Source organism: Streptomyces sp. NPDC032822 (assembly GCF_055578825.1).
The window spans coordinates 112,961-169,615 of the sequence record NZ_JBVIOL010000006.1; the positions used below are offsets into that span (position 1 = coordinate 112,961).

49 protein-coding genes, 1 tRNA gene and 1 riboswitch (2 of these 51 only partly in view) are annotated in these 56,655 nt (G+C 70.7%); of the genes, 16 read left to right on the forward strand and 34 right to left on the reverse strand.

Going from position 1 to position 56,655, the window contains the following annotated elements; translation table 11 throughout:
* The 6 genes from ACZ5VD_RS18570 to ACZ5VD_RS18595 form a co-directional block, all read right to left on the reverse strand.
* Positions 1–395, reverse strand: partial view of an alpha/beta hydrolase gene (locus tag ACZ5VD_RS18570; protein ID WP_468682726.1) — the 5' portion only. 1,411 nt of this gene lie to the left of the window's left edge; the window shows 395 of its 1,806 coding nt (coding positions 1–395); it begins with the start codon at positions 393–395; its stop codon lies off the left edge, out of view.
* 6 nt (positions 396–401) lie between these two features.
* The gene (locus ACZ5VD_RS18575; protein ID WP_468548864.1) at positions 402–845 is read right to left on the reverse strand and encodes a hypothetical protein; all 444 of its coding nucleotides are present in this window, start codon (positions 843–845) and stop codon (positions 402–404) included.
* Positions 846–993: 148 nt separating this feature from the next.
* Entirely contained in the window at positions 994–2,355 is a 1,362-nt protein-coding gene (gene mycP / locus ACZ5VD_RS18580; protein ID WP_468682727.1) for a type VII secretion-associated serine protease mycosin, read from the reverse strand.
* Positions 2,356–2,520: 165 nt separating this feature from the next.
* The gene (locus tag ACZ5VD_RS18585; protein ID WP_468682728.1) at positions 2,521–3,855 is read right to left on the reverse strand and encodes a WXG100 family type VII secretion target; all 1,335 of its coding nucleotides are present in this window, start codon (positions 3,853–3,855) and stop codon (positions 2,521–2,523) included.
* Positions 3,856–3,896: 41 nt separating this feature from the next.
* On the reverse strand, positions 3,897–4,382 hold the full coding sequence (locus ACZ5VD_RS18590) for a hypothetical protein (RefSeq protein ID WP_468682729.1): 486 nt from the start codon (positions 4,380–4,382) through the stop codon (positions 3,897–3,899).
* Positions 4,383–4,644: 262 nt separating this feature from the next.
* Positions 4,645–6,054 (reverse strand): NAD(P)/FAD-dependent oxidoreductase, encoded by a 1,410-nt coding sequence (locus ACZ5VD_RS18595; protein WP_468548868.1) that lies wholly within the window; start codon positions 6,052–6,054, stop codon positions 4,645–4,647.
* Positions 6,055–6,773: 719 nt separating this feature from the next.
* On the opposite strand from ACZ5VD_RS18595, the gene ACZ5VD_RS18600 reads away from it, so the two are divergent.
* Positions 6,774–7,046: a type II toxin-antitoxin system Phd/YefM family antitoxin gene (locus tag ACZ5VD_RS18600; RefSeq protein ID WP_468548869.1), complete on the forward strand. Its 273-nt coding sequence runs from the start codon at positions 6,774–6,776 to the stop codon at positions 7,044–7,046.
* Positions 7,043–7,312: a type II toxin-antitoxin system RelE family toxin gene (locus ACZ5VD_RS18605; protein WP_468548870.1), complete on the forward strand. Its 270-nt coding sequence runs from the start codon at positions 7,043–7,045 to the stop codon at positions 7,310–7,312. Before ACZ5VD_RS18600 ends, ACZ5VD_RS18605 begins: the two co-directional genes overlap by 4 nt.
* A 4-nt stretch (positions 7,313–7,316) precedes the next feature.
* On the opposite strand, the gene ACZ5VD_RS18610 is transcribed toward ACZ5VD_RS18605, so the two are convergent.
* The 14 genes from ACZ5VD_RS18610 to ACZ5VD_RS18675 all read right to left on the reverse strand — a co-directional run bounded on the left by ACZ5VD_RS18610 (position 7,317) and on the right by ACZ5VD_RS18675 (position 23,527).
* Positions 7,317–8,258: a Ppx/GppA phosphatase family protein gene (locus ACZ5VD_RS18610; protein ID WP_468682730.1), complete on the reverse strand. Its 942-nt coding sequence runs from the start codon at positions 8,256–8,258 to the stop codon at positions 7,317–7,319.
* Entirely contained in the window at positions 8,255–8,848 is a 594-nt protein-coding gene (locus ACZ5VD_RS18615; RefSeq protein ID WP_468682731.1) for a DUF501 domain-containing protein, read from the reverse strand. Before ACZ5VD_RS18615 ends, ACZ5VD_RS18610 begins: the two co-directional genes overlap by 4 nt.
* A 94-nt stretch (positions 8,849–8,942) precedes the next feature.
* Positions 8,943–9,419, reverse strand: coding sequence for an FtsB family cell division protein (locus ACZ5VD_RS18620; RefSeq protein WP_468548873.1), 477 nt, complete (start codon positions 9,417–9,419; stop codon positions 8,943–8,945).
* A 94-nt stretch (positions 9,420–9,513) separates the two neighbouring features.
* On the reverse strand, positions 9,514–10,800 hold the full coding sequence (gene eno, locus ACZ5VD_RS18625; protein WP_468548874.1) for a phosphopyruvate hydratase: 1,287 nt from the start codon (positions 10,798–10,800) through the stop codon (positions 9,514–9,516).
* 342 nt (positions 10,801–11,142) lie between these two features.
* On the reverse strand, positions 11,143–11,853 hold the full coding sequence (locus ACZ5VD_RS18630) for a transglycosylase family protein (protein ID WP_468682732.1): 711 nt from the start codon (positions 11,851–11,853) through the stop codon (positions 11,143–11,145).
* Positions 11,854–11,856: 3 nt separating this feature from the next.
* Positions 11,857–12,035: riboswitch (cyclic di-AMP (ydaO/yuaA leader) on the reverse strand.
* A gap of 182 nt (positions 12,036–12,217) precedes the next feature.
* A complete protein-coding gene (locus tag ACZ5VD_RS18635; RefSeq protein WP_468682733.1) occupies positions 12,218–13,234 on the reverse strand; it encodes a transglycosylase family protein in 1,017 nt (338 codons plus the stop codon).
* A 151-nt stretch (positions 13,235–13,385) separates the two neighbouring features.
* The gene (locus ACZ5VD_RS18640; protein WP_468548877.1) at positions 13,386–14,723 is read right to left on the reverse strand and encodes a cytochrome P450 family protein; all 1,338 of its coding nucleotides are present in this window, start codon (positions 14,721–14,723) and stop codon (positions 13,386–13,388) included.
* 79 nt (positions 14,724–14,802) lie between these two features.
* Positions 14,803–15,810 (reverse strand): nucleoside triphosphate pyrophosphohydrolase, encoded by a 1,008-nt coding sequence (locus ACZ5VD_RS18645; protein WP_468548878.1) that lies wholly within the window; start codon positions 15,808–15,810, stop codon positions 14,803–14,805.
* Between the two features lie 180 nt (positions 15,811–15,990).
* On the reverse strand, positions 15,991–16,635 hold the full coding sequence (locus tag ACZ5VD_RS18650; RefSeq protein ID WP_468682734.1) for a SurA N-terminal domain-containing protein: 645 nt from the start codon (positions 16,633–16,635) through the stop codon (positions 15,991–15,993).
* Between the two features lie 177 nt (positions 16,636–16,812).
* A complete protein-coding gene (locus ACZ5VD_RS18655; protein ID WP_468549210.1) occupies positions 16,813–18,306 on the reverse strand; it encodes a protein kinase domain-containing protein in 1,494 nt (497 codons plus the stop codon).
* 38 nt (positions 18,307–18,344) lie between these two features.
* Positions 18,345–18,866, reverse strand: coding sequence for a hypothetical protein (locus ACZ5VD_RS18660; protein WP_468682735.1), 522 nt, complete (start codon positions 18,864–18,866; stop codon positions 18,345–18,347).
* A 273-nt stretch (positions 18,867–19,139) separates the two neighbouring features.
* The gene (locus ACZ5VD_RS18665) at positions 19,140–21,512 is read right to left on the reverse strand and encodes an N-6 DNA methylase (protein WP_468682736.1); all 2,373 of its coding nucleotides are present in this window, start codon (positions 21,510–21,512) and stop codon (positions 19,140–19,142) included.
* 403 nt (positions 21,513–21,915) lie between these two features.
* Entirely contained in the window at positions 21,916–22,677 is a 762-nt protein-coding gene (locus ACZ5VD_RS18670; protein WP_468548882.1) for an N-acetyltransferase, read from the reverse strand.
* A 70-nt stretch (positions 22,678–22,747) separates the two neighbouring features.
* Positions 22,748–23,527 (reverse strand): HNH endonuclease family protein, encoded by a 780-nt coding sequence (locus ACZ5VD_RS18675; RefSeq protein ID WP_468548883.1) that lies wholly within the window; start codon positions 23,525–23,527, stop codon positions 22,748–22,750.
* Positions 23,528–23,693: 166 nt separating this feature from the next.
* Between ACZ5VD_RS18675 and ACZ5VD_RS18680 the strand changes: the two genes are divergently transcribed.
* Complete coding sequence (locus tag ACZ5VD_RS18680; protein ID WP_468548884.1) at positions 23,694–23,876, forward strand: antitoxin; 183 nt, start codon at positions 23,694–23,696, stop codon at positions 23,874–23,876.
* 179 nt (positions 23,877–24,055) lie between these two features.
* On the opposite strand, the gene ACZ5VD_RS18685 is transcribed toward ACZ5VD_RS18680, so the two are convergent.
* Positions 24,056–24,877 (reverse strand): DUF899 family protein, encoded by an 822-nt coding sequence (locus ACZ5VD_RS18685; protein ID WP_468682737.1) that lies wholly within the window; start codon positions 24,875–24,877, stop codon positions 24,056–24,058.
* Between the two features lie 181 nt (positions 24,878–25,058).
* Entirely contained in the window at positions 25,059–25,949 is an 891-nt protein-coding gene (locus ACZ5VD_RS18690; RefSeq protein ID WP_468682881.1) for an SCO6745 family protein, read from the reverse strand.
* 115 nt (positions 25,950–26,064) lie between these two features.
* On the opposite strand from ACZ5VD_RS18690, the gene ACZ5VD_RS18695 reads away from it, so the two are divergent.
* On the forward strand, positions 26,065–26,745 hold the full coding sequence (locus ACZ5VD_RS18695; protein ID WP_468682738.1) for a TetR/AcrR family transcriptional regulator: 681 nt from the start codon (positions 26,065–26,067) through the stop codon (positions 26,743–26,745).
* Between the two features lie 104 nt (positions 26,746–26,849).
* Here the strand turns inward: ACZ5VD_RS18695 and mfd are convergent, their stop codons facing one another.
* The 3 genes from mfd to ACZ5VD_RS18710 form a co-directional block, all read right to left on the reverse strand.
* Positions 26,850–30,404: a transcription-repair coupling factor gene (mfd, locus tag ACZ5VD_RS18700; protein WP_468548887.1), complete on the reverse strand. Its 3,555-nt coding sequence runs from the start codon at positions 30,402–30,404 to the stop codon at positions 26,850–26,852.
* A gap of 656 nt (positions 30,405–31,060) precedes the next feature.
* Positions 31,061–33,625 (reverse strand): ABC transporter permease, encoded by a 2,565-nt coding sequence (locus ACZ5VD_RS18705; RefSeq protein WP_468548888.1) that lies wholly within the window; start codon positions 33,623–33,625, stop codon positions 31,061–31,063.
* Positions 33,622–34,410, reverse strand: a complete 789-nt coding sequence (locus ACZ5VD_RS18710) for an ABC transporter ATP-binding protein (RefSeq protein ID WP_468548889.1) — start codon at positions 34,408–34,410, stop codon at positions 33,622–33,624. Before ACZ5VD_RS18710 ends, ACZ5VD_RS18705 begins: the two co-directional genes overlap by 4 nt.
* A 545-nt stretch (positions 34,411–34,955) precedes the next feature.
* Here ACZ5VD_RS18710 and ACZ5VD_RS18715 point away from each other — a divergent pair.
* On the forward strand, positions 34,956–36,554 hold the full coding sequence (locus ACZ5VD_RS18715; RefSeq protein ID WP_468682739.1) for an MFS transporter: 1,599 nt from the start codon (positions 34,956–34,958) through the stop codon (positions 36,552–36,554).
* A 129-nt stretch (positions 36,555–36,683) separates the two neighbouring features.
* Here the strand turns inward: ACZ5VD_RS18715 and ACZ5VD_RS18720 are convergent, their stop codons facing one another.
* Positions 36,684–37,085 (reverse strand): hypothetical protein, encoded by a 402-nt coding sequence (locus ACZ5VD_RS18720; RefSeq protein WP_468548891.1) that lies wholly within the window; start codon positions 37,083–37,085, stop codon positions 36,684–36,686.
* A gap of 80 nt (positions 37,086–37,165) precedes the next feature.
* On the opposite strand from ACZ5VD_RS18720, the gene ACZ5VD_RS18725 reads away from it, so the two are divergent.
* From ACZ5VD_RS18725 to ACZ5VD_RS18735, 3 genes are all read left to right on the forward strand, one after another.
* The gene (locus tag ACZ5VD_RS18725; RefSeq protein ID WP_468682740.1) at positions 37,166–37,651 is read left to right on the forward strand and encodes a GNAT family N-acetyltransferase; all 486 of its coding nucleotides are present in this window, start codon (positions 37,166–37,168) and stop codon (positions 37,649–37,651) included.
* Between the two features lie 193 nt (positions 37,652–37,844).
* Positions 37,845–38,345: a DUF485 domain-containing protein gene (locus ACZ5VD_RS18730; protein ID WP_468682741.1), complete on the forward strand. Its 501-nt coding sequence runs from the start codon at positions 37,845–37,847 to the stop codon at positions 38,343–38,345.
* Positions 38,342–39,952, forward strand: a complete 1,611-nt coding sequence (locus tag ACZ5VD_RS18735; protein WP_468548894.1) for a sodium/solute symporter — start codon at positions 38,342–38,344, stop codon at positions 39,950–39,952. Before ACZ5VD_RS18730 ends, ACZ5VD_RS18735 begins: the two co-directional genes overlap by 4 nt.
* Before the next feature lie 21 nt (positions 39,953–39,973).
* On the opposite strand, the gene ACZ5VD_RS18740 is transcribed toward ACZ5VD_RS18735, so the two are convergent.
* Both ACZ5VD_RS18740 and ACZ5VD_RS18745 read right to left on the reverse strand, forming a co-directional pair.
* Positions 39,974–40,165, reverse strand: coding sequence for a DUF397 domain-containing protein (locus ACZ5VD_RS18740; RefSeq protein WP_468682742.1), 192 nt, complete (start codon positions 40,163–40,165; stop codon positions 39,974–39,976).
* Between the two features lie 8 nt (positions 40,166–40,173).
* Positions 40,174–41,025 carry a helix-turn-helix domain-containing protein gene (locus ACZ5VD_RS18745; protein ID WP_468548896.1) on the reverse strand — a complete coding sequence of 284 codons (852 nt, stop codon included), beginning with the start codon at positions 41,023–41,025 and terminating at the stop codon, positions 40,174–40,176.
* 222 nt (positions 41,026–41,247) lie between these two features.
* Here ACZ5VD_RS18745 and ACZ5VD_RS18750 point away from each other — a divergent pair, with 222 nt between their 5' ends.
* Positions 41,248–41,661 carry an ATP-binding protein gene (locus tag ACZ5VD_RS18750; RefSeq protein ID WP_468548897.1) on the forward strand — a complete coding sequence of 138 codons (414 nt, stop codon included), beginning with the start codon at positions 41,248–41,250 and terminating at the stop codon, positions 41,659–41,661.
* A gap of 85 nt (positions 41,662–41,746) precedes the next feature.
* Here ACZ5VD_RS18750 and ACZ5VD_RS18755 read toward each other — a convergent pair whose 3' ends face one another.
* The 5 genes from ACZ5VD_RS18755 to ACZ5VD_RS18775 form a co-directional block, all read right to left on the reverse strand.
* Positions 41,747–42,118 (reverse strand): toxin-antitoxin system YwqK family antitoxin, encoded by a 372-nt coding sequence (locus tag ACZ5VD_RS18755; protein WP_468682743.1) that lies wholly within the window; start codon positions 42,116–42,118, stop codon positions 41,747–41,749.
* Positions 42,118–44,496: a YwqJ-related putative deaminase gene (locus tag ACZ5VD_RS18760; protein WP_468682744.1), complete on the reverse strand. Its 2,379-nt coding sequence runs from the start codon at positions 44,494–44,496 to the stop codon at positions 42,118–42,120. Before ACZ5VD_RS18760 ends, ACZ5VD_RS18755 begins: the two co-directional genes overlap by 1 nt.
* 404 nt (positions 44,497–44,900) lie before the next feature.
* Complete coding sequence (locus ACZ5VD_RS18765) at positions 44,901–45,788, reverse strand: cellulose-binding protein (RefSeq protein ID WP_468682745.1); 888 nt, start codon at positions 45,786–45,788, stop codon at positions 44,901–44,903.
* 143 nt (positions 45,789–45,931) lie between these two features.
* Positions 45,932–48,664, reverse strand: a complete 2,733-nt coding sequence (locus tag ACZ5VD_RS18770) for an SUKH-4 family immunity protein (RefSeq protein ID WP_468682746.1) — start codon at positions 48,662–48,664, stop codon at positions 45,932–45,934.
* An 8-nt stretch (positions 48,665–48,672) separates the two neighbouring features.
* A complete protein-coding gene (locus ACZ5VD_RS18775) occupies positions 48,673–49,692 on the reverse strand; it encodes an SMI1/KNR4 family protein (protein WP_468548902.1) in 1,020 nt (339 codons plus the stop codon).
* Positions 49,693–49,999: 307 nt separating this feature from the next.
* Between ACZ5VD_RS18775 and ACZ5VD_RS18780 the strand changes: the two genes are divergently transcribed.
* Entirely contained in the window at positions 50,000–50,587 is a 588-nt protein-coding gene (locus ACZ5VD_RS18780) for a YwqJ-related putative deaminase (protein WP_468548903.1), read from the forward strand.
* Between the two features lie 148 nt (positions 50,588–50,735).
* Positions 50,736–51,230 carry an SUKH-3 domain-containing protein gene (locus ACZ5VD_RS18785; RefSeq protein ID WP_468548904.1) on the forward strand — a complete coding sequence of 165 codons (495 nt, stop codon included), beginning with the start codon at positions 50,736–50,738 and terminating at the stop codon, positions 51,228–51,230.
* 75 nt (positions 51,231–51,305) lie between these two features.
* Here the strand turns inward: ACZ5VD_RS18785 and ACZ5VD_RS18790 are convergent, their stop codons facing one another.
* Positions 51,306–52,622, reverse strand: coding sequence for a sensor histidine kinase (locus ACZ5VD_RS18790; RefSeq protein WP_468548905.1), 1,317 nt, complete (start codon positions 52,620–52,622; stop codon positions 51,306–51,308).
* A gap of 207 nt (positions 52,623–52,829) precedes the next feature.
* Here ACZ5VD_RS18790 and ACZ5VD_RS18795 point away from each other — a divergent pair.
* From ACZ5VD_RS18795 to pth, 5 genes are all read left to right on the forward strand, one after another.
* Positions 52,830–52,901 (forward strand) — tRNA-Gln (locus ACZ5VD_RS18795).
* Between the two features lie 125 nt (positions 52,902–53,026).
* Entirely contained in the window at positions 53,027–54,475 is a 1,449-nt protein-coding gene (gene glmU / locus ACZ5VD_RS18800) for a bifunctional UDP-N-acetylglucosamine diphosphorylase/glucosamine-1-phosphate N-acetyltransferase GlmU (RefSeq protein ID WP_468548906.1), read from the forward strand.
* 77 nt (positions 54,476–54,552) lie between these two features.
* Entirely contained in the window at positions 54,553–55,533 is a 981-nt protein-coding gene (locus ACZ5VD_RS18805) for a ribose-phosphate diphosphokinase (protein ID WP_468548907.1), read from the forward strand.
* 232 nt (positions 55,534–55,765) lie between these two features.
* Positions 55,766–56,347 carry a 50S ribosomal protein L25/general stress protein Ctc gene (locus ACZ5VD_RS18810; RefSeq protein ID WP_468548908.1) on the forward strand — a complete coding sequence of 194 codons (582 nt, stop codon included), beginning with the start codon at positions 55,766–55,768 and terminating at the stop codon, positions 56,345–56,347.
* Between the two features lie 115 nt (positions 56,348–56,462).
* Positions 56,463–56,655, forward strand: partial view of an aminoacyl-tRNA hydrolase gene (gene pth / locus ACZ5VD_RS18815; protein WP_468548909.1) — the 5' end (the start) only. The gene runs 410 nt beyond the window's last position; 193 of the gene's 603 nt are visible here — the first part of the coding sequence; its start codon is at positions 56,463–56,465; its stop codon lies beyond the right edge, outside the window.

Consider the following 56,655-nt stretch of genomic DNA (forward strand, 5'->3'; position numbering starts at 1 on the left):
CCGCCCTCGGGTATCTTGCCGCCCTCGGTCTTCGGCCCGCCCGACGGATAGGTGATCGAGCCGTCCAAGTTCACGGTGAGGTTCGCCGCCTGGGCATCCGCAAGGGCGGCGTCGAGCTTCCTCTTGGCCGCTTCCGCCTCGTACGCGAACGCTTCGAGAGCTGTACTGACGAGACCGCATTCGAGCTGGATGTAGTGGAAGTTCTTTCCCAACTCCGTCAGCTGGACGACCGCCGCGTCCGCAGCCTCGCCCTTCAGGGACTCCCTCATGGCCACGGCTATCCGGGTCTCGATGCGGTCCTTGGCCGCACTCGCCATGTCAGAGGTGCTGCGGTATCCGGCAGCCGCCTCCGAGTACTCGGTCGGCTTGAGAGCCTTGAGTGTTGCAAGGTCCATGACTGTCTACCGCCCCGCGTCCTGACCACCGACAGCCGGAGTGTCCGTGTAGTCCACCTTCAGGTTCCCGACCTCGACCATGATCGCCTCATCGGTCTTGAGCTGGTCGTTGCCCGCTTTCTCCAGCAGGCCCGCGAGCTTCCCACACCGCTCGCTCACACTCTTGACGTAGCGCTCCCAGGAGTCGTGGACGTCCTTCTGTGCTCCCGCGGTCAGGCAGCCGGCGTTCCCGCCAAGACCTTCCTGACCGTCCGAAAGTTTTCCCAGCGCCTTGCTGATGTCTTCACGGAACGAGCCGACGTCCTGGCCGGCCTTGGACCAGGCCGGCTTGTTCGACACCAGCGTGCCCGTCCCACCACCGGGGTCGAGTGGTACGTGGTTCAGCTGCATCTGCGTGGACTGCCGCTCGGCCGCCGCGGACTTGAGCTGCTCCCACTCCTCCCACGCCATGCGTGGACCCTCCCCGTGTCGTGTCGCCCGCTGCCGAGCGGATAGATGAACGTGCAACCGCAACGTTGCGGTGATCGAGACGTACCGTAACGCCTCTACATCAGGTGCCCCATCCGTACCGGCCACCACGACGTCTGAGTATCCGTACTCAGGCAGAACCAGGTCCTCGACCAGGCGGTGTGCCGTTGCTCGGCGCGCCTGGGGCCGAAGGCGGAGGCTGCGTGAACCCTGTTGCTGTGTAGGGGAATTGACCGGGGACGGGCGGTGGGAAGGCAGTTACGGGTGTCCGACGGTTACGGACAACAGCGACCACCGCGACCACGGCTCCGAGGAGCAGCACAGCAGCGCCGACGCCCAGCGCAACCCAGGGGGCACTGCTGCCCTCGGAGGCGGATGCTGTCGCGGCGGAGTCGTCATCCTTCGCCGGGGCATTGGCGCCTGCGATCTCCGATGCCTGAGGCGATGGCGACGTCGACTCTGCGGGTGCGAGATCGGGGAGCGGATAGACGTCGGCCGGGCCAGGATCGCCCGGGGTCTGCAGAGCGATGCGGGGGCGGACGATGCCGTAGCCGATGGAGTCGTTGCGCTTGGTGCCGTCCGTGGGGGCGCCGATGGTGTTGAGCATGACTCTGAGGACCTGGTTGTTGGTCCAGGTCGGGTGCGTGGACCAGATCAGGGCGGCGCTGGCGGAGGCGATGGCGGTAGCATCACTGGTGCCACTAGTTCTACAAAGGCCGGTTTCGCTTCCGCATGCGTGGACCATATCGGCGCCAGGCGCGGCCATGTCCACCTGCGGGCCATACTGCGACGCGGCGGTCTTGTGCAGGTCCTTGCCCACAGCGCCCACACCGATAACGCCCGGGGTGGCCCCAGGGTATTCGACCTGGTTGGCCTCGTCTCCGCTGTTACCGACCGACGCGAAGACCAACGAGCCTTTTTCCAGGGCGTACTTCACGGCCGAGGTCAGCTGCGATGAGCCTGCTGGTGCCCCCAGGGAAATATTGATGATCCGCGCCCCGGCGTCCGTCGCGTACCGGATCGACTTCGAAGCAGCCTCATTGAAACGCTTGTTCCCCTCGGCCTGGTTGACCTCGCCCGACTTAGGCATCCGGACGGGGAGGATTTTCACGCCCGGCGCAAGGCCGAAGGCTCCCTTTCCTCCACCGTACGCAGCCGTGCCGGCGATCAGACCTGCCGTACCCGTGCCGTGACCGTTGTAGTCGGTGTGCTCGTCTCCCGGCTGATTCGGAGCAAAGTCTCTACCCGGAAGGACGCGGCCCTTCAGATCAGGATTGCTCGGGTCGACCCCGGTGTCGATCACAGCAACCGTGATGCCCTTGCCGGTGCTGGTCCGCCACATCTGCTCGGCCTTCATGGCGTCGAGGAACCACTGCTGCTCGCGCGTCGACTCCGCATGGGCCGGCGCACCTGCGGCACCCACCAACAGCAGGCCGAGAACTGCCGATGCCGCAGCCTCGCGGCGCCTGCTTCGAGTACTGGCACTAAGCATGTGCTCCCTCTTGCCTTCCTTGCGTGTCAGTCGACGACCGGTGGCACGGTGCGGCCGCCTTGTTGTCGATTCGCGTCGCCCGCAGAGGAGCGACGCGAACGACCGCTTCTGTTGTTCGAACTGGGTGGAGGAGAAGCAGACTGTGCCGGGCGGGGAGCACCGTCGCTACGGCTTTCGCCCGGGCGCCCCCCCGCTGGGCACACCGCCCGAGATGCCACCTCTTGCGGCAGCACCGCTGTTCCCTACCACGCCGGAGCTGCCGGGCACGGATGAGCGGACCCCTGTACGGCCAGACTGTGGCTGGCCGCCACTGACGACGCCCCCGTTGGAGACAGGGAGGGCTCGACCTGCAGCCTGACCTGGCCGACCGGTTGCAGACCTCGCAGGAGCGGCGGTGTTTGCGGTGGGGCCCATCGGGCCGCGAGGAGTCGTCCCCTCGCCGCCCACCACCGTGCCTCGCGGGATGGCACCCATCGGCCTACCCGCGGGCGTCGCGGTGGGGCGGCCACCGACGATGCCGTTGCCGCCAGGCACACGGCCGGGGTTGGCGACGGGGGCTCCCTGGCCCGCCAGCAAGGGCGTGCGTCCCGTAACCGCCGCCCGCCCTGGGACCGCTGCAGGGGGTATAGCACGCTCTCCAAATGCCGGAGGGATCATGCCTGTTGGTGAGATCGCCCCGGCATCCGCCCGCCCAGTGACGGGCGGGTTGACCGACGTAACCGCCGGTGTCTGCGGAGTCTGCGGCAACGTCGACACCGAGTCGATATCCATTTGAGTCGGTGGCCCATTATCCACGAGCGGAGGACGCTCAGGCAGAGCGGAGCCACGAGTGGTGACCACGTCAGAAGCCGCAGCAGACCTATACGCCACAGGGGCGGAACCAGCAACGGCCTGATCAGAGGCCTGCTGTGCGCCGCTGGGTCGGGCCAGGCTGCTGCTCCAGTCGTCACGCACTGCCTCTTTCTCCGGCACGAGAGTGCCCGGCGGCGGCGGAAACTTAGGCCGCTCCAGCGCGTTCATCTGCGTGGCCGACCAGGCGTACGTCTCCCCCAGCTTTCGCATCTGCGCAGCAGCCTGCTGACGTACCTCTTCCTTGTGCGCCGCCAGCGCCGCGAGCTCGGTCGCGGACTTGGTCCCGACGGATGCCGCGTCCGGGTCGTTGTGGGCCGCGTTCGCCGCGTCGAGGTTAGCCTGGGCACTCCCGGCGTCCCGGGGGATCGACACCTGTGCCTGGGCGATCGCGGCCGACGTCTGGTCCAGCCACTTCGCCGCGTCCTCGCTGAAGTCACCCAGTCGGAGTGTGGAGTTGGCCAGGTCCGCGCTCCAGGTGCGGAAGGCGTCGGCACCCTCGCCCTTCCACTCCACGCGCTGCGGGCGGACCTTCAGCTCTTCGGCGATCTTGCGGATCTCCTTCGCCGCGCTGACCAGTCGGTCGGCGGCGGACTGCACGGTGCCCGCGTTCGCCTGGTCCAGCCAGGCCAGCATCTGCTCGTGGCTCATGTCCTCGAAGGGGGTGGAGCCACCAGGCCCCTTGGCCGGCATCAGATCGTGCCTCCCGCGTCGCCGCACTCGGACTTCTTGCCGCCGGTATCGGTGCTCCTCTGCGGAAGCCCGGGGTCGTAACTGCCGCCGTAGTGCTCCGTCGTCTCCGTGCTGATCGCCGTCATCCGGTCACGGATGTCCAGGTCGATGTTCTCGTAGCCCTTGTGGGAGGCCAGGACCGCGATGCCCATGCCCTCCATGGAGTCCGACAGCAGCTTCGACAGGGTCTCCAGTTCGGTGATGACCGTGCCGTACGCGGAGAACAGGCCGGACGCCTCCGCCCACGCCCCGTCGCCGCCGCCGAACTGGTGGCGTGCGAGGGGTTCCTCGCCGACCTTGCCAGGGCCCGCCGCCGAGCCCTTGAGGTCACGGATCAGTTCGTCGACGCGCCTTCGGAACTCCGTGAACGACGACAGCTCGGTGGCCACGTCGGCGGTGGCTGCCGTGGCCGCGCCGAACAGATCGGAGGCCCATGACCCGCCCAACGCCGATCCTCCAAGGCCCGACGACACAACACCCTCCCCGTACGACCGTCGCGACCCAGGCTTTTGAAGTCGCTCCCACCACCCTAACTACCGGCAGTGACAGTGAGTGTCCGCCCTGTCTTGAACATGCACACATCCAACACCCGGGCAGGACACGGCACATGAGTGCCGGTACTCAGGTGTGGAGGGCCGAAGCACGCCGAAGGGGCCGCCCGCACCACGGATGGCGGGCGGCCCCTTCGGGGCGTTCGGTGACGGGAGGTCAGGAAGCCTTGGCCTCTTCGGGCTTGGGCTGCGCCTCGGCCTTGGGCTCGGCCTTGGCGGCGGGGGCGACCGGGGCGGGCTTGGCCGCCTCGTAGAACTCCTCGCGCGGGTGCTCCATCGCGCCGAGGGACACGACCTCGCGCTTGAGGAACACCGCGAGGGTCCAGTCGGCGAAGACGCGGACCTTGCGGTTCCAGGTCGGCATCGCGAGACCGTGGTAGCCGCGGTGCATGTACCAGGCGAGACGGCCCTTGAGCTTGATCTTCATCTTGCCCATGACGATCATCGCGACGCCCTTGTGCAGGCCGAGACCCGCGACGGCGCCCTTGTTGCCGTGGCTGTACTCCTTCTGCGGGAAGCCCCGCATACCGGAGATCACGTTGTCGCCGAGGACGCGCGCCTGACGCAACGCGTGCTGGGCGTTGGGCGGGCACCAGGCGTTCTCGTTGCCCGCCTTGCGGCCGACGACGTCCGGCACCTGGGCGTTGTCACCGGCGGCCCAGATGTAGTCGGTGCCCTGCACCTGGAGCGTGGTCTGGGTGTCCACGTGGCCGCGCGGGCCCAGCGGAAGGCCGTAGCGCGCGAGGACCGGGTTCGGCTTGACGCCGGCCGTCCACACGATGGTGTTGGAGTCGACCTCCAGGCCGTTCTTCAGCACCACGTGGCCGTCGACGCAGGAGTCCATCGAGGTGGAGAGGTAGATCTCCACGCCCCGGCTCTCCAGGTGCTCCTTGCCGTACTGGCCGAGCTTGGGGCCGACCTCGGGCAGGATCTTGTCGGCGGCGTCGACGAGGACGAACCGCATGTCCTCGCGGGAGACGTTGCTGTAGTACTTGGCCGCGTCGCGGGCCATGTCCTCGACCTCGCCGATGGTCTCCGCGCCCGCGAAGCCACCGCCGATGAAGACGAAGGTGAGCGCCTTGCGGCGGATCTCCTCGTCGGTCGTCGAGTCAGCCTTGTCGAGCTGCTCAAGGACGTGGTTGCGCAGGCCGATGGCCTCCTCGATGCCCTTCATACCGATGCCCTGTTCGGCGAGGCCGGGGATCGGGAAGGTGCGGGAGACCGCGCCGAGGGCGACGACCAGGTAGTCGAAGGGCAGCTCGTACGCCTCGCCGACCAGCGGGGCGATCGTGGCGACCTTGCGGTCCTGATCGATGGTGGTGACCCGACCGGTGAGAACCTCCGCCTTGGGCAGCACGCGTCGCAACGGGACGACGACGTGGCGCGGGGAGATGCTGCCGGCGGCGGCTTCGGGGAGGAAGGGCTGGTAGGTCATGTACGACCGGGGGTCGACGACCGTGACGGTCGCCTCGCCGTAGCGCATCTTCTTCATGATGCGCCGAGCTGCGTACAGGCCTACGTACCCACCGCCTACTACGAGGATCCTGGGACGCTCCGTGGTGCTCATGCCATCGAGTATCCACCTGCCCCAGGGGGGTCGCTCGTGCGCCCCTTCACAAGCTTACGGAGGGTGTGTGTTATCCTCCGCCGCTCACGTGATCCACGTCATGGCGCGGGGTGGGAACCAGCGTATAGGGCGGGGCGTTGTCAATGCCGCGTGAGCTGCTCCTCTGGCCCCGAAGGGGGTCCGCGAGGGGCTCGCGGGACACCCTTCCGGCACCTCCGCGAAACGCCCGCGCCCGCCTGTTTTGAACACGTTCACACGGGTGTTGGGACCCCGGAAGGGTCAACCGAGGCACCTTCTTCCTCCAACAGGACCGAATTCCTTGTGAAGAACTTCACGAACTTTTCCGAGGGAGTGTCGCGGAGGGGCCCCGGCAGGCCGCCCAGCCACGCTCAAACGGGCATCCGGCCTGCTCAGCAGAGTGCCGCCGACCGGGATGACCGGGGTCCGGCCCGCCCTTCTCCAAGCGTTTCGGGCTCCGCCCGCCGAGGCTCGGCGGGCGGAGCCCGGACGGCTGGTCGGTCGGGCGGCCGGACCCGCTGGCGGCGGGCCCCGGAGCGGCAGGGGCCGCGGGCAGCGGACCGCAGGCCGTTCGCTGAAGACCGCACGGCACCGGGCCGGCTCAGGTCAGGCGATCGACCACGCGATGCCGTCGAGCATCGCCCACGAACGTGACTCCCCGAACACGGCTGCGTGTACACGCATACGCGTACACTGATTCCATGACTGAGAACACCGTGACCGTGCGGGAAGCCCGCGCGCACCTCGCCGACCACATCAACCGGGCCGAGGAAGGCGTTCCGACCGTCATCACGCGTAACGGCGCTCCGGTGGCTGCCGTGGTTCCGATCGCCGACTTCGAGGCACTGGAGGAAGCGGCCGACGTCATGCTGGCACGCGAAGCCGAAGCGGTGCTGGCCGAGGGCGGTCCCACAGTGACGATGGCCGAACTGTTGGCCGACCTGTTCACCGAGCAGGACGGCGATGCGGTGTGAAGTACGCCTTCCGGTTCACCATGGCGGCGCAGCGGCAGCTTCGGGCCGTCAGCCGGCCCGACGCCATGCGCATCCTGACCGCGCTGACCGCACTCGGTGAGGACCCGTACCGCCAGGACACCGACGTCAAGAAACTCACCGGCCCGTCCGGGCTCTACCGGCTCAGGGTCGGCAGCTACCGGGTCGCCTACCAGATCAACGACGGTGAACTCGTCATCCTCGTAGTCAAGGTGGGCGACCGGCGGGACGTGTACCGCAACCTGTAGGCGGTCAGGCCAAAGACCAGCCGATCCCGTCGAGGATGTCGTGCTCGCTGACCACGACCTCCTCCGCACCGATCCGCTCCATGATCGACAGCAGCACCAGCGCGCCCGCCCCGATCACGTCCACCCTGCCCGGGTGCATGGACCCGATCGCCGCGCGCTCGGCGTGCGTGGAGCGCAGCAGCCGCTCGGTGATCTCGCGGACCCGGTCGTACGGGACGCGGGAGTGGTGGATGGCCGTGGAGTCGTACGCGGGAAGGTCCTGGGCGATCGCCGAGACCGTCGTCACCGAGCCGGCCAGGCCGACCAGGGTGCGCGCCTCCCGCAGCGGGACGCTCCGTTCGGCGAGGTCGAGGGCCGCCTCGATGTCGCCGCGCATCGCCGCGATCTGCTCCTCGGACGGCGGGTCGCTCACCACGCCGTCCACCACCAGGTGTCGTTCGGTCATCCGGACGCAGCCGATGTCGACCGAGCGCGCGGCGCGCACCCGGTCCTCGCCGACGACGAACTCGGTCGAGCCGCCGCCGATGTCCACCACCAGGTAGGGCTTGGCGAGGTCGTCACGGCCGGTCAGTTCCCTGGTGGCGCCGGTGAAGGAGAACTCCGCCTCCTGGTCGCCGGTGATGACCTCCGGCTCCACGCCGAGGATGTCGAGGACCCCCCGGACGAACTCGTCCCGGTTCTCCGCGTCCCGGGAGGCGGAGGTGGCCACGAAACGCAGACGTTCGGCGCCGTGCTCCTTGATGACCGCCGCGTACTCGCGGCAGGCGGCGAAGGTCCGCTCCAGCGCCTCGGGGGCGAGCCGTCCGGTGCGGTCGACTCCCTGTCCGAGGCGGACGATCGTCATACGGCGGTCCAGATCGACCAGTTCGCCCGTCGCGGGGTCCGCGTCGGCGACGAGGAGCCGGATCGAGTTCGTACCGCAGTCGACGGCGGCGACCCGGGTCACTTGTCGTCCACCTTCTCTACCTGCTCGGCCTTCTCGACCTGCTCGACGTTTTCGGCCGTCTCCGTCTGCTCGGCCTGCTCGGCGGTCACGCACGCGCCCTTGCGCCACCACTCCGGCAGCATCTCGATCGCCTCGTCGCCCAGCGGGTTCACGCCCGGGCCCGCTGCCAGGGAGTGGCCCACCAGGACGTGCAGGCACTTCACCCGGTCCGGCATGCCGCCCGCGCTCGGGAAGCCCTCCAGTACCTCGATGGCGTCACGGCGCGCGAGGTAGTCCTCGTGCGCGGCGCGGTACGCGGCAGCGAGTTCCGGGTCGGTCCGCAGCCGCTCCGTCATCTCCTTCATGACGCCGTTCGCCTCCAGCGTGCCGATCGCCGAGGCGGCGCGGGGACACGTCAGGTAGTACGTCGTCGGGAAGGGCGTGCCGTCGGGGAGGCGAGGGGCCGTCTCGACGACGTCCGGCTGCCCGCAGGGGCAGCGGTGCGCGATGGCGCGCAGTCCGCGCGGCGGGCGTCCGAGCTGCTGCTTGAAGGCCTCGACGTCCGCGTCGGTGGGCTCGGTGCGCGGGGTGGTCGGCGGGGGCGTGTGCATGCCTGTCTTTCTATCTGGCCGGCTGACCGTCTGTCGGTCAGTTCACTGGTCGGATCACTGGGCGGATCACCGGGCTGGGCTCGTCACCGGCGGATCACCGGTCGGAGGCGTCGGACTTGTCCACGCCGTCCCAGACGTTCGCGTACCAGGGGCGGTCGGCCGCCCCGAGGTCGGTGCGCGACTGCTTGGCCGCGTCCGGGTCGACGACGATGAAGCCCGTCTCCCCCGGCATCACGTAGTGCAGCCGCTGCCGGATCTGCTGTTCCGCGTACGTGTCGTCCTGCCAGCGCGCCTTGAGGTCGCGCAGTTGCTCGACCCGCTGCCGGGCCTGCTCCTGCTCCTGCTGGAGATCGGAGATCTCGGCGCGCTGGGAGACGTACTGCCTTATGGGATAGGCCAGCGCCACGACCAGCGTGCACAGGACCAGGGCGAGGAGTGCGGCCCGGCCGGTGAGCCGGGAGCGGCGGGCCTGCCGCTTCGTCTGGGAGCGGTAGACACGGGCCGCGGTCTGCTCGCCGAGCAGTTTGATCCTGGTCGCGGTGGAGAAACGGTCGCGGTCTTTCACGGCCATCGGCTCTCCGCCTCCCCTTCCACGTGCGGACGTCCCCGCACACGGTACGGGACCGAGTACGGGGACGTACGTACGACGCTGCCTACAGAGGGTGTCAGCCGCGGAAGCGGGGGAACGCGCTGCGGCCGGCGTACACCGCGGCGTCGTCGAGGATCTCCTCGATGCGCAGCAGCTGGTTGTACTTGGCGACGCGGTCCGAACGGGCCGGGGCGCCGGTCTTGATCTGGCCGCAGTTCACGGCGACGGCGAGGTCGGCGATGGTGACGTCCTCGGTCTCGCCGGAGCGGTGGGACATCATGCACTTGAAGCCGTTGCGCTGGGCCATCTCGACGGCGTCCAGGGTCTCGGTCAGCGAGCCGATCTGGTTCACCTTGACGAGCAGGGCGTTGGCCGAACCCTCTTCGATGCCGCGGGCGAGGCGCTCCGGGTTGGTGACGAAGAGGTCGTCGCCGACGATCTGGACCTTGTCGCCCAGCTTGTCGGTGATGGTCTTCCAGCCGTCCCAGTCGTCCTCGTACAGCGGGTCCTCGATGGAGATGAGCGGGTACGCGGAGACGAGCTCCTCGTAGTACTCGGTCATCTCGGCGGCCGTGCGGGACTTGCCCTCGAACTCGTACTTGCCGTCCTTGTAGAACTCGGACGCGGCGACGTCGAGCGCGAGGCCGATCTGCTCACCGGGGACGTAGCCGGCCTGCTTGATGGCCTCGATGATGAGGTCGAGCGCGGCGCGGTTGGACTCCAGGTTCGGCGCGAAGCCGCCCTCGTCGCCGAGACCGGTGGACAGGCCCTTGGTCTTCAGCACCTTCTTGAGGGTGTGGTAGATCTCCGCACCCCAGCGCAGCGCCTCGGAGAAGGACTCCGCGCCGATCGGGGCGATCATGAACTCCTGGATGTCGACGTTGGAGTCCGCGTGGGATCCGCCGTTGAGGATGTTCATCATCGGAACGGGCAGCAGGTGCGCGTTCGGGCCGCCCAGGTAGCGGAAGAGGGGGAGGTCGCTGGCCTCGGAGGCGGCGTGGGCGACGGCGAGGGAGACGCCGAGGATGGCGTTGGCGCCGAGCGAGCCCTTGTTGTCGGTGGCGTCCAGGTCGAACATCGCCTGGTCGATCAGGCGCTGCTCGGTGGCGTCGTAGCCGACGAGCTCCGGGCCGATCTGCTCGATGACGGCGAGGACGGCCTTCTCCACGCCCTTGCCGAGGTAGCGGTTGGGGTCACCGTCGCGAAGCTCGATGGCCTCGAAGGCGCCCGTGGAGGCGCCGGACGGGACGGCGGCACGGCCGGTGCTGCCGTCATCGAGGCCGACCTCGACCTCGACGGTGGGGTTGCCTCGCGAGTCGAGGATTTCCCGGGCTACGACGACGTCGATGGACGGCACGAGCATCTCCTTCTGGGATGTGACGCGGGTACGCAGAGCTTTTCTCGGCCCTGCGGGATGAGCCTAACCGCCTCGGGGGGATCGGCCATCCGGTCTCCCACCCCTTGGGCAGAACCGAGAGTAAATTGTTTCCGAACGGAACAAAAAGCTCCGGGCAACGGACATGGAAAAGCCCCGTCGGGCGCCCACAGAAAAACCCCGCTCCGGTGCGTACGGGGGATGACGCACCGGAGCGGGGAGCCCGTGGGGACGGGGGTGGCCCTCACGAGGCCTCCACTATGGAGTCCACGGATGAGAGGGCGCTGTGGTTCAGCTACGAGCCGGATGTCAGCGCGCGCGGCTCGGCCGTCACTTCAGGTGCAGCTGCTGGCCCGGGTAGATGAGGTCGGCGACCTCGACGATGTCCTTGTTCAGCTTGAACAGCTTCGCCCAGCCGCCCTTGACGTCGTGCTCCTCGGCGATGGAGCTGAGGGTGTCGCCGGTGACGACCTTGTACTCGCCGTCACCCTTCTTGACCTTCTTGCCGGTCGGGGTGGTGACGGTCTTCTTCGCGGCCGGACGGTCCTCGGAGCGGGACGCCGGCTGCTCGGAGGAACGGCTGCCGCTCTCCGAGGAGCCGCTGGAGCTGTTCGAGCCGCTGGAGTTGCCCGAGCTGTTCGACGACGTGCCGGAGCCGCCGTTGTAGGCGGAGCTCGACAGGCCCACACCGCAGGAGGGCCAGGCGCCCTTGCCCTGGGAGGCGAGCACCTTCTCGGCCACGGCTATCTGCTGCGCCTTGGAGGCCTGGTTGGCCTGCGAGGCGTACTGCGTGCCGCCGTACGCGGCCCAGGTGGAGGCGGAGAACTGCAGACCACCGAAGTAGCCGTTGCCGGTGTTGATGGACCAGTCACCGCCGGACTCGCACTGGGCGACGGTGTCCCACTCGGAGGCGGTGGCGGCGGAGGCGCTGCCGGTCGCCATCAGCGGAGCGGCGATGGCGACACCGGTGACACCGGCGATCGCGGCGGCCCGGGTGGCCTTGGACGGACGGCGGTGCTTGCCCTTGCCGGAAAACAGCATGGTGGATCCCCTCACCGACGCCTACGAGGTGAGCTGTCGGGTTCGGGCCGGTTGAGTTGCCCGGCCGCGCACCTCTCGGTGCGCGGCTTCACCCCAAGCCGGTTCCAGCCGCGAGTTGCCTCGACTGCTGGGCCCGGCACTTACCTTGGGTCCCCCGCTCCTGCCTACGGCGCATTACGCGACGACTGTTCCCGGGCCGCCGCTGGCAGGATTCGGCGTTGCGGTGGCCGGGGCTCGTGTTGGCGAGCGGTCCCGACCGTAGCCACGCGATCCGCGGAATTTCAAAGACGATCAGGGCTTCTGAGACTCATCCCACACTTTCGCGAAAGCGGACATTCAGTGTGAAGTGTGTCGCTAACTCCCGCTAGTTTTCGCCCGATTCGGCACCGAGAGAGAGGGTCTGACCGGGCACGATGACGCTCGGGTCCGAACCGATGGCCTGCCTGTTCTCCGCGTACAGCGCGCTCCACCCGCCCGGGAGGTCAAGGGAGTCGGCGATGGACGCGAGAGTGTCTCCGGCGCGGATCGTGTACGAGTCCGCACCGGCGGCGTGACGGCCACTGGAGGTGCCGCCGGTCGCGCCCGCGGCGCTGTCGGTGGCGGTCTCGTCGGCACTGCCGCCGCGGTGCTTGCCGGCGCTGGGGGATCCGGTGTCGACGAGGGCCGAAGAGCCGCCCTCCAGCCAGGAGTTGTCCGAGTCGTCCTGTTTCGTCGTACCTGTGGAGGCACTGTCGGATTCCTGTGGACTCTGCGAGTCCCGCGACCCTTCGGACCCCGAGCCGGAATCGGACGATGTGCCGGACTTGGCGGAGTTGTCACCCTCACCCGATACGCCCGACTCGCTGCTGGAATCGGACGGTGTGGGCGAAGCGGAGGTGCCCGAAGAACCGTCCGAGGACGCGTCCCCCGACGACCCGGAGGAATTCGACAGGCCGGACGAGTCGGATTCACTGTCGTCCGACGTGCCGCCGTCCGCCACGCCCGTGTCGACGTCGGCCGACGCGGAGTCCTTGCTGAGGCCGTTGAGCAGACCGCAGGTGGACCAGTAGCCGACGCCCTGGTCCGCGAGGATCTTCTCGGCGACCGAGATCTGCTGGTTACGGCTGGCCTGGTCGGCACGCGAGGCGAAGTCGAGGCCGCCGTACTCCTCCCAGTCCTTCTGGGTGATGTGCAGCCCGCCGTAGTACCCGTCGCCGTTGTTCGCGCTCCAGGAACCGTCCGTCTCGCAGTTCGCCACCTGGTCCCAGGTGGTGCCGGTCGCCGCGCTCGCACCGGTGGCGCCGAGCAGGGGGATCGCGATGGCGGAGCCGGTCACCCCGGCCGCGACGAGGATGGCCGGAGCCTGACGGGGGCGACGATGGCGGCCGTTCCCGGAGAGCATGCGGAAACCTTTCGCGAGACAACAGGGAGTTGCGCGGCGAGTGAGGCTGGGCGCCGCATGTGATCCGTGAACGTATAGGCAGCCCATCACTTGTCACAAGTTAATGCCGCGTGGATCACGTGAAGATCACAGAGTTGAGGGCGTGTCACCTTTACGCAGGTGAGAGCAGTCGACCACGTGGCGTGAACTCGACGGGCAACGTCCGCAGTCCACGCATGATGAGACCGCCCCGCCAGCGCAGATCAGCTGAATCCACCGCGAGTTGCAGGTCGGGGAGCCGGGTGAGAAGCGTGGCGAGCGCACTCTGCCCCTCCAGCCGGGCGAGAGGGGCGCCGAGGCAGTAGTGGATGCCGTGGCCGTACCCGAGGTGCTGATTGTCACGCCGGGAGAGGTCGAGGGTGTCCGGGTCGGCGAACCGCTCCGGATCCCGGTCCGCGGCGGCGAGGACGACGAGAACGGGGTCGCCCGCCGCGATGTCCTGCCCGCCGATGCTGAGCGGCTGGGTGGCGAACCGCCAGGTGGCCAGCTCGACGGGGCCGTCGTAGCGCAGCAGTTCCTCCACTCCGGTCTCCAACAGCCCTCGTTCGCCTGCGGCCAGGGACCTCTGGAGTCGGTCGCGCTGGTCGGGGTGGGTGAGCAGGGCGTAGGTGCCGTTGCCGATGAGATTGACGGTGGTCTCGAAACCGGCGAACAGCAGGATGAAGGCCATCGCCGCGGCCTCGTTCTCCGTGAGGTGCTCGCCGTGGTCGGAGGCCCGGATCAGAGCGGAGATCAGGTCCTCGCCGGGGGCCGGGTCGGCGGGAAGCTCCTCGCGCTTGCGGTGGATGAGCTCCAGCAGGTAGCCCCGCATCTTCTTCACCGACCGCGCGACCCCGCCCCGCGGCCCGCCGCCGTGCCGGATCATCATCCCCGCCCAGTCACGGAAGTCGTCCTGGTCCTCCCGGGGTACGCCGAGCAGGTCGCAGATCGCGTAGATGGGGAGCGGGAAGGCGAAGTCGTGGATGAGGTCGGCACTTCCCTTCTCGACGAACTGGTCGATGAGCTGGTCGGTCAACTCCTGTACGCGGGGTGCGAATTCGGCCACCCGGCGTGGTGTGAACGCCTTGCTGACGAGCCGTCGCAGCCGGGTGTGGTCCGGCGGGTCGATGTTCAGCAGATGCGTCATCAACTCGGCCTTGCGCTCACCGGGGATACCGGTCTTGCCCTTGGCGTGCGCCGGCTCGTCGTGATGCGCCGGGTTCTTGGACAGACGCTGGTCGGCCAGGGCCTGCTTGGCGTCCGCGTAACGGGTGACCAGCCATGCCTCCACACCGCTGGGCAGTTCGGTCCGGTGAACGGGGGCGTGGTCACGGAGCCAGGCGTACGCGGGGTAGGGGTCGGTGGCGAACTCCCAGGTGAAGAGGTCGGGTGCGGGAGTGGGGGTGGGAGTGGGGGCCGGACGGGCGGCGGCTGCGGAGGCGGAGGCCTGCGGGGTGGGCTGGTTGGTCACTCCTTGACGCTATAGGGAGGAGTCGGAGCGACTGGGCGGGTGGTTTCGCGTATCCCGGGCGCCGGTGGAGGCCGCGGTCCTACCCAGCTGTCCCCTCAGCGGCCCGTACGGCGTCTCGATAGGCCCGGGCGGCGACGCGCAGGGCCGCTTCCGGGTCCACGCCGGTCGCCTCCGCGTGAAGGGCCAGGGTGAGCAGTTCGTACCCGATGCCCTCGCCGGTCGGGACCGGTACGTCCAGCGCTGCCGTGCGGACGCGGGACGCCAGCTTCGCGGTGAGGGCGAGGGCCGGCTGACCGAGGGGGATGCCCTCGGTGACCGAGGTCCGCCGCTTCTCCGTCGCCTTGGTGCGCAGCCAGTGTTCCTTGACCTCCTCGGGGGTCGTGGCGGTCTCGTCACCGAAGACGTGCGGGTGACGGTGGATGAGTTTGGTGACGATGCCGGCGGCGACGTCGTCGATGGAGAAGGGGGCGGACCCGTCCTCGGCGCTGCCTTCCTCGGCGATGCGGGCGTGGAAGACGACCTGGAGCAGGACATCGCCGAGTTCCTCGCGGAGTTCGTCGCGGTCGCCCTCCTCGATGGCCTCGACGAGTTCGTACGCCTCCTCGATGCCGTACTTCGCCAGGCCCTTGTGGGTCTGCTGGGACGACCAGGGGCATTCGACGCGGATGCGGTCCATGACCTGGACCAGGTCGAGGAGGCGGGCGCCCGGCAGGTCGTAGGAGGCGGGGAGCAGCTCCAGCTCGGGCATGTGGACGCGGCCGGAGCCCGCGAGGCGCGCCAGGCCGTCCGTGAGGACCGGCTCGCCCTCGCCGGTGGCGACGACGACCACCGTCCGCCCTCCGGCGCACGCGTCGACCAGGTCCTCGGCGGTCGGTGACGCCTCGTCGACCCTTATCCCCGCCTCGCGGAGATAAGGGAGCTGCGGGTGTGCGCCGTCCGCGCACAGCACCCGGTCGGCGGCGTGCAGCGCCTGCCAGGCAGGCCAGGACAGCAGGCCGGGCGCTACGCGGTGGCTGGTGGTGAGGAGGACGATGCGGCCGGTGGCGGCTTCGGGGCTGGTTGCGGCTTCGGGGCTGGTTGCGTTCACGATTCGAAGCTAACGCACGCCGACGACGCGGCGATCAGGTTGTCCACAGGTCAGAGGGTGCGGTGCGATCGTATGACCGCCAGCTCTCGCCGCCTGCTTCTCGCCGCCCTGCTTCCCAGCTTCTCTGCTTCCCTGTGGCGCTGCTGTCCTTTGGCCACGCTGCCCTGCGGCCCGGGTCGGTCACGCCGTCTGCGGTGTTCCCGTGGTCGTGACGTCCCGTACCCACGGCGTCTTCGCGTCGACGCGGCTGCTCTTCTGCGCGTCCCAGGTGCCGTAGCGCGGGTTGAGGTCGACGTTCAGCTGCTTGGACGCCTTGGCCAGGGCGTTCCAGAAGGCGGGGTCGCCGGTGTCGGTGCCGAGCCGGGTGGCGAGCTTCTGGGCCTCCAGCTGGAGGCGGAGGTTCTCGTCGAGGCGCTCGGGGGCGATGCCGTACTGCTGCAACCAGGTCGCCTCCAGTGCCTCGGCGCCACCGGTCTGCTGTTCCAGGCCGCTGCGCATCTGCTGGATCTCCCGGCGGGTCACCGTCACGCCCGCGTCCTTGGCGGCACGCTGCAACACGCGGTCCAGGACCATGCTGTGCAGGGTGTCGCGGGTGAGCGTGCCGGTCTTGGCGATGGCCTGCTCGTACTGGGCGTCGTCCGGCACCGCCGCCCGCTGTGCCGCGCGCACCTCGTTCACCCGGTTCTCCAGCTGGGCGACCGTGATCCGCTGGCCGCCGACGACGGCCGCCGCGCCAGGATGCGCGTCGTTTCCGCAGGCGGTGAGGAGGGGCGCCGCGGCGATCACGGCGGAGAGGAGGAGCGCGGTGCGACGGCGGCGGTGCAAGGAAGCCTCCCGAGGAGATTGTGCGGCGATGCACAAAGTCTTGCGGTGATCGATGTTAGGCAGTGGGCAAGCTCTGGCCAACCCATTCGACCAACGATTCACCAGGACTTCGGGCACCGCCGCGCTCCCCCGGGGCTGCCTTGGGCCCGCCTTGGGGCTGCCTTGGCCGGAAAGGCCCTATCCGCGGACCTGGCCCAGCCACTGGAGGGTCCGGCGGATCTCCGCCGCGAAGGGGTGGCCCGGTCCGTGCAGGCGCTCCGCGTCGTGCAGCAGCCGCACCAGGGTGTCGTGGGCGGCGGCACGGTCGCCGAGGGCGAGCAGGAGGTGCCCGATGCGGCGGCGGACGTCGTGGGCGAGCTCCGGATCACCGGCCACGTACTGGTTCTCGTAGTACGGCAGCAGCGCGCGGTACTCGGTGAGGGCCGCCGCCGGTTCGCCGAGCTGCTCCAGGCACTGGGCGGCCTCGTAGCGGTAGCGGAGCGCCTGGGTGTCGGCCTGGCCGGCCTCGGCGGCGCGTTCGTCGGCGAGGCGGCGCAGTTCGGGCAGTGCGCGCCGGTACTGCCCGTCGTCCATGAGGGTGGCCGCGTACTGCTTGCGCAGGGTGCGGACGACCGGGGAGTTCTCGCCGTGCTGTTCCGCGGCGGCGGGCAGGATCGCGCCGAGGATGTCGACGGCCTGCGTGATACGCCCCTCCCCGAGGAGGCGCTTCACCTCGTCGACCGCGCGGGCGACGTCCGGCTTCTCGGCCTTCTCGACGACCGGCGCGAGCGGTGCGGGCTGCGGTGCGGGCGTGCGCGCACGGTCCGGCCAAGGGGCGTGCGGGCGCAGGAACGGGCGCAGGGGGTCGAGGGGCGCCCCGGTGGGCATCCCGCGCGCGGGCAGCAGCGGCGCCAGGTCCTCGTACACGTCCTGCGCGGAGGCCGGGCGGTGCTGCGGGTCCTTGGCGAGCAGCCGCAGGACGAGCGCTTCGAGGGCCTCGGGCACCTCCGGACGGAGCCGGCGCACGGGCAGCGGCGGCTCGTACAGGTGCCGGTGCAGCACTCCGAGGGCCGTCGAGCCCGAGAACGGGACGTCGCCGCTGAGGAGTTCGTGCAGCAGTACGCCGAGTGCGTACAGGTCCGTATACGGGCCGACCGCGCCGCCCATCGCCTGTTCGGGGGCCATGTAGGCGGGCGAGCCGATGGGCGAACCGGTGTGGGTGAGGCGGGTGGTGTCCGAGTCCATGACCGACGCGACACCCAGGTCGAGGACGGTGACCGTGCCGTCCTGCTTCACCATCACGTTGCGCGGCTTGAGATCGCGGTGGACGATCGGCACGGCGTGCACGGCGCTCAGTACGGCGCACAGTTGCGCGGCGACCGCGACCGCCCACTGCCACGGGTACGGGTCGTGCTCGGCGAGGTGGTCGGAGAGGTCGGCGCCGTCGACGTACTGCATGACGAGGAACAGCTCCTCGCCCTCGCTGCCCGCGTCATGGACCGTCACCAGTCCGGGGTGGTCGACCTGTGCGGTCACCCGGCACTCGCGCACGAAGCGGCGGCGCAGCTCGTCGGCCTCCTGGCCGGCCACCTTGTCGGGGCGCAGCAGCTTCACCGCCACGCGCCGGTCGAGCCGCTGGTCGTAGGCCGTCCAGACCTGGCCCATGCCGCCCTGCCCGATGAGCGTGGACAGTTCGTAGCGGCCGGCGACGACACGTCCTGCCGCCACGCTCACCTTCCGCCCTCGTGGTTGCCGTCCTGCCGACGCAGGTAGTCGCTGAGCTCGTCGAGCTCGGCCCGTACCTGGTCGATGCGGGCGGGCGCGGGGCGCTGCGGCGGGGGCGGCTGCGGCCCGGGCGTCCGGGACATCGGGGGCGGGGTGTGCGGAGTGTGGGGCACGGGCGTCGCCGTGTACGGGGCGGGCACGGCGGGCTGCGGGTAGCCGTACGCCGGGCCCGGGGCGGGCTGCGGTGCGTAGCCGCTGTAGCGGAGGTGGTGGAAGTGGCGTACGTCCGCCGCGAGGTAGTACGCCGTCACGACCACGAGCGTGCCGAAGAGCAGGCCTATTCCCATCCAGCCGCCCACGGTGTGCACCTCGTCGCCGCCCTCGGTGCCGAGCAGCACGAGGGCGAGCAGGTCGGCCGTGAACGCGGCCACGAAGAAGCCCCAGTCGAGCGCCTTGCGCGTGACGAGGGCCAGGCGCAGCAGCATCGCCCAGGCCAGGATGCCGATGCTGAGGATTGAGATGGCCACGAACAGCACGCGCAGAAAGACCGGCCACCCCGGGTGGGGCGGCTTCCTCACCGGCTGCGTATAGCCGTGGCCATGCATGACAGCTCCTGGTGTCTGAAGTGGACGCACAACGGCGACCGACGTCGGGCAACGTCGGGCGCACGATTGTCGCTTCGAGCGTATAGGCCGACACGGACAACCGGTCGTGGGTTGTACCGAACCGTTGTCATGCTGATCACTCCGCCCTCGGAGACGACCTTGGGGTCGGCCTCGGGGGCGGCCTCCGCGTCCGCCTCAGTCGGGGGCGACCGTGCCGTCCGTCAGGCCGTCGTACATCCCCCGGACGAGCTGCTCCCCGAGCCGGCCGGCCTGCCTGAGGGCCCGCTCGAAGTCGTCGAGGGCGCGGAACCGTGCTCCGTAGCGCCCTTGTTCGTCGAGCGGCAGCCGGGGCAGCTGGAGACGGCGCACGTCGAGGCGGGTCGCGGTGGACGCGTAGCTGCTGGCCTGGCGGTTGTTGGCGGTGCCGCGCAGGAAGCCGGCGAGGAACCACGGGTCGAGCGCCGTGGACTCGGGGCGCAGGAGCACGAGGTTGCGCCCCAGGGCGGCACCCGCGGTCGCGTCGTCGATCACGCGCGTCACCGAGCCGCCGCCGATCGTCGGCACGACGACGTCTCCGACGCGGGTGAGCACGGCCTCGTCGTCGCTCTCGGGCAGGGCCCCCGAGGGGGCGGTTCCGGCGAGCACGTCGTGGTCGGTGAGAACGCGCACGCGCGCGGGGCCGCCGTTTCCGCCCGTCCGCATCACCAGCGCGCCCCCGCGCGCGAGTTCACCGACGGTGGTGAGCGGCCAGCGCGCGGGCCGCACGGCGGCCGTGGACGGAGAGGTGGCGGGCGGGGGGACGGCGGGCTGTGGGATGAGGTCGGTGGTCAGACGCAGGGTGTCGCCGAGGCGCTCGCGCACCGCGGCCAGCGCCTCGGTACCTTCGGTCGCCGTCGCGGGCGGCAGGTGGCGGGCCGGCGCGAAGTCCACGTCGTCGTCGAGCAGTTCGATGACGGGCACGGAGCGGGCCAGACCGGGCCGTTCGTCGAGGCGGCCGGCCTTGTCGAAGGCACGCCAGGCGTCGAGTACGGCCTCCCGCACCGCCCGCCAGTCCGTGCCGCCCCGCCCCTCGGTCGCGAACTGCCCCGCGTCGGCGAGCAGCACCTCGGGCTGCGCGGGCGCCCTCTCGGGGCGCCGCAGCACCCACAGGTGGAGCGGGATGGTGTGCGGCGGCGCGGCACCGACCGGCAGCGCGAGGACGGCACGCAGCGCGCCGCGGCGCAGCAGATCGGCACGGATACGGCGGCCGGAGCGGCGGGAGGCGGCGGCGGGCGGCATCAGGAGGACGGCCGTACCGCCGTCCCTGAGGCGGGCGAGCGCGTGCTGCACCCAGGCCAGCTCGGACTCGTTGCGCGCGGGGAAGCCGTACTCCCAGCGGGGGTCGTAGGCGAGTTCGTCGTGTCCCCAGTTGCGCTCGTTGAACGGCGGATGGCACAGCACGGCGTCGGCGCGCAGCCCCGGGTGGGCGTCGGCGCGCAGGGTGTCGCCGGCACCGGCGCGCACGCTCACCCCGGCGCGCAGCGCGAGCCGGATCGCGGTGAGCGCGGCGAGGTCGGGGGCGCTGTCCTGGGCGTACAGCTCCTGGCCGGGACGCGGCGTGACGGCACGCAGCAGGGCGCCGGTGCCGCAGGCCGGGTCGAGGACGGTACGCGCGGGGCCGGCGAGGTCGGCCATGAGACCGGCGAGTTCGGCGGGCGTGAGCGTGTACTGGCGCGGGTTGGCGTCGAGGTGCCGACCGAGCAGGAACTCGAACGTCTGCCGGGCGCCCAGTTCGGCGGCGAGTTCCGCGGCGCCGCGGAGGAGGGGGGCGGAGGGGAGGAGTTCGGGGCCGTTGGGGATGTGGAGGGCGGGGGTGACCGAGGTGACCGAGGTGGCTGAAGTGGCCGGGATGGCCGGGATGACTGGGGTCGCCGAGGTGGCGGGAGTCGCGGTTGCGTTTCCGCTGGGGGCGAGGCCTCCGGCGGTGTGCACAGTGACCGGAGTGTTCACGCCGCCTGGGGTGTTCACGCCGCCGGGGATGCTCATGCCGCTCGGGGTGTTCACAGCAGTCGGGCTGTTCACTGACTGCGGCGGGTTCACACCCCGCGCGGTGTGAACCCTCTGAGCTCCACCCACCCCACCCACACCACCGCCGCCGCTCCCGCCGCCGCTACGGCCACGGCCGGTCCGCAGCGGACCGAAGCGCGGCACGAGCACCTTTTCCAGCGCCCCCGGCAGCATCGCGGCCAGCCGCTCGTCGGAGCCGGCGCTCACCTCCAGCCAGACCGTGGGCCGGTCGTGGATCAGAAGGAGGACACAGCCTGCCTGGGTGAGGGCGGTGACCGGGCCCTCGGGGTGGCCGGCCACCTGTTGCCAGACGCGTTCACGCAGCGGGACCTCAGAGAGTTTCCCCTGGTGGCGAAGCCAGCTCTCGACCTCGGCGAGCGCGAAGGACGGGCTGGTCTCGGTGCCTCCGACCGGTTTGGGGAAGTCGGCGTGACGACGGCGCCAGTTACTGACGGCGGCGCGGCCGACGCCGGCGAGCCGGGCGATTCCGGCGGCGGTCACCTCTGTCGCGTTGTCCTGCACGCCCGGCTCCCCTCGTCGTTCCGCGCGTCGTCATCGCCGCGTCGCACGTGTGGCGTCGAGCATACCGGCGCGCTCAAGATCTACCCGTTCACAGCCGTGTACGAGGTGACCATGATGAAGCATGTTGATTCGGTTCACATGAACTGTTCTTGTTGACCCAGCGCACGAGCGGCAGCCGAGCAGCAGTGGTCGTCGCCTTGGGTGGGGACGCAGTCATGGGCCTGAAGGGCGAGCTCGCGCTCCGGCAAGACCGGTAAGGGCTCCTCGTCGTCCGCGCAGAGCGAGCCCGGTACCTATCGCACCACCGGCAACACCGACGACTCCGGCCACTGGGACCCACCGGGCCGCCATTCCAGCGCGCCGTCACCCCAGCGCACCGTCGCGGCCCACCACGCGCGGCCGGCTACAGCGAGTGCCGCATCCACACGTTGGGCTCGACATACACCGCGTACCCGCGCTCCGGTTCACAGCGCACCGGCACCAGTGCCCCCGGTACCTCGATGTCGCCCTGGGTGTCGAAGGGCAGCCCGGTCCAGTCGCGCCACTGCTCCAGTGCGCCGGACACGGTCATGGAGGCCGGTGCGACCGAGTGGATGGCGGCGCCGGCCCGGGCGTGGACGCGCAGCCACGGGTCGTACGGCAGCCCGTCGGGGCGCACACGGTGGGCGTACTCCTCGATGGGTGTGTGCGGTTCCAGGTGCTTGGCGCTGGGGCGGACCGGGGCGACGACCTCCCCGAAGCCCTGGGCGCGGGCGTTGTCGCGGAGCGCCGACAGCATGTGGGCGGACAGTCCGCGGCCCTGGGCGTGCGGGGCGACGGTGACGGCGATCGCGCTGACGGTGTCGGGCCGCACGCCGCGGCGCAGGTCGGCGAAGGCCCACAGGAGCACCGCGTCCCAGCCTCGGGCGGGGAGTTCGCCCCGGCCGTCGGCGGTGAGGGCGAACGGCACGCTGTAGGCGTGCGCGACGACCTCGCCCCGCTCGTCCTCGGCGAACAGCACGTACTGGGGGAGTTCGGTGGCGATGCGACCGTAGTGGGAGTCGCCCACGAGGTCCTGGGTCACGAACTCCGGCCAACTGGCGGCCATTGCGACGATCCGCCCGTACATGTCGGGGCGCTCGGCGAGAGTCGACACCTTCGGTTCCCTGTGGCCGCCGTGTTCCATGCGATCACCGTAGGGTCGGGCGGCCGGAACGGGAAAGCTCCGTTTCAGCGCGCCGGACCGCCTCTCCGCCTCACCCGCCGCACTGATCCAGCATCATCTCCCGGTCGGGCGCGGTCACCGCCAGTTCGTACTTGAGGGCGACCTGGGTGAAGCGGATCGCGTAGGCGCAGCGGATCTGCTTGTTCGGGGGGAGCCAGGAAGCGGGTCCGGAGTCGCCCTTGGACGAGTTGGCGCGGCCCTCGGCCGGAATCAGGTTGAGCGGGTCGTTGGCCAACTGCTCGCGCTTCTTCTCCGACCAGCGGGAGGCGCCCATCTGCCAGCTGTAGGACAGCGGGACGACATGGTCGATCTGCACCTCGGTGGCCTTCTGCTTGCGCCATTCGATGGTGGTGCCGGTGTACGGGTCGTGCAGCGTCATGGCGATGACCACGCAGTCGGAGCCGGAGCGGAAGCGCAGGCCCTGACCGTCGCGTTGCAGGAGGTCGTTGCGGGTGTCGCAGCCGTTGCGCGCCAGGGGGACCCCTTCGGCCGTGTCCATCCACGCGTAGCCGAACTCGTCCCTGTCGTAGCCCGTCTTGGGCCCGCGCCCCTTGGTCCGCAGCGACTCGATGAGTTTGCGGGCCGCGGCCTCGTCGGTCTCGCCGGTCACCGCCGCCAGGCCCGGCTTGGTGCCGTCCGGGTTCTTCAGCGGGCTGACGGCACGGCCGTCCGGTGCCGGTGCCGGTGCACCGCTGCCCGTCGAAACGCCGCCCTCTTCGAGGGCTTCGCATCCGGTGACGAGAGCCATCGCGGTGAACGCCACAAGCCCGGTCCTGACGGCCGCGGCCGCCCCGCCCCTCAGACGCGTCATGGTGCGCCCCTCCCCTTGACTCCCCGGTCCCCCCGCCTCCGCACGGGCGGGAAGTGCCGCCTTCACCGTAGCGGCCAAGAGGTCCAGACCATATGGGGCCTAAATGGGCATTGCTCGGAAGTCGGGCGTATCGTCGATGACGACTCACCTCCGGAAGGAGCTCTGGATGGGCATCTTCGACAAGCTCAAGGACCAGTTGAAGGGCAGCAAGGCCCAGGAAATGTCCGACACCGCGGAACGGACAGCCAACGAGAAGACGGGCAACAAGTACGAGAGTCAGGTCGACGACGCGCAGCAGCGGATCGAAGGCCGGCTCGGTATGGACCGTGACAAGCCCGAACAGCCATAGGGCCGCAGACCCACGGAGGTCATGAGCCCGCCGGGCAACGTGCCCGCACCGGCCCCGTTGAGCGACCCGAGGAAGAGAAGCCGCCCGGGGAGACCTGTCTCCTGCGGGCGGCTTCACCCGTCCGGCACCTGGCACCTCTTGCCGGACGCCTTACGCCGAACGGCGTCGACGAAGGCGCGTCAGTGGTGGTGACCCCGGCGGCCGAGCGTCTTCTCAGGGGTCGCGCCGGGGCGGGTCCACTGCGGCACGGGCCGACTGGTCGGGCCCCAGTCGGCGACGCCGTCGCCGTCGGAGCGCCAGTACCAGCAGGCCTGCCGGCCCTGGGCCTTGGCCGAGTGCCCCTCGCGGACCTCTCCGATCATGGGCCGCCCCTCGGGGTGGTCCTCCCAGGCCTCACCCCGGCCGTTGGGTGTCATGTCGAGCAGGCTGAGGGAGCCGTTGACCGGCTCGTTGCCACGGCCCGTCGTGGAGTAGGTGAGGAACACGCGGTCGCCATCGCGCAGGAAGGAAGCGATGTGCCCCATCCCTCCGCCGATCGGCGCCTCCACGCCCCGCACCGAGTACCAGGGTTGGGTGTATCCCATGAACTCGACGTAGGGAGCCACCTCGTCCCACGGGCCCGAGGTCAGGAGGGCGAACGAGACACCCCGGGCGTTGAGATAGACGCCGTCCTGCAGATGCCAGGCCGTGGTGGTGCAGCCCTCGCACTGCCCCTGGTGCGGTGCGCCGTCGTACCACATGTGCTGGTAGACCACGAGCTCGTCGCGCCCCTGGAACAGGTCGAGGAACGGGACCGGGCCGTCGGCGCCGGTGACCTCCACCGTCCCGTCGAGCTCCACCATCGGCAGCCGGCGGCGGGCCGCGGCGATCGCGTCACCCTCACGCGTGTGTGCCTTCTCGCGGACCAGCAGTTCGTCCCGGGCGGCCTGCCAGGTGGCCTGGTCAACTACGGGCGGGCGGCCGGGCAGGGCGGCGGTCGGGTCGTTCGGCGTGGTCGCCATGGTGTCCTCCGTGGTGTCTCGGGCCGGGCAGCGCCGTACGACGTCCTGCGACGCTCACCAGAACAGACTCCGGCCCCGGCCCGAACTCATCGCGGCGGAGGGCACTCCGCGCCGAGGCTGCGCCGACCACGTCGGCCGACACGTTCACACCGCGTCGGCCGCCACGCTCACGGAGGCGCTGTCACACCTTCCCGATCCCCAACGTGGTCTCCGAGGGCAGCAGTCCGGAGGACAGCACCGCGACCCAGAAGTCCCCGAGCAGGTCGACAAGTCGGTCGACCCCTTCCGGCCCGAGGGACTGCCAGGGGCCGGCGGCGAGCCGGTCGGTGTCCTGTTCGACGCGGCGACGCAGTTCGCGGCCCGCCTCCGTCGCCGTACCGTCCTCGTCGATCAGACCGCGGGCCGACAGGCGGTCCCGGGCGCCCGCCCATTCCTCGGCGCTCCAGCCGCGGCTCTCGAAACGTTCGACGCTCGCGGCACCGATCGCGGCGAAGGACACGAGGGACTCGACCGGATCGAGGCCGGCGACGAGCAGGGCGGCTAGGTGGCCGTCGCCCCGGTGCTCACGCAGGATCGTCGCCGCGTGCCACAGCTGGAGGTGCGGGGCCTTGGGCCACTCCAGTGCGGCGTTGGCCGCGGCCAGCGGGCGGCCCGCGGTGTTCACCGCCTCGGCCGCGCGCCGGGCCAGGGCGGCGGCCTCCGCCAGTTCGGGGCCGTCCGTCCGGTCGCCGAATATCGCGCGGTACGCCCCGTCGATCCCCTGTGTCCGCGCCTCCAGCATCGCTTCGGGGCTCGCGACCGACCATGCCGACTCGACGTGCTCGGCGACCATGCGCGGGCTGAAGCTGTAGAAGGCGGACGTCACCCGCTCGACGCCCACCGGGCCCAACGGGGCCGCGCGGTACGGGAAGTAGGTCGGCCAGCGCTCCCCCGTGTCGTGCCCCAGTGCGGCGGCCTCCGCGAAGACCTCCGGCGCGTAGTACAGCACCGCGTGCAGCGGTTCCAGCAGATGCCAGAGCTGACGCACCCGGGCGAGCTTCACCCTGCCGACCTCATCGCCGTACTCCCCCATGGCCATGACGTATCCCCTCGCCGTATCCCGATCCCGCCAACACAACTTGACACTGACAAGATTGCCCGACCCGACCGAACTTGTCAATGCCTAGATCGGGCGTACGCTGCTCCCCATGAGCCCCGCCGAACCGAAGAAGAAGACCGACCCGGAGTCCGAACGGACGTCGGAACCGACGTCGGAACCGAAGCCCGCACCGAAGACCGAACCGGGGACCGCGCCGAAGGAGTCGGCCGCCATCCGCCCGTACCATCACGGCGACCTGCGCCGCGCCATCCTCAGTGCCGCGCTCGACGTCATCACCGCCGACGGCCCCTCCGCGCTGAGTCTGCGTGACCTCGCCCGTCGCGCCGGCGTCTCGCACGCGGCGCCCGCCCACCACTTCAAGGACCGCACCGGGCTGCTCACGGCGATCGCGGCCGAGGGCTTCGGGCTGCTCGCGACCGCCCTCAACGAGGCCTCGGACCTGAAGGACGCGGGCGTGCGCTATGTCCGCTTCGCGCGCGAACACCCCGCGCACTTCCAGGTGATGTTCACACCCGGGCTGCTGCGTGGCGACGACCTCGAACTGACCACGGGCCGCGCCCTCGCCACCGACGCCCTGCGCGCGGCGGTCTCCGCCGTGCGCGCCGAGGACTTCGGCGTCGACGCCCGCCTCGCCGGCGTCGCCGCCTGGTCCCTGGCGCACGGCTTCGCCACCCTGCTCCTCGGCCACAACCTGGACGGCGCGGTCGGGGACCGGAACCCCGAGGAGGTGTTCCGGTCCCTGGCGACCACGCTGTTCCGTTCGGTCTGAGGCCCGCCGAACGCCGGCCCGGCCGGGAAGAGTCCTACCGGCACTTGCCGGTACCTACCGGCACCGAACCGTGCTGACCGGTGCCGACCGCCACCGATGCGTGCCTACGACCCGAGGATCGAGGTCAGGAACTCCCCGACCCAGCCGAGCAGTTCGCGCCCGAGCAACGGCTTTCCGCCCACCTTCGCCGTCTTCGGGCGCGGTACCAGGACCTGGTGGGCGGCCGGCTTGATGACGGTCCCCGGGTAGAGGCGCTGGAGGCGCAGTTCCTGGGACTCCCGCAACTCGACCGGCGCGAAGCGGATGTTGTTGCCCTGGAGGACGACCTCGCCGACTCCGCACGCGCGCGCGAGCATGCGGAGCCCGGCCACCAGCAGCAGGTTCTCGACCGGCTCGGGCAACTTGCCGTAGCGGTCGACGAGTTCCTCGCGTACGGCCTTGATGTCGTCCTCGGTGTTGACCGAGGCGATGGCCCGGTAGGCCTGGAGGCGGAGCCGCTCGCCCGGCGCGTAGTCGTGCGGGACGTGGGCGTCGACCGGAAGCTCGATCTTGACGTCGAGCGAGGCCTCCTCCTCGACGCCACCCTCCAGGGAGGCGCGGTAGTCGGCGACCGCCTCGCCGACCATGCGGACGTAGAGGTCGAAGCCGACGCCCGCGATGTGGCCGGACTGTTCGCCGCCGAGGAGGTTTCCGGCGCCCCGGATCTCCAGGTCCTTCATGGCGACGTACATGCCCGCGCCCATCTCGGTGTGCTGGGCGATGGTCGCGAGGCGCTCGTGGGCCGTCTCCGTGAGCGGCTTCTCCGGCGGGTAGAGGAAGTACGCGTAGCCGCGTTCGCGACCGCGGCCGACCCGGCCGCGCAGCTGGTGCAGCTGGGAGAGGCCGAAGTTGTCGCCGCGCTCCACGATCAGGGTGTTCGCGTTGGAGATGTCGATGCCGGACTCGACGATCGTGGTGGACACCAGGACGTCGAACTTGTTCTCCCAGAAGTCGACCACCACCTGCTCCAGGGCCGTTTCCGACATCTGGCCGTGGGCCGTGGCGATGCGGGCCTCGGGGACGATCTCGCGCAGCCGGGCCGCCGCACGGTCGATGGACTCGACCCGGTTGTGGATGTAGAAGACCTGGCCCTCGCGCAGGAGTTCGCGGCGGATTGCGGCGCCGATCTGCCTCTCCTCGTAGGGGCCGACGAAGGTGAGCACCGGGTGGCGCTCCTCGGGGGGCGTGGTGATCGTGGACATCTCGCGGATGCCGGTGACCGCCATCTCCAGGGTGCGGGGGATCGGGGTGGCGGACATCGTCAGGACGTCGACGTTGGCGCGCAGCTTCTTCAGCTGCTCCTTGTGCTCGACGCCGAAGCGCTGCTCCTCGTCGACGATGACCAGGCCGAGGTCCTTGAACTTGGTCTCGGCGGAGAACAGCCGGTGGGTGCCGATGACGACGTCCACGGAGCCGTCGCGCAGGCCCTCCAGGACCGCCTTCGCCTCGGTGTCGGTCTGGAAGCGGGACAGGGCGCGGACGTTGACGGGGAACTGCGAGTAGCGCTCGCCGAACGTCCCGAAGTGCTGCTGCACCAGGAGCGTGGTGGGGACGAGGACGGCGACCTGCTTGCCGTCCTGGACGGCCTTGAAGGCGGCGCGGACGGCGATCTCCGTCTTGCCGTAGCCGACGTCGCCGCAGACCAGGCGGTCCATGGGGACCGTCTTCTCCATGTCCTCCTTGACCTCGGAGATGGTGGTGAGCTGGTCGGGCGTCTCCGCGTACGGGAAGGCGTCCTCCAGTTCACGCTGCCACGGGGTGTCCGGGCCGAAGGCGTGTCCGGGGGCGGCCATGCGCGCGCTGTACAGCTTGATCAGGTCGGCGGCGATCTCCTTGACGGCCTTCTTCGCGCGCGCCTTGGTCTTCGTCCAGTCGGCGCCGCCCAGGCGGTGCAGGGTGGGGGCCTCGCCGCCGACGTACTTGGTGATCTGTTCCAGCTGGTCGGTGGGGATGTAGAGGCGGTCGCCGGGCTGGCCGCGCTTGGCGGGGGCGTACTCCACCACCAGGTACTCACGGGTGGCGCCCTGGACGGTCCGCTGGACCATCTCGATGTAGCGGCCCACGCCGTGCTGCTCGTGGACGATGTAGTCGCCCGCCTCCAGGGTGAGCGGGTCGATGGTCTTGCGGCGCCGGGCCGGCATCCGGGCGCCGTCCTTGCCGGCCGCCTTCTGGCCGGTGAGGTCGGTCTCGGTGAGGACGGCCAGTTTGAGGGCCGGGTCGACGAAGCCGTAGTCGATCGAGCCGCACGCCACGTGCACGACCGAGGGGCTGAGGGAGGCCAGTTCCGCGTCCAGGCGGGCCGCGATGCCCTCGCCGCCGAGCACCTCGACCGTGCGGGCCGCCGGGCCGTGCGCCTCGGTGACGTAGACCGCGCGCCAGCCGTCGGCGAGCCAGCCCTTGGTGTCGGCCAGTGCCTTCGCGGTGTCGCCGCGGTACGTCTCGGGGGCGTGCATGCCGAGCTTCAGGGTGTCCGTGTCGCCCGCCGCGTCGGCGCCGGCCGTGAACGTCTCGTCCGCCGCGAACGGCGACACCGACCACCACATCATGTCCAGCTCGCGCGCCCGGTCCCGGACGTCCGCGATGGCCCACAGGGAGGCCGCGCCGACGTCGATGGGCGCCTCGCCGCCGCCCGCGGTCGCCGCCCAGGACGCGTGGAGGAACTCCTGGCTGGTGGCCACGAGGTCGGCGGCGCGCGTGCGGACCCGCTCCGGGTCGCACACGACGGTCATCGAGCCCTTGGGCAGCACGTCCAGCAGCAGCTCCATGTCGTCGACCAGGACCGGCGCCAGGGACTCCATTCCCTCTACGGCGATCCCCTCGGCGATCTTCCCGAGCAGCTCGCCCAGCTCCGGGTGCTGTTCGGCGAGGGCACGCGCGCGCGTGCGGACGTCTTCCGTCAACAGGAGTTCACGGCAGGGCGGTGCCCACAGGCCGTGCTCGGCGACTTCGAGGGAGCGTTGGTCGGCGACCTTGAAGTAGCGGATCTCCTCGACGTCGTCGCCCCAGAACTCGATGCGCAGGGGGTGTTCCTCGGTGGGCGGGAAGACGTCGAGGATGCCACCGCGTACCGCGAACTCGCCGCGCTTCTCGACGAGCTCCACGCGCGCGTACGCGGCGGCGGCGAGGGCCTCCACGGTCTCGCCCAGGTCGGCGGTCCGACCGGTTCTCAGGGCCACCGGTTCCAGGTCGCCGAGCCCCTTGACCTGGGGCTGGAGCACGGACCGTACGGGTGCTACGACGACGGAGACCGGGCCGGTCTCGGGGTCGTCGGGGCGGGGGTGTGCCAGCCGGCGCAGGACGGCGAGACGGCGGCCGACGGTGTCGCTGCGGGGGCTGAGGCGCTCGTGCGGGAGCGTCTCCCAGGACGGGTACTCCACGACGCCCTCGGACGGGAGGAGCGAGCGCAGGGCTGCCGCGAGGTCCTCCGCCTCGCGTCCGGTCGCCGTCACCGCCAGGACCGGGCGGCCTGCCTCGCGGGCGAGTGCGGCGAGCGCGAAGGGGCGGGCCGCGGGTGGGCCGACGAGGTCGACGTGCATGCGGTTGCCGTCCGCGGCCGCGGTGATCGCTTGTGCGAGGGCGGGGTCCTTGACGACGGCGTCGAGCAGACCGTGCAGGCTCATTGGGGGGCGGCTTTCGTCCGGGGGTGGGCAACGCGAAGGGCCCGACGCGAGGGGTGGGCCGGGGGGTCTCCAGCGTACGTCGCTGCGCGGGCGGGCGCCGGGGCTGTGGATAACGTCCGGTGCCAGGTCCTCGACGTTGGTGTGGGCCTCCAGGGGCTCCGCCCCCTGCCCCTTGGACCTGTGCCCACCAACCGCCCGACCCGGTCCGTCGAGAGGCGGCCGAAGAACGACCCGGCCACCCCCGGGAGGCAAGACCCGCGGCCACACGGCGACCGGGGCGGCCGGGGACGGGCGTACGGCGCCTCGGTCGGCGTGGGGTGGGCGCACGGCGGCCACGACAGCCAGGGCGCGGGCCCCGGCTCGGTCGGCCCCGGGTTGGCGCGTACGGCGACCGGAGCGGCCGAGCTGGGCGTTCGGCGCCTCGGTAGGCCCCAGGAGGCGAGTGGGCGGCGACTCCACCGGCCCCGAAGGGGCGAGCCGGCCGCGGCGCGAGCGCCGAAGGTGCCCTCAGCGCCCCGCCCACCCCGCCTCCGCCTCCGCCTCCACCCCTGCCCCTGCCCCTGCCCCTGCCCCACCACAAAGCCCCGGCGCCGAGAAGCCCCCCGTGGCCTCTCGGTGCCGGGGCCGGTCCCCCGTCTGTGGTGGTTACGCGTCGGCTATTCGGTGGCGATGGCCGTGAGGACGTTCATGCGGCCCGCGCGGAACGCCGGGATCAGTGCCGCGAAGAGGCCCACGAAGGCGGAGCCGATGAAGACGGCGATGATGGTCGGCCAGGGGATTTCGAGGACGTTGAGGCCCTCCAGGGCGAGGAGTTTCTGGGCGGTGGCGCCCCAGCCCATGCCCAGTCCGAGGCCGAGCAGTGCGCCGAAGAGGGCGATGACCACCGACTCCATGCGGATCATGCGTCGCAGCTGGCGTCGGGAGAGGCCGATGGCCCGCATCAGGCCGATCTCCCTCGTCCGCTCGACCACCGAGAGGGCCAGCGTGTTCACCACGCCGAGGACCGCCACGATGATCGCCAGGGCGAGCAGGCCGTAGACCATGTTCAGGAGCTGGCCGATCTGGTCCTTGAGCTCCTGCTTGTAGTCGGTCTGGTCGCGCACCTGGTACTGCGGGTAGTCGTGCAGCGCCTTCTTCAGGGACGCGTACGCCTGCTCCGTCTGGCCGTCCTTCGCCTTGGCGAACATGATCATGTTCGGCGGGATCTGGTCGGCCGGGACGTACTTGCGCATGGTCTCGATGCTGAGGTAGCGCACGCCGGTGTCGATGACGCCGTCGTCGTCCGTGATGGCCGCGACCTTCAGCTTGGCGGTCTTGCCGTGCTTGAAGGCGACGGTGATGGTGTCGCCGACGTGCACACCGTGCTTCTTGGCGTAGTCCGAGCCGACCGACATGGCGTCCTTGCCGTAGGCGGCCGAGAGGGTGCCGGCCGTGGTGACGCGGCGCAGGTCCTCGGCGTACGTCGGGTCGGCGGCGGTCACTCCTTCGTCGTCCGTCTTGCCGTCGGGTGAGGTCAGCGTGGCTTCCAGGTCCTTGTAGCGGGTGACGTGGACCAGGTGGGGGCTCTCCTGCATGGCCTTCTCGGCCTGCGGGACGATCCGCTGGTTGCCCTGGACGATGAAGTCCGCGCCGACCGACTTGTCGAGCTCGCTGGTGGCCGAGGCGACCATCGAGGAGCCGACGACCGACAGGCAGGCCACCAGGGCCAGGCCGATCATCAGGGCGGCCCCGGTGGCTCCGGTACGGCGCGGGTTGCGCAGGGCGTTGCGTTCGGCCATGCGTCCCACCGGGCCGAAGCCCCGCAGCAGCACGGCGCTGATCACCCGGACGACTCCGCCGGCCAGCAGCGGGCCGATGACGACGAAGCCGATCAGAGTCAGGACCACGCCCGCGCCGAGCATCAGGGAGCCGTCGCTCGCCTTGTCGGCGGTGGCGGCCGTGTAGAGGGCGAGGACGCCCGCACCGGTCAGGACGAGCCCGATCAGGCCGCGGACCAGTCCGGCCCGGCCGTCGGCGGGTGTGCCGGCGTCGCGGAGTGCGGCCATCGGGGAGATCTTCCCGGCCCGGCGGGCCGGCAGGTAGGCGGCGAGGACGGTGACGATGACGCCGAGCACGACACCCGCGAGCGGGGTGGTCCACTTCACGGTCAGGTCGTCGGTGGACAGGTTCATGCCGGCGGCCGACATGAGCTTCATCAGGCCGATGGCGATGCCGACGCCGGCTCCGACGCCGAGGAGGGATCCCACGACGCCGAGGAAGGTCGCCTCGACCAGCACGGACCGGTTGACCTGGCCGCGGGAGGAGCCGACGGCCCGCATCAGGCCGATCTCCCGGGTCCGCTGGGCGACCAGCATCGAGAACGTGTTGATGATCAGGAAGATGCCGACCAGGAACGCGATTCCGGCGAAGCCGAGCATGGCGTACTTGATGACGCCCATGAAGGAGTCGATGCCCTTGCGGTTCTCGTCGGCGTTCTCCTTGGCCGTCTGGATCTTGTACGAGCCGTCCAGGGCCTGGGCCACGTTCTGCTTGAGCCGGGTGTCGGTGACACCGGCCGCCGCGTTGACGTAGACCTGGGTGAACCGGCCGGTGGCGCCGAGGAGTTCGCGCTGGGCGGTGGCCGTGTCGAAGTAGACGACGGCCGCGCCGGGGTTGGTCACCTTGAAGGTGGCGATGCCCGTGATCTTCGCCGTGAAGTCACCGGCGACGGAGATCGTGCGCAGTTCGTCGCCGAGCTTGAGGTGGTGCTTGTCGGCGGTGTCGGCGTCGACCATCACCTCGGTGGGCCCGCGCGGGGCGTGCCCGGAGGTGATCTCCATCGCCCGCAGGTCGTTCTTCGTCCAGTTGCCGGCGATGGTGGGGGCGCCGCTGCTGGAGCCCATGTTGTCGTTGTCGCTGTTCACGACGGTGACGTTCATCGAACTGACGGCGCCCTCGGCGGACTTGACGCCGTCCGCCTTGGTCACCTGCTGGACCGTGGAGGCCGGGAGGGACTCGGGCTTGCCGTTCTGCGGGGTGTCGTCGCTCTTGGCGGCCTTCGGGGAGACCGTGACGTCGGTCGCGGTCGTCGAGAAGAGCTTGTCGAACGTCGTGTTCATGGTGTCGGTGAACACGAGCGTGCCGCACACGAACGCCACCGACAGCAGGACGGCGACGGCCGACAGGGCCATCCGCCCCTTGTGCGCGAAGAAGTTGCGCATCGAGGTCTTCATGACAGTCATGACGTACGTCCCCGGGCGTCGAAGTCCTTCATGCGGTCCAGGACGGCGTCCGCGGTCGGCTTGTACATCTCGTCGACGATCCGGCCGTCGGCGAGGTACAGGACGCGGTCCGAGTAGGAGGCCGCCACCGGGTCGTGCGTGACGATCACGATGGTCTGGCCGAGGTCGTCGACGGAGCGGCGCAGGAAGCCCAGCACCTCGGCGCCCGCACGGGAGTCCAGGTTTCCGGTGGGCTCGTCACCGAAGATGATCTCGGGGCGCGCGGCGAGGGCGCGGGCCACCGCGACGCGCTGCTGCTGGCCGCCGGAGAGCTGCGTCGGCCGGTGCTTGAGGCGGTCGGCGAGCCCGACCGTCTCGACGACCTGGCTCAGCCAGGCCTTGTCCGGCTTGCGGCCCGCGATGTCCATGGGCAGCGTGATGTTCTCGATCGCGTTCAGCGTCGGCAGCAGGTTGAACGCCTGGAAGATGAACCCGATCCGGTCCCGGCGCAGTTGCGTGAGCTTCTTGTCCTTCAGCCCGGTGATCTCGGTGTCGTCCAGGTAGATCTGCCCGGACGTCACGGTGTCGAGCCCGGCGAGGCAGTGCATCAGGGTGGACTTGCCGGACCCGGAGGGGCCCATGATCGCGGTGAACTGCCCGCGTGCGATGTCCACGTCGACGTGGTCGAGGGCGACGACACGGGTCTCCCCGGACCCGTACGCCTTCACGACCTGCCGCGCTCGCGCGGCAACGGCCGTACGCCCTCCAGTACCCCCGTGCCTGGTGATGGTCACAGCCGATGTCACGGTATGTCTCCTAAGTCGGTCAGCGGGTGGTTCGGGCGATCCAGCCGATACGTCGTGCGAGGTGGTGTGTGCGGGGTGGTACGTCCATGAGTCTGGTCCGCGGAGGGGGTCCGGCGCGCTGGTGCTCAGCGCAGTCTTTCCCTGGGGAAAACCCCACCCCCGGTGGTTCGGTGAACCACCCCCGCGGCCGGCTTCCCGACCGTTCCTCCCCCGCTTCCCAGCGCTTCCCGCCGCTCCCCAACGGCGTAAAGCCAGGTTAAGGACGACCCCCGCCCCCTCTCATCCTCCGGCGGTACGAACCCTCCCCGAGCCGTAGTACGGAGGTACCCCTAGGGGCAGTCCACCGGCAGGTGGAGCCGTTCTCGGGGTTCACTCCACCCTCCGGCCGACTCAGGCTCCACCCTCCCGTCGCGTCAGGGTCAAGTCCGTCCGTGGCCTCAAGGTCAGATCCTGCCGTGATGTACGCGTCAAGGACGTCGGATGGGAAGCTGTCCGACGGCAGATAGATGCAGGGGGAAAGCAAGAGACGAGAGAAGGGAACCCGCGTGGGCGACACGCAACCCGCGGCGATACGGCGGTCCGCGCACCCCGCCGCGCCCGGCCGGCGCGGTGCCGTCGTCGCCGCCTTGATGCTCGCGATGGCGCTGGCGGCCCTCGACTCCACCATCGTCTCCACGGCCGTACCGCAGATCGTCGGCGACCTCGGCGGCTTCTCGGTCTTCTCCTGGCTGTTCTCCGGCTATCTGCTCGCGGTGACCGTCACCCTCCCCGTCTACGGCAAGCTCTCCGACACCTTCGGCCGCAAGCCGGTGCTGATCGCCGGCGCGGCCCTCTTCCTCCTCGGGTCCCTGCTCTGTGCCGTGGCCTGGAACATGGGCGCGCTGATCGCCTTCCGGGTCCTGCAGGGCCTGGGCGGCGGGGCGTTGCAGGGCACGGTCCAGACGCTCGCCGCCGACCTCTACCCGCTCAAGGACCGCCCGAAGATCCAGGCCAAGCTGTCCACGGTCTGGGCGGTGTCCGCGGTCGCGGGCCCCGGTGTCGGCGGCGTGCTGGCGACGTACGCCGACTGGCGCTGGATCTTCCTGGTCAACCTGCCCGTGGGCGCGGTCGCGCTGTGGCTGATCGTCCGGCATCTGCACGAGCCGCAGCGGGACGGCGTACGGGCTGGGCAGGACGGACCTGTGCGGGACGGCGTACGGGCTGGGCGAGGTGGGCCCGACCAGGACGGCGTACGACCTGGGGAGGAGGGAGAGGCCCGCCCGCGCGCGCGGGTCGACTGGGCGGGCGCGCTCGCGGTGTTCGCGTGCGGCGGTGTCCTGCTCACCGCGCTGGTGCAGGGCGGGGTGGCCTGGCCGTGGCTGTCGGCACCCTCGATGGCCCTGTTCGGTACGGGACTCGTCCTCGTGGCGGTGGTGGTGCTGGTGGAGCGCCGGGCGGCGGAGCCGATCATCCCCGGGTGGGTGTGGCGACGCCGCACGATCGCCGCGGTCAACCTGGCCCTCGGCGCGCTGGGCCTGCTGATGGTGGCGCCGACGGTCTTCCTGCCGACGTACGCGCAGTCGGTGCTCGGCCTGACCCCCGTGGCTGCCGGATTCGTGCTCTCCGTATGGACACTGAGCTGGCCGGTGTCGGCGGCGCTCAGCCAGCACGTCTACCGGCGGATCGGCTTCCGCAACACCGCGATGCTCGGCATCGGGGCGGCGGCGCTGATCCTGTTCGCGTTCCCGTTCCTGCCGTATCCGGGCGAGGCCTGGCAGCCGGCGCTTCTGATGCTGCTGCTCGGCGCCGCGCTGGGCCTGTTCCAGCTCCCGCTCATCATCGGCGTCCAGTCGACCGTCGACTGGGCGGAACGCGGCACCGCCACGGCCTCCGTCCTGTTCTGCCGCCAGACCGGCCAGACCATCGGCGCGGCCGTCTTCGGCGCGATCGCCAACGGGGTGCTGGCGAGTCGGCTGGGCGGCGCGAGCGACCTCGACTCCGTGACCCGTGCCCTGGACGCGGGCACCGCCCCCGACGCGACCCGGCACGCCATCGCGGACGCGGTGCACGCGGTGTACCTGGGGGCGGCGGGCGCGGCGGCGGTGGCGTTCGTGGTGTTGCTGGTGCTGGCACCGCGACGGTTCCCGGTGCTCAAGGAGCAGTGACGGGGGCAGGTCGGCGGGGTCAGGTCGGGCTTGGCGGGGTCGGGCTTGGCCGGGTGGGCTTGGCGGGGTCGGGCTTGGCCGGGTGGGCTTGGCGGGGTCGGGCTTGCCACGCGCCAGGCTCGGCGGGGGTCAGGTCTGCCGCGCGTCGGCGATCCGGTCCAGTTCGCGCATCGCCTCGGCGTGAGCGCTCATCCGACGGCTCAGACTGCCGGTCGTGAACATCGCGACCCCGACGACCGACACCGGCACGGAGAGCCCGAGCACGGCGAGCGCCTCGGGCCAGTCCCGCTCGTCCTCACACCAATCACCGCGCTGCACCCCCTCATTGGCGGTCCCCCACTCCGTGAACAACCGCGACTCGCACTCCTCGGGGTACTGGTCGTCGGGCTTCCTGTCGACCTCGTACGGCGTGAGCACCAGCACCGCGCACCACGTCCACAGGAGCCCCGCCAGGGCGAGCAGTCCGATGCCCCAGGCGCGGATGCGACCGGCCCGGTCGCGGAAGTCGAGGTCGTATTCACGTGAGCGCATGACGGACCAACCTAACGGCCGGACCGGGCCCGCGAGGAATCCGGATGCTCCAGCGCACGGCCGCCCCTATCCTCCCCACCATGGTCAAGTTGGAACGCCTGCGCCCCGACCACGCGACCGCGCTCCTGGCTTTCGAGCGCGCGAACCGCGTGTACTTCACCCGCACCATTTCGGACCGCGGCGACGCGTACTTCACCGAATTCGCCGCCCGCCACGAGGCGTTGCTCGCCGAACAGGACGCCGGTATCTGCCACTTCCACGTGATCCTGGACGAGGACGGCCAACTGATCGGCCGCGTCAACCTCGTCGACGTCACGGCCGACGGCTCGGCCGAACTGGGCTACCGGGTGGGCGAGTCGGCCGCGGGGCGGGGTGTGGCGACGGCGGCGGTGGCGGCGGTCCGCCGACTGGCGGCGACGGAGTACGGGTTGACCTCTCTCACCGCGGTCACCACGCTCGACAACCTGGCGTCGAGAACGGTCCTTGAGCGGAACGGCTTCACGGTCGTGCGGGAGACCACGGTGGGGGGTCGTCCCGCGGTCGCGTACCGCCGCTCGGGAGCGTGACATGCCGCTGAAAAATCAGAGTTAACGCGGGTAACACCCCAGGTCAGTCCAGTAAGCGCATACCGACCAATCAGTTTGCAGAAACCCTCGCGCTCCATGGCTACCAACGAGTAGCGTGCGTGACTCCGCCCCCCACCCCCAACTCCCTGCGGTCCGGACCGCACCGGACCGGAGCCACGCAAGGAGCCCCGGGATGTCCTACGACCCCCCGCAGCACGGCAACTCTCCGCACCGTCACTCCCCATACGGCCACTCTCCGCACGACTTCTCCCCGCCGTACTCCACCCACCCCTGGCAACCCGCGTCCGCCGCTCCGGCCCTCGCCCCGCCCGAACCCACCGGAGCGCGCCACCACCACCGGCATCGGCCCGCCCTCGGGCACCACAGTGATCTGCGGATCCTGCGCAGCGCCTACCGGTGGCAGCGGCGGACGGCCACGTTCGCCGCGCTCGGGTACTTCACCCTCTTCCTCGTCCTGTCGGCGGTCGCACCGGGCTTCATGTCGAGGGAGGTCGCCGCCGGGCTGCCGACCGGACTCCTGCTCGCGCTGGCCCAACTGCCCGTCACCTGGCTGGCGGTCGGGCTGTACGAGCACACGGCCCGCCGTAACGTCGATCCGATCGCGGACCGCATACGCCGGGAGTCCGAGCTGAACGCCAAGCGGGACGGGCGAGAGGAGGCGGGGCGGCGATGACCGGATTCAGTGATTCCGCGCAGGCGATGTCGCTGGTGGCGTTCTCCACGGTCGCCACCATCACGCTCCTCCTCTGCGTGATGACCGGCCCGGACCGGGACGACCTCGACGAGTTCTACACCGGGTACAGCTCCCTGTCCCCGATGCGCAACGGCCTCGCCATCGCCGGCGACTACATCTCCGCCGCGACCGTCCTCGGCACGGGCGGCGTGATCGCCCTGTGCGGGTACGACGGGGTCGTCCTCGCCCTCAGTACGGCACTGTCGCTGATGCTGCTGATGTTCCTGCTGGCCGAACCGCTGCGCAACGCGGGCCGGTTCACCATGGGCGACGCGCTGGCGCGGCGGATGCCGGGGCGGAGCGTCCGGATCGCCGCGTGTGCCGTGACGATCGCCGCGCTGCTGCCGCTGATGCTCGTGCAGCTGGCCGGGACGGGCCAACTCCTCGCGTTCATCCTGGGCTTCTCCGGCGCCTCGCTGAAGACGGGCTGCATCATCGGCCTGGGCGCGATGATGATCAGCTACGCGGCGATCGGCGGTATGAAGGGCACCGCCCTCATCCAGATCATGAAGATCGTGATGCTGCTCGGGTCGGGCGCGGTCGTCGCCGTACTGATCATGAACAGGTTCGACTGGGATCCGGGTGCGCTGTTCGGCGCGGCGGCGGAGCAGAGCGGTGTCGGGTCCGCGTTCCTCCAGTCGGGACTGCAGTTCGCGGGCGGGCCCAACCCCCGCCTGGACATGATCACCGCGCAGCTCACGGTGGTCATCGGCGGCGCCTGCCTCCCCCACGTCACCATGCGTATGTACACCGCCTCCAGCGCCCGTCAGGTCCGGCGTTCGATGTCCTGGGCAGTGTCGTCGGTGGTGCTGTTCGTGCTGGTCATCACGGTCGTCGGGTTCGGCGCGACGGCGCTGATCGGCCGGGCGGTGATCGCCCAGGAGGACCCGCAGGGCAACACGGCGTATCTGCTGGCGTCGAGGGCCGCGTTCGGCGCCGAGGTCTCCACGGCCGAGACGCTGCTCTTCACCACCGTCACCACGGCGATCTTCCTCACCCTGCTGGCGTCCGTCGCCGGCATGATCCTCGCCTGCGCCAACTCCCTGGCGCACGACGTGTTCGCGGCCCGCGTCCAGGAGATGTCCGAGCGCCGCGAGATGATGCTGGCCCGGCTGTCGGCCCTGGCGGTCGGTGTCGTGGCGATCGTGCTGGCCACGCTCGTCCAGCACCGCAGCCTGCAGCCCCTGGTGACCCTGTCGTTCTGCCTGGGCGCCTCGGCCATCGCTCCCGCCCTCGTCTACAGCCTCTTCTGGCGCCGCTACACCCGAACCGGCCTGCTCAGCACCCTCATCGGCGGCTCCCTGGTCGTCCTGCTCCTGATGCCGGGCACCAACCTCGTCTCCGGCTCCCCCGCCTCCGCCTTCCCCGAAGCCGACTTCAACTGGTTCCCGTTCACGACGACAGGCCTGGTCTCGGTCCCGGCGGGCTTCCTCTTCGGCTGGCTCGGCACGGTGATGTCCGGACGGGACAAGTCGGAGGAACAGCGGCGGCAGTACGAGGCGGTGGAGGGGTGGATTCTGGCGGGGGCTGTACGGAAGGGGAGTTGACGGGACGGGTGAGGCGAGTCGTCAGTCTCGGGACCTCTTCAGGGCCTCGACGAAGGTGACGAAGGCTCCGGCGGAGACAGTGACGGTCGCCCTGGCCGGGGCCTTTGAGTCACGCACGGCTATGCGAGTGGGGGAGTTCGCGATCTCCACGCAGTCGTTGCCCTCACCCCCACCGGAGAAGGACGACTTCTGCCACTGGGTGGGGGTGGTCATGCTGGTCCTCACAGATCCTTGGCCAACTGGTGGATGAGATCACGCGACTGGGCCGGGGGAAGTGCCCCTTCCTTCACTTTACGGAAGAGCGTTCGAAAGTGCTCCAGCTGCGCTTCGGAGTCGAGGAAGGCGGTGCCGTGCGGAGCATCCCGTACGACGGTGTCGAGACGGGGGACCGCTCCGCCGAGGTACACCATCGTGCTGCCCGCTCCGGCGAAGTCGTCCAGGGAGAAGGGGATGACCCTGACGGTCACGTGGTCCGCGTCCGACATCTCCAGGATGCGCGTCAGTTGAGCTCGGGTCGCGGCGCGTCCGGCCACCTTGATGCGGAGCGCCGCCTCGTGGATCACGGTCTCGTACGGGATCGGGTCGGGGCCCTCGACCATGACCTTCCGTTTCATCCTGTGAGCCACGCGCAGTTCGACCTCGCCGGGTGGGAACTCCGGGTTCATGTAGGCGAAAAGGCCTTGCGCGTACTCCTGCGTCTGGAGAAGCCCCGGCACGTGGATGACCGCCACGTCATGCCGGAACGTCGCGTGGTGATCCAGCTCGGCGAGGTCCAGGTAAGCGGCGGGCAGGATGCCGCGGTACTCCTCCCACCACCCCCGAGTGCGGTCGGTCGCCATGACCACCAGGGCATCGATCAGCTCGTCTTCCGCACAGGCGTAGTTGGCGGCGAGGCGTCGTAGCCGCTTCTCACTCACGCCGGCGAGGGCGGCCTCGATCTGGCTGATCTGCGCGGCACTCACTCCGAGCAGCGCCGCCGCCTCCCGGGAGGCGAGACCGGCCGCGTCCCGGAGTCGACGCAACTCGACCGCCAGGCGCATCTGACGTGCTGTTGGTTCACGCCTCAAGGCCATCGTCCGCTCCTCCCAACGCTCCTGCGAGCGCGACTCGTTCGGAGTCAGATTACGCGAGCGGCTTGCAAAACCTAAATCGCTAGACCTACCGTCGGTGACGCGACGCACACGCTGCGGCAACACCGGGACACCGGAAGCGCACCGCCCCGTCCTGCCATGACGGCCGCGACACTGCCACCGCCCGCCCGACACAACTCCCCATCACCCGAACGGAGTTCACCCATGCCCGAAAACGAACGCGCACCCTGGGAGTACTGCCTCTACCTCCCCAACGACCTCCGGGCGGTCACCGTCAGCCGCCGCACCCTCCGCCTCATCCTGACCATGCACGGACTGATCGGCCTGGTCGACGTCGCCGAGCTGCTCGCCGCGGAGCTGGTCTCCAACGCCGTACGCCACACCAAGGGGCCCGCCGCCCTGCGCGTGTCCTGGTCGACCGGTGTCCTGCGGATCGGCGCCTGGGACGCGGACCCCGAACCACCCGAACCCCCAAGGCCGTTGGACCAGGACACCGAACTGGAGGACGGACGGGGACTGGCACTGGTCAGGGCCTGCGCCGACCTGTGGGGGTGGCATCCACTGTCCAGACACGGGAACCGGGGGAAGTTCGTGTGGTGCGAGCTGACCGCGGCTTGAACCCTTTGGTCTCTCGTGGCGGACGAAACCGGAGGATCCAAGAACTGGACCTCCGGTCAGCCAGACTGCTCCGACAACAGAACAGTCAGCCGTCTCCCCTGCGCCAGGTCTTGGTCGGCCGACCTTCCTCGTCCCATTCCCGGGTGGAGAGCAACGCCCCGTCGCTCTCGGAGAACGTCCGCTCGGAGGCGAGAACACCGTTCGGGTGCCACTTCTTCGCGACCCCGACAGCGCGTCCTTCGCGTACCGTCGCTTCCGACTCAAGCGTGCCGTCCTTGTACCACTCCCAGCCCGGACCGTCCGGTAGGCCATCGACGTAGGTTTCCAGGCTGACACGAGCACCACCCAGAAATTCCTCGACCTCACCTGTGAACGGTCGACCTCGGTACAACAACCGCTGCGCCAGGTCCATGTCGACCCCTGGGTCGTCGATATTGATTCGCGCTGCCTCGGCCATTAGGGAATCCAGTTGTCGTCAGTCGGCTCACCGGCGAACCTGCCGTGAAGGCTGTCCACCCCGTCCAGCATAAGGTCGCAGTTGGCGCAGAACGCCGCCGGGCGGCCTGGCAACTCGGTCCTCATATGGTCGAAATAGGGGAATTCCATCGCGGCGCGGAGTTCGGTCAGCGCCTCCGGCCCGTCAGAAAGCCCGAGCTTTCTCCGCTCCCAGAGAAGGTTGTTCACCGCCTTTACCTCTGCATGCCTGAGTGGCTGGTCGGGGGCAGGCGTGGGGTCAGGAAGGTTCTCGTACCTGTCGGCAATTGTCGGGTGGATGTTGTCGATCAGATCCTCAGGCTTCCCGTTGACCGCCTCGACCACTCTTCCCGTCCGCAGGTCCATGACCTGGCCGATGCAGGGGCCCACCTTCCTTCTCGACAACGTGCCGAGTTCCTTGGCTTCCCTGAACGCGGCGCCGCGCTGGAAGGAGAGGTCTTTGAGGAAGTGCTCGAAGTTACGCCCGTCCACATGAGTGATCAGGCCGTCCGCATTTCGCTGCACTCGACTCTCAGGTATCTGCCCCAGAACGTTCTCGCCCTGGCTGGGGGGCGGTAGCGGCTCGTCCCCGAACTGAATGGGTTCCGCGTCCCGCCGGGCGGCATCGTCCACAGCCGAGCCTCTGGGGTCACGCACGTCCCGGTCGGCATGAGGCTCACCGTGCGGCTCGTGGACATGCGACGGACTCTGATCGCCAGAATGGCCAGCACCGTGGTCACCGCTACGGGCGTGGCCGTCAGGGCCGTTGTTGCTCTCACTGTGGTTACCCACACCGGATCCGTCATGGCCGCCGACCGTATGGCCGTGCTGCTCGCCACCGACCCCGTCGCCGTAACTGCCCGCCCGGCCCCCAGGGGGCCCGTGGTCGGCGGTCGGGCCGGTGCCGTGATCGTCTGCTCGACCGCCAGGGAGGCGGTCTGCCGTACCTCCGGGGGGTTGGTCGGCCGTGCTTCCACTCGGTACGTGGTCACCTGCAGAACCGTCTGCCACACCGTCGCTCCCGGAGTGGACTGCTGGGCTGATGGGAGCGTCGTCGCCGACGCGGCCGGCGTCCCCGAGGTCGTCCACGCTGTCGCCGAGGCGGATGTGCTGCCCGGCCTGGTCGGCGGTGTGCGCGCCTGCGCCGACGAGGGCGGGTTCCTTCGCAGGGGAAGGCGTGTGCGGGGTGTCGGCACCGGTGGCGGGAGCACCGGAGGCCGGCCCGTCGACCACGTCGGCGGGTGCGTTGTCGACGGTGTCGATGACGTTGCCGTGCCGGTCGAGGAGGTTGCCCTCGCTGTCCAGGTACTGGGCCGGCGAGCCCTCCACGCCCGGCAGCCTCGTCGTACCCGCCGGCAACACCGCAGTATCGAAGGGAAGCTGGACAGTGCCGTCAGCCAGCCGGGTCGCACCGTCCGGGACGGCCGCGCCCTCGGGCAGCCGTACCGTGCCGTCCGGGAGCCGCAGCGAGCCCTCCGGGAGAGTGATCGCGCTACCGGGGAGAGCCGTGCCATCGAACGCACCGAGGCCCTTCAGGCCCTTGGTGATATCCCCGATCTTCGACAGGCCCGCACCCGCACCCTTGGCGATATAGGTCATCGGGTCGATGAAATGAGCCGTCTTGCCGGCCACCGACAGGACCCTGGCAGCCGCACCCGCCTTCCCCGCACCCGACACCGCCCCACCCGCACCACCGGTGAAGACCGTCGTCAGCACATTGAAGGTGACCGCCCCCGCCGCCCGCGCAGGATTCCTGCCCCACTCGTCCCACGCCAGCAGCGCCTTACCCGTCTCCTTCATCGCCGTACGCGACTCCCGCAGCCAGGCAGGCGCCTTGTCATCCGGCAACCCCCAGAACACCACCTGCGCACCCGGCATCAAACTCACCGTCAGCCCGCCCGCAAGCAGAGCCAGCCCCTTCCACGCCTGCCCCATCGCCTCCCAGCCGCCGAAGCCGACCAGGGTGCCCAGACCCTTGATGGTCCCCCAGACACCATCCACGACCAGGCCGTCCCACACGAACGACTTCACCCAGTGGCCGACCTCGTACCAACGGTGCTTCTCCTCCACCGGGTCACCCCAGGGAAGCTTCGCGTTCTTCATGTCGTCCGCGTTGAAGCCGTACTGGTCCGCCCGCTCGGAACCGTCTCCGGCCACCATCTGGGTGCCGCCCCAGATCGCGGTGATCTTGTTGTGGCAGGTGCGTTCCGCCGCCCAGAACGCCGCCACCGTCGCGGTGATCTCGTCCCGGATCCGGTTGTGCTTGCCGACCTTGCCCTCGTCGTACTCCCACTCGTCGTCGTCCCTGACCGACGACACGAACGAGGCGGCATCCACCTTCAACTGCTTCAGCTTGCCCACCAGGGGACGGATTTCGGTGGCGTACGTCGACAGCGCCCCGGACACCGTCTCCAGATCGTCCCCGAACGTGTCCGCGCGGTCCCTGACCGGCTTCGTCGTCGCGAAGAGCTTCTCCGCCTCCGGAGCCGTGTAGTACGCCGACAGACCCTGGAACTGCGAATCGACAGCCTCACCCGTCCTGCGGACACGCCCCGCGTCCCCCTTCAGATCCGCGCAATCCGTCTCCAGCCGGTCCAGATCACCCGTGAACTGCGGTATCTCCCCCGGATCGAGCACCCCGCCCCACACCCCCGCCACTCCCACCCACCACCGACTCGATCATCTGTATCAATCGGCCGGTTGCAGCCGCAACGCGGATCCGGTCAAAGTTCGCCGCCCCGAGGACATCGCACCGCCTACTCCGCCTACTCCGTAGCCGCCCGCCCCGTGAGCGCCGCCAGGCTGTTCCGTACGTGGTCCATCTGGGACTGGACGTCGTCCCAGGTCTCGCCGTGTTCGCGGAGGACCCGTTCCGTGTCGCGGGCGATGCGGTCCTCCCGGGCCCGTGCCTCCGCGACCAGTTCGGCCGATCGCACCCGGGCCTCCTCCTCCATCCGCCGTGCCGAGTGCTCCGAGTCGGCGAAGGCCTGCTGCGCCTCGGACAGCGCGGCCTCGGCCAGCGCGATCCGTTCGGCGTTCCGGGCGTCCAGTGCGGCGGCCCGTTGTTCGGCCTCCGTGTCGGCCTCGGCCCAGCGCCCGGCGTGCTCCTTGGTCTGTTCGGCGAGGATGCCGGTGGTGCGTTCGCGGACCTCGCGCAGGGCCGCCAGGGCCTCACCACGGCCCTCCTTCACCTCGCGCCGGGCGCCGATGCGCAGTTCGTCGGCCTCGGCGCGGGCGGCGAGCAGACGGTCCCGGGCACGTTCTTCGGCCTCGGCGCGTACGGCGTCGGCGTGCGCCTGCGCGGTCTCGCGTACGCCGTCCGCGCCCGCCCGCGCCTCCTCCACCAGGCGATGCGCCTCCTGCCCGGCGCCCTCCCGTACGGCGTCGCCCTCCTCGCGGCCCAGCTCGAAGAGGCGTCGGGCGCGCTCCCCGAGCGTGTCGTACGTCTGCGGGGCGAGCGTCTCCACGATCTCCCGCAGCCGTGCCGCGTCCGCCTCCATCTCCCTGGCCAGCACGGTGAGACGAGCGGCGCGCTCCCAGGCGGCGTCGCGGTGCCGCGAGAGGGCTCCGGCGTACGCGTCGACCTGGTCGGGGCGATAGCCGCGCCCCCGTACGGCCATGAATCCTGGTGACGGAACCGACGCGCCGCTCATCCGTGAACCCCTCTCCGCCGAACAGAACAAGATGCATGCGAAATGATGATTTCGCATGCATCTTGATGTATCGGACGGAAGTGTTCATAACGCGACACTCCGCACGCCGGTTACGGGCGGCGCACGCCCTCAGTGATCGAGGGTCACAGCAGTCCGTCCCACATCTGCTCCAGCAGCACCGACCACCAGCTCTCCGGCGAACCGAGCGCCGCCGGGTCGAGCGCGGCCAGCTGGGCCTGGAAGTCGACGGTCCAGCGGCCCGCCTGCTCCTGGTTCAGCCCGAACCTGAGCCGCCACATCCGGCCGAGCAGCGCCAGGCAGCGCTGCAGCTCGGGCAGTCCCGTATTCACGAACTGCGGCGGTACGGACGCACCGCCCGGCCCCGCCTCCACGGGCACGGCCACGATGTTCGCCGTGCCGTACTGCACACAGATCGCCCGGCCGAAGTCGGTGCCCATCACCAGGTAGGAGCCCGCGTCCGGGGCGGCCTGCACCCCGCGCTCGGCCGCCAGCTCGGCCAGCGTCGGCACCGGCCGGCCCGGCTGGGCCTGCGCCCAGAAGAAGGGGCCCATGTCCAGCGGCAGCCCCGCCACCACCAGCGAGTGCGCCACGACCGGCGGCACCCCCTGCCGGGACACGGCGGCCTGCTCGAACCGGAAGACGCCCGGCCCGAACGCCCCGGCCAGCTCCTGCGCCACGCCCTCCGGCGGAATCGGCGGCGTGGGCGGCACCTGCGACAACGGCGCCCGGACCGGGGCCGGCCGGGCGGGACCGTCGGCGACCTGGTGCAACTCGCCCTGGTGCTCGATGAGTTGCTGCATGCCCTGCTGTCGGCTCGCGTGGTCCGTGCCGTACGGCGCGATGCTCGTGATCCGTGCCTGCGGCCACTGCTCCCGGATCATCCGCGCGCAGTACGCGCCCGGCAGCTCGCACGACTCCAACTCCGTGTGCAGCTCCAGCACCTGGTTCGACGGCACGTTCATCCCGCGCAGCTCGTGGAAGATCTGCCACTCCGGGTGCGGTGTCCCCGGCGCCGAACGCCGGATCAGCTGCTGCTCGGAGCCGTCCGGCGCACGGTAGCGGAGTACGGCCTGATAGCCGGGTCCGACCGTCGGCTGGCCCTGCTGCTGCGGATACCCGTACGACGGCGCCTGCCCGGGCCCGGGCTGCCCGGGGGGCGGCATCGCGCCGTGCGGCATGCCCCCGGGCGGAGGCATCGCCCCGGGCGGCATCTGCTGCGGAGCACCGGGGGGAGCACCGGGAGCCGCGCCGGGAGGCATTCCGGGGGCACCCGGGAAGCCGGGCATACCGGGCGCCTGCGGTGGCGGGGGCGCGCCGGGTCCACCCATCGGGGGCCCGCCCACCGGAGGTCCGGCCAGCATGGTCTCCGCATGGTGCACGGCACCGCCCCGACCGCCTGCAGAACCACCCGGAGCACCAGGCGGGTTCGGAGCACCGGGCGGGTTCGGCGCACCAGGCGCCTGCGGCGCACCCGGGGTACCGGGCGGCTTCGGCGCACCCGGCGGGTTCGGCGCACCGGGTGGCTGCGGCCCGCCCGGACCGGCGCCCATCCGTCCCGGGTCGGCCAGCATCGTCGCGGCGTGGTGGACTCCGCCCGGAGGCGTACCGCCGGGCGGGCCCGGGGGTGTCGGCGCACCGGGACCCTGCGGGGTGCCGGATCCGGCACCGGGCCCCTCGGGGCCGAGCGCCGACACCATCTGCGTCGGCACGTACCCGCCGGCCGGCGGGGGCGGCGTACCGCCCGGACGCGCACCCGGCGTTCCCGGAGCGCCCGGCGGAGGCGGCGGGTTGGACCCGGCGCGACGCGGCGGAGGCGCCGCCTTGCTGGTCGCGGCGTCGGCGATGTCCCGGGCGTCCGGCGCCTGCGACGGCCCGCCCGGCGCACCGGCGGCCCCCTGCGGATAGCCGTACGACGGAGGCGGCGGCGACGGTGATGCCGACGAAGGCGACGGCATCGCACCCGGCGCGGGAGCACCGGGAGGCGGCGTGCCCGGAGGTGGCGTACCCGGCGCACCCGCACCCTGCGGATAGCCGTACGTCGACGGCTGCGGAGGCGTACCACCCTGGCCAGGGTGACCGCTCTGGCCGCTCTGGCCACCCGGCGCGCCCGGTCCGCCCCGTCCACCCGGCGTGTTCGGATCGTCGAGTGCCGGCGCGACCGCCGTGCGCGGAAGCCCGCTGCCGCCCGAGATCAGCGCCGTCTTGGCGTCCGGCGGCGCGGTGGGCGGCACGTTCTCGTCCTCGGTACCGCTCAGCGGCGGCGAGAACACCGTCGCGGGCAGCGGAACGGAACGGTCCTCGCCGGGATCCGCGTTGGTGTCGGTCCCGGCCCAGGGCGTGGCCCCGACGGGCACGGCGGGCGCACCCGGCGCCCCGGCCTGCGTCTCGGGAAGGGAAGCCCCGCCCGCGGACGCCCCACCGGAACCGGAGGCACCGGAGGTGCCCGGACCCGCGCTCGCCCCCGCCCCCCGACGGTCCGGAATCCCCAGCTTGTCCGCCGCCTCCTGCAACCACTCGGGCGGGCTCAGCAGGAACGACGTCTGGTTGAGGTCGACGCGGGCCGCGGGCGCCGGTACCGCGTCGGCCACGGCGTCCTGACGGCCGTACTCCTCCTCGTAGCGGCGGATCACCTCGCCCACGGGCAGCGCGGGCCACAGCGTGGCCTCCCCGCTGTCCCGGGCGATGACCAGCCGCTGACCGCCGCCGTCCGAACGCGGCCCGTCCGCGCGGTCCTCGGGCCAGACCACGAACCCGAGGTCGAACTCCCGTACCCGCACCTCACGGTGCTGGTACGAGGGCACGTCGCCGTTGATCCACTCCTCGGCGCGCTCCTGCGCCTGTGCGAAGGTCACCATCGCGTTGCTCACTCCCCCACGGCCGGGACGGGGACGGGACGGGCGAACCCGCCGTCCACCATCAGGTTCGCCACGGTCTCCAGCTCCGGCGGGTTGCCCGCGAGCCGCGACAGGAACGCGTCGAAGTCGTCGCCGCACGGCAGCAGCAGCCGCGCCACGCGGTCCGCCGGCGCCCATGCCGGATCGACGTCACGCGCGTCGTCGTACGCGCAGAACCACACCGAGCCGATCCCTTCGCCCTTCACCTTCACGGCCAGCAGACCGCCCTGAACGAACCCGACACCCAGGTAGTCCTTGGTCAGGTGGTCGCGCAGGCACTTGTTGACGTACACGAGGTCGTTGACCGCCGCCTCGTCCCGGACGGTGAAGAACGGCTGGTCGACCAGCAGGCCCAGCTCGGCGTCCAGGGCGGCGCCCACCGGCGCGGATCCGCCCGCCGCCTTCAGGAACGACCGGTACGCGCCCGGCAGCCGGTACCCGAGGTCCTCCTCGACGCCCAGCACCTGCGACTCGGTCACCGCGACGCCCGACTTGGGCAGGCCGAAGTGCGCGGGACGCGTCTCCTGGAGGGGGCGTGTGCCCCGCTTGTCGTGGTCCACCGCCGCCGTCGCGATGCCGCCGTGATGCCGCAGCAGCGCCTTCACGTCGACCGGGACCAGTTCGAGGCGGCGGGAGCCCGCGGCGTGATGCCAGGTCCAGCCGTGCGGGGTGGCCACCGCGGGCACGGTGGCCCACAGCTCGTGCCCCGAGGCCGCCAGCGCCGCGTTCGCCGACACGTAGTCCGTCAGGCGCAGCTCGTCGACGCCGAAGCCCTCCGGGGGGTCGGCGATCTCCGCGGCCGCGCGCGCGTAGGGCGTGAGGACGGGGTAGCCGTTCTCGTCCATCCGCACCCCTCTGGGGTAGCGGGCCGCACGCACCGGATCCGGGAAATGCACGACCTGCCCGGCGTACGCCGCGTTCGGCGGCGCGGGGTGTCCTCCGGCCTGGCGGCCGGGAGGTGCCCCCAGCCCGAGCCGACCTGTCGTCATGGCGGTTGCCCCCTGCGGCACTCTGGTACGGCTCGCGGCGACCACGTTCGGTCACTACGCCCCGTATCGACTGTCTCGTCCGTCTCCACGCACTGACCGCGTGGATCGCGGTGCCGACAGCCTATGCGGTACGGCGAGAGCGGTCACCGGGCACCGGTCAGCACCCCTCCGCTTCGGTGACCTGCCGTCACCCTCTCGTGACAGCCCGCCCAAACCCGGGCGTGTCGTACCGCCCCAGCTTCCGCACCAGCCACGCCATTTGGCAGTCTGTGTCAGCCGGGGGGATGCTCGGGAGGGGATGACGATCATGAACGCGACACAGGCAGGACCACACCCGGGGCCACGACCGGGCACGTCCGGCGATTCCCGGGCCGCCCGTCAGGCGGGTCCGCACGGGGGCTCTCCCACCGGTCCGTCCGGTGATCCCCGGATCGGCTGGAGCAGTACCGAGACGCCGCGCACCCCCACCCTGCGCCACCGCCGTGACGGCATACTCCCGACCGTCGCCGCCGCCCTCTCCGTGCGGGGTGCCACCCTCACCGGCACCGCCGCCCGCGGCGACCAGCCACCCGCCCTGCACCCGCTGGTCCAGGAGTTCCTCGACACACTCCCCAGCGCCGGGCGGGACCGTTTCACGGGCCGCTGCGCCGAGACCATACTGATCTCCCGCCACCTCGCCGCCGTCGACGAGGCCCGCAGCAAACGCGCCGCGCGCAGACCGATGACCAACGGAGAGGCGCGCAAGGCCCTCAAGCAGGCCAAGCTCACCGCCCGCCGGATCCGCGAGGACGGCGATCCCCTGCACGGCAGCTTCGCCGCCCCGTGCCGCGCCTGCGCCGCCCTCAGCGCCCACTTCGGCGTCCGTGTCGTCGACCCCACGACGACCGACGACTGAGTCCTGTCGGCACCCGCCACGTACCTCTCCACGACACCGGCCCGCGCCCAGAGACGACCCTGCCGATCCCGCCGCCCCTTCCATGCCTTCCGACCCTTCCGCCCCCGCCGCCCCTCCGCTCCCGACGACGCCGACGAACCAAGGGCAGATGCACCAGGACCGCACCTCCACCACCCGCTTCCCCGTAGCCGTCGACGCCGCGCTGCGCGCCGCCGGCTGGCAACCCGGGCGCTGGGACATAAAGCAGGCCGAGATCTGGGCCGACGCCCTGCGCGAGCACGCCTCACCGGCCGGACACCGGCACGCCGTCTTCCCCGCCGCCGTCGAGGCCTGGGCGGAGTTCGGCGGCCTCCACATCTCCCCCGCCGGACCCGGCCGGCGGCTCGCCCCGGCCGATCTGCACCTCGACCCGCTGCACGGCCTGCACATGGCCCGCACGCTCGGCGACCTCGGCCGCGCCCTGGACACCGAGGTCTGCCCACTGGGTACCGAGACCGACACACGGGCCATCCTCGCCATCGACTCCGAAGGCCGGATCTACGCCCTCGACCACACCGGCGACTGGTACCTCGGCCCCGATCTCGACCAGGCCCTCGCCGCCCTCGTCTCCGGCATCGAACCGCCCCGCCTGACGGCGGGTTGAGCCGCCGCGACCCCCCGCCCGGGCGGCGTCGCCGACGAGACCGAAGGCGGGGCCGCGGCGGCGCGACCGGCGTCGCTACGACGCCGGAATCACCGCGGACACCCGGAAGCCGCCCGCGTCCGTCGGCCCCGACACGAACACCCCGCCCAGCGCGACGACCCGCTCCCGCATGCCCACCAGCCCGTTGCCGCCGGACGGCAGCCGGGCCGAGGAGTCCGAGGGCAGTTCCGGCGGCGGCTCGTTCTCCACCTGCATCGCGATCTCCGACACCCGGTGCGCGAGCCGTACGTAGGTCTTCGCCCCGGCCGCGTGCTTGTGGACGTTGGTCAGCGCCTCCTGCACCACCCGGAACGCCGTCTGCTCGATCTCCGCCACGTAGGTCCGCGTGTCCCCCTCCACCGAGAGGTCGACCACCATCCCCGCCGCCGCCGACTGCCCCACCAGCACGTCCAGATCCGACAGACACGGCCCCTCGGCCGCGGCCTCGTCGTCGGCGACCCTGGAGGCCGCGGCGGCCGCGGCGGCGCCGACCGCGGCCAGCGGCACCCCTTCCCGCCGCACGGCCGTCCCGGCGGTGCCGGTCCGCAGCACCCCGAGCATCTCCCGCAGTTCGGTCAGCGCCTGCCGGCCCATGTCCCCGACGAGCGCGGCGTTCTTGACCGCCTTCTCCGGATCCTTGCGGGCCACGGCCTGCAGGGCGGCGGCGTGGACGACCATCAGGCTCACCCGATGGGCCACGACGTCGTGCATCTCCCGGGCGATCCGGGTCCGTTCCTCGTTGCGTGCCCACTCCGCGCGTTCCTCGGCCCGCTCGGCCAGCAGCTGGAGTTCCCGCTCCAGGCTGTCCGCGCGCTCCCGCAGGCTCTCCATCAGCCGCCGCCGCGCCCCCACGTACAGGCCGAGCAGCAACGGCGGCGCGGTCAGCCCCAACGACGTGGTGATCGCCGCGAACGGGACGAACCAGTCCCCGAGGGTCAGGTCGCCCCGGGACATGTCCTGGCGCACCCGCACGAACGTCACGATCAGCGTGCCCACCAGCTGCATCCCCGCCAGCGAGCCGATGATCCGGCGCGGCAGTTCGGACGCGGCCAGCGTGTACAGGCCGACGATGCCCATCAGGAAGCCCATCTGGGCGGGTGTGATCGCGATCGACACCAGCACCACGGCGATCGGCCACCGGCGCCGCAGCACCAGCACCGCGCCGGCCAGCAGCCCGAACACCACTCCCGCGCCGATCGGGATCCCCGCGTCCTGCGCGAACGGGATCCCCTCCACCGCACACTCCACCGCGGACGCCACGGCCAGACTCATGTCCAGTACCGCGCCGCGCCACCTGGTCCACCACCACGGCCCTCCCCAGGCCGTCGCGTGGTCTTCCCCCGTCGTGGTCATGCCTCCAGCCTACGGGCGCCGGGTGCCCCTTTTCCGGTGAGTTTCCGCGACTGGCCTACACCACACTGCGTGACCGCGCGACAACGAAACCGCCACCTCACCACCGCCCCGGAGGAGTAAGACCGTCGCATCGAGGCCACTCGGTACGGCATAGTGTTGGGGGCCGTCCCGGAGATCCAACCGATTGTCCGGTTCGGCCGAGTGTGATCCCCCGTGGTGTAATTGGCAGCACTGTGGCTTTTGGTGCCATCTGTCCGGGTTCGAGTCCTGGCGGGGGAGCAACGCGTCGATACGGGCCCTGACCAGTGACAGCACTGTCAGGGCCCACTCTCATGTCTCTCACGAAACGCCCCGGTATCCTGCGGATGTCCGACCCTCCCCCTCCACAGCCGAAGGGCAACTCCGTGAGCGCCATTCGCCCGGCAGCCGTCGTCGTTCTCGCAGCGGGTGAGGGCACCCGTATGAAGTCGGCCACACCCAAGGTTCTGCACGAGATCTGTGGCCGGCCCCTGGTGGGCCATGTGCTGGCCGCCGCGCGCGAGTTGCAGCCCGAGAACCTCGTCGTCGTCGTGGGCCACGCCCGCGAGAAGGTCACCGCGCACCTCGCGGAGACCGACACCGCGGTGCGTACGGCGGTGCAGGCCCAGCAGAACGGCACCGGGCACGCCGTCCGGATGGGCCTTGAGGAGTTGGGCGGGCCGGTCGACGGCACCGTCGTCGTCGTGTGCGGCGACACCCCGCTGCTCACCGGCGCGACGCTGCGCCAACTCGCCGCCACCCACTCCTCCGACGGCAACGCGGTCACCGTGCTGACCGCCGAGGTCCCGGACGCCACCGGCTACGGCCGCATCGTGCGCGACGGCGCCTCCGGTGCCGTCACCGCGATCGTCGAGCACAAGGACGCGAGCGAGTCGCAGCGGGTCATCCGGGAGATCAACTCCGGGGTGTTCGCCTTCGACGGGCAGCTGCTCGCCGACGCGCTCGGCAAGGTCCGCACCGACAACTCGCAGGGCGAGGAGTACCTCACCGACGTCCTCGGGATCCTGCGCGAGGCGGGGCACCGGGTCGGCGCCTGCGTCGCCGGGGACCACCGCGAGATCGCGGGCATCAACAACCGGGTGCAGCTCTCCGAGGCCCGGCGGATCCTCAACGACCGTCTGCTGACCGGCGCGATGCTGGCCGGCGTGACCGTGATCGATCCGGCCACCACCTGGATCGACGTCACCGTCACGTTCGAGCAGGACGCGATCGTCCACCCCGGCACCCAGCTGCACGGCACCACGCACCTCGGCGAGGGCGCCGAGGTCGGCCCGGGCAGCCGCCTCACGAACACCCTGGTGGGCGCCGGGGCGCGGGTCGACAACACCGTCGCCGACGGCGCGGAGGTCGGTCCGGGGGCGACCGTGGGGCCGTACGCCTATCTGCGGCCCGGCACGCGCCTGGGCCCCAAGTCCAAGGTGGGCACGTACGTCGAGACGAAGAACGCCTCCGTCGGCGAGGGCACCAAGATCCCGCACCTGTCCTACGTGGGGGACGCCACCATCGGCGAGTTCACCAACATCGGTGCCGCCAGCGTCTTCGTGAACTACGACGGCGAAGCCAAGCACCACACCACCGTGGGGTCGCACTGCAAGACGGGTTCCGACAACATGTTTGTGGCACCCGTCACGGTCGGGGACGGCGCGTACACCGCCGCCGGGTCCGTGATCACCAAGGACGTGCCGCCCGGTTCGCTGGCCGTGGCCCGGGGCCAGCAGCGGAATATCGAGGGTTGGGTGGCCCGCAAGCGTCCGGGGAGCGCGGCGGCCAAGGCCGCCGAGGCCGCCTCCCGGGAGGGCGACAGCGAAGGCTGACCGGAAACGGGTGCGTCAAACACGGCGTACCGTGATAAGTGCTCACCCAGTTGATGAACCTCTGAGGAGACAGTGCTGTGACCGGGATCAAGACGACCGGCGAGAAGAAGATGATGTTCTTCTCCGGCCGCGCCCACCCCGAGCTTGCCGAGGAGGTCGCCCAGCAGCTGGGTGTCGGGGTCGTACCGACGAAGGCCTTCGACTTCGCCAACGGCGAGATCTACGTGCGCTACCAGGAGTCCGCTCGCGGCGCGGACTGCTTCGTGATCCAGAGCCACACGGCTCCGATCAACCAGTGGATCATGGAGCAGCTGATCATGATCGACGCGCTGAAGCGCGCGTCGGCCCGCTCCATCACCGTCATCGTGCCGTTCTACGGTTACGCGCGCCAGGACAAGAAGCACCGCGGGCGTGAACCGATCTCGGCGCGTCTGATCGCGGACCTCATGAAGACGGCCGGTGCCCACCGCATCCTGACCGTCGACCTGCACACGGACCAGATCCAGGGCTTCTTCGACGGCCCGGTCGACCATCTCTTCGCCCTTCCGCTGCTCGCGGACTACGTGGGCAAGAAGGTCGACAAGAACAAGCTGACGGTCGTCTCCCCGGACGCCGGCCGCGTGCGGGTCGCCGACCGCTGGTGCGACCGGCTCGGCGCGCCGCTCGCCATCGTGCACAAGCGGCGCGACAAGGACGTGGCGAACCAGGTGACCGTCCACGAGGTCGTGGGTGAGGTCAAGGGCCGCGTGTGCGTGCTCGTCGACGACATGATCGACACCGGTGGCACCATCTGCGCCGCCGCGGACGCCCTGTTCGCGCACGGCGCCGAGGACGTCATCGTCACCGCGACGCACGGCGTGCTCTCCGGCCCCGCCGCGGACCGGCTGAAGAACTCCCGGGTGAGCGAGTTCGTGTTCACGGACACCCTGCCGACGCCGGGTGAACTGGGCGCCGACCTGGACAAGATCACGGTGCTGTCGATCGCGCCGACGATCGCGAGCGCGGTCCGCGAGGTCTTCGAGGACGGCTCGGTGACGAGCCTCTTCGACGAGCAGTAGACCCCGCTCCCCTGATCGGTTCGTAGATCGATTTCTGGTACGGCCTCCCCGCCCCGTAAGCTGTCACAGTTGCTCGGCGAGGGAGGCCGTACCGCGTTGTCCAGCGGTTACGGCGGTCCGTTATCGACGCGCTCTTCGTAGCAGGCCGATGTTCGGCCGGGTGACCTCCCCCACTCTCGACTTCGCTCGAGCGGGGGGACCCCCATCCCCACCTGTTCTACGAGGAGTGACCATGGCTGACGTCAAGCTCGCCGCCGAGACCCGCACCGAGTTCGGCAAGGGTGCGGCCCGCCGTATCCGCCGTGACAGCAAGGTTCCCGCCGTTGTCTACGGTCACGGTGCCGAGCCGGTCCACATCACGCTGCCGGGCCACGAGCTGCAGCTCGCCCTGCGCACCCCGAACGTCCTGCTCACCCTGGACATCGAGGGCAAGACCCAGCTGGCGATCCCGAAGGCCGTCCAGCGTGACGCCATCAAGGGCTTCCTGGAGCACGTCGACCTGCTTCTGGTGACGCGCGGCGAGAAGGTCAACGTCGAGGTCTACGTCCACACCGAGGGCGAGCTCGCGCCGGGCGCCTACCTGCTCGAGCACGTGCTGAGCACGCTGAACGTCGAGGCCGAGGCCACGCACATCCCGGAGTCGGTCACCGTCTCCATCGCGGGCCTGGAGGCCGGTGCCTCCATCCTCGCCAAGGACATCCCGCTGCCCGAGGGCACCACGCTGGTGACCGACGAGGACGCGGTCGTCCTCCAGGTCCTGGCCGCCCAGGCGGAGGAGGCCCCGGCGGACGACGCCGAGGCCACCGAGGCCTGATCCGCCCCGGAACACCCGTCGCCGGCCGCCGCTCCCTCCGGGGGCGGCGGCCGGCGCGTATCGAGGCACCGCGTTTCAGAGGATCGCGTTTCAAGGGATCGCGTATCAAGGAGAGATGGACGTGACGACCGACGCCAACGCGCCCTGGCTGATCGTGGGGCTGGGCAATCCGGGGCCCGAGTACGCGAACAACCGGCACAACGTCGGCTTCATGGTCGCCGACCTGCTCGCGGAGCGGATCGGGGGCCGGTTCAAGCGGGCCGGGAAGGCGCAGGCGCAGGTCATCGAGGGGCGGATCGGGCCGCCCG

Excerpts from the sequence above, each read along its gene's own strand:
- ACZ5VD_RS18730 (WP_468682741.1), top strand. The coding sequence starts at position 37,845 with ATGTCCTACGACCCCCCGCAGCACGGCAACTCTCCGCACCGTCACTCC.
- ACZ5VD_RS18810 (WP_468548908.1), top strand. The coding sequence starts at position 55,766 with ATGGCTGACGTCAAGCTCGCCGCCGAGACCCGCACCGAGTTCGGCAAG.
- mfd (WP_468548887.1), bottom strand. The coding sequence starts at position 30,404 with ATGAGCCTGCACGGTCTGCTCGACGCCGTCGTCAAGGACCCCGCCCTC.
- ACZ5VD_RS18765 (WP_468682745.1), bottom strand. The coding sequence starts at position 45,788 with ATGAGCGGCGCGTCGGTTCCGTCACCAGGATTCATGGCCGTACGGGGG.
- ACZ5VD_RS18735 (WP_468548894.1), top strand. The coding sequence starts at position 38,342 with ATGACCGGATTCAGTGATTCCGCGCAGGCGATGTCGCTGGTGGCGTTC.
- ACZ5VD_RS18720 (WP_468548891.1), bottom strand. The coding sequence starts at position 37,085 with ATGCGCTCACGTGAATACGACCTCGACTTCCGCGACCGGGCCGGTCGC.
- eno (WP_468548874.1), bottom strand. The coding sequence starts at position 10,800 with ATGCTCGTGCCGTCCATCGACGTCGTCGTAGCCCGGGAAATCCTCGAC.
- ACZ5VD_RS18775 (WP_468548902.1), bottom strand. The coding sequence starts at position 49,692 with ATGACGACAGGTCGGCTCGGGCTGGGGGCACCTCCCGGCCGCCAGGCC.
- ACZ5VD_RS18670 (WP_468548882.1), bottom strand. The coding sequence starts at position 22,677 with ATGGAACACGGCGGCCACAGGGAACCGAAGGTGTCGACTCTCGCCGAG.
- ACZ5VD_RS18600 (WP_468548869.1), top strand. The coding sequence starts at position 6,774 with ATGACTGAGAACACCGTGACCGTGCGGGAAGCCCGCGCGCACCTCGCC.
- ACZ5VD_RS18575 (WP_468548864.1), bottom strand. The coding sequence starts at position 845 with ATGGCGTGGGAGGAGTGGGAGCAGCTCAAGTCCGCGGCGGCCGAGCGG.
- ACZ5VD_RS18745 (WP_468548896.1), bottom strand. The coding sequence starts at position 41,025 with ATGGCCTTGAGGCGTGAACCAACAGCACGTCAGATGCGCCTGGCGGTC.
- ACZ5VD_RS18740 (WP_468682742.1), bottom strand. The coding sequence starts at position 40,165 with ATGACCACCCCCACCCAGTGGCAGAAGTCGTCCTTCTCCGGTGGGGGT.
- ACZ5VD_RS18690 (WP_468682881.1), bottom strand. The coding sequence starts at position 25,949 with ATGGGGGAGTACGGCGATGAGGTCGGCAGGGTGAAGCTCGCCCGGGTG.
- ACZ5VD_RS18755 (WP_468682743.1), bottom strand. The coding sequence starts at position 42,118 with ATGGCCGAGGCAGCGCGAATCAATATCGACGACCCAGGGGTCGACATG.
- ACZ5VD_RS18685 (WP_468682737.1), bottom strand. The coding sequence starts at position 24,877 with ATGGCGACCACGCCGAACGACCCGACCGCCGCCCTGCCCGGCCGCCCG.
- ACZ5VD_RS18725 (WP_468682740.1), top strand. The coding sequence starts at position 37,166 with ATGGTCAAGTTGGAACGCCTGCGCCCCGACCACGCGACCGCGCTCCTG.
- ACZ5VD_RS18585 (WP_468682728.1), bottom strand. The coding sequence starts at position 3,855 with ATGAGCCACGAGCAGATGCTGGCCTGGCTGGACCAGGCGAACGCGGGC.
- ACZ5VD_RS18595 (WP_468548868.1), bottom strand. The coding sequence starts at position 6,054 with ATGAGCACCACGGAGCGTCCCAGGATCCTCGTAGTAGGCGGTGGGTAC.
- ACZ5VD_RS18635 (WP_468682733.1), bottom strand. The coding sequence starts at position 13,234 with ATGCTCTCCGGGAACGGCCGCCATCGTCGCCCCCGTCAGGCTCCGGCC.
- ACZ5VD_RS18785 (WP_468548904.1), top strand. The coding sequence starts at position 50,736 with ATGCACCAGGACCGCACCTCCACCACCCGCTTCCCCGTAGCCGTCGAC.
- ACZ5VD_RS18770 (WP_468682746.1), bottom strand. The coding sequence starts at position 48,664 with ATGGTGACCTTCGCACAGGCGCAGGAGCGCGCCGAGGAGTGGATCAAC.
- ACZ5VD_RS18695 (WP_468682738.1), top strand. The coding sequence starts at position 26,065 with ATGAGCCCCGCCGAACCGAAGAAGAAGACCGACCCGGAGTCCGAACGG.
- ACZ5VD_RS18620 (WP_468548873.1), bottom strand. The coding sequence starts at position 9,419 with ATGGCCGTGAAAGACCGCGACCGTTTCTCCACCGCGACCAGGATCAAA.
- ACZ5VD_RS18675 (WP_468548883.1), bottom strand. The coding sequence starts at position 23,527 with ATGACGCGTCTGAGGGGCGGGGCGGCCGCGGCCGTCAGGACCGGGCTT.
- ACZ5VD_RS18615 (WP_468682731.1), bottom strand. The coding sequence starts at position 8,848 with ATGCACACGCCCCCGCCGACCACCCCGCGCACCGAGCCCACCGACGCG.
- ACZ5VD_RS18780 (WP_468548903.1), top strand. The coding sequence starts at position 50,000 with ATGAACGCGACACAGGCAGGACCACACCCGGGGCCACGACCGGGCACG.
- ACZ5VD_RS18790 (WP_468548905.1), bottom strand. The coding sequence starts at position 52,622 with ATGACCACGACGGGGGAAGACCACGCGACGGCCTGGGGAGGGCCGTGG.
- ACZ5VD_RS18705 (WP_468548888.1), bottom strand. The coding sequence starts at position 33,625 with ATGACTGTCATGAAGACCTCGATGCGCAACTTCTTCGCGCACAAGGGG.
- mycP (WP_468682727.1), bottom strand. The coding sequence starts at position 2,355 with ATGCTTAGTGCCAGTACTCGAAGCAGGCGCCGCGAGGCTGCGGCATCG.
- ACZ5VD_RS18630 (WP_468682732.1), bottom strand. The coding sequence starts at position 11,853 with ATGCTGTTTTCCGGCAAGGGCAAGCACCGCCGTCCGTCCAAGGCCACC.
- ACZ5VD_RS18680 (WP_468548884.1), top strand. The coding sequence starts at position 23,694 with ATGGGCATCTTCGACAAGCTCAAGGACCAGTTGAAGGGCAGCAAGGCC.
- ACZ5VD_RS18750 (WP_468548897.1), top strand. The coding sequence starts at position 41,248 with ATGCCCGAAAACGAACGCGCACCCTGGGAGTACTGCCTCTACCTCCCC.